Source organism: Mucilaginibacter terrae (genome assembly GCF_031951985.1).
In the GTDB taxonomy this organism is placed as follows: Bacteria; Bacteroidota; Bacteroidia; order Sphingobacteriales; family Sphingobacteriaceae; genus Mucilaginibacter; species Mucilaginibacter terrae_A.
In genome coordinates, this window is record NZ_JAVLVU010000001.1 from 1,210,486 (window position 1) to 1,268,156 (window position 57,671).

Sequence of the window (57,671 nt, forward strand, 5' to 3'; positions counted from 1 at the left end):
AATTTGAGCGTAGGTATTTTGGGTTGACAGCGCCACAGCAAGCACTACCAATATTTTTAATATTGATTTCATGTTAAAAAGTTTAAATAAGTTAAATACAGAATTTACGGGCAAGCCTGAACAGCATCCCGACAAAACACACTTATGGCTATTGAGCCAAGGTTTTAGCTTATTTTAGGCGGTAACCAGATAGAAATATAGCCCGAAGAATAATGGGCAGCTTTATAGCCGAATGTTGTTTTTTGAGTTTCGGCAAAGGCATGTTGAGCATTTGAATTTACGGAAGCCAGCATACTAAAATGTGTAGCCGGTACATTGTTGCAAACACAACTTTTGCATTTGCCATCGCACGCTTTTTTATGCTGTTTTTTGCCTTTACAGCAATCATGCTTGGCATCGTGCTTATCAGTTTGCATTTTTTTGCAAGCCGATCTCTCCTTTTGCGCTTTTGCAGAAACACAGGCATATGTTTTTCCCGGCATCAAAAAGAAGCCGAGGCTCATGATGAGCAGTAAAACCATATGTGTTCTGTAATTTTTCAACTATGCAAAGTTATAAAATGCCTGAATGTAAATATCGTTTTTATGTCTTTTTTAAAAAAAAGCAAGGCATCCTCTCCAATTAAGATGCCTTGTGAAACTATAACTAACTAAACTCAAATAAAGAACGCTTGAAGATGTAGAGCGGCTATTTTATAACTGACCTTTAACCTCGCCGCAGGTTAGCATATTTTTAGGATAGTAAGGGTTTTTGATCTCCTTACTATTGCTTACCCATGTAACCCCGGTCATGGGGCATTGCTGGTAATAAACTTTGGTTTCTTTAATAAACCTGTATTTTTCGGCAAGCTCCCAAAAGCCTTTTGATACGATGGCAAAGTGCTTGCGCTGCTCGTTAATGTTTTTTGTGGCAGCCATTGCCTTTGCTTCTTCAATAATATCGGCACGTAGTTTTTTCATAGCCATCAGGTTTTCCAACTCATGCGAGCGCAATCTTACCTTGATCATTTCATCGGCAAACTTTTGTGCGCCAGCGGCAACACCTACCGAGTCTGATTTCACAAGCCCGTCTTTTACGGCCAGGTAGGCCGGCAAGGCGGTATCATTACGGCGCGAAATAGCCGAATCGCGTTGAGCAAGCGTACTGTCTTGCTGGGCAAAGGCAGCCTTACCAGCCATCACCACCAGTACAATGGCTAAAACTTTTAAAATTTTCATAACCTGTTCAATTAAAGTTTATTTTGTTCGTGAAGTATCTTATTTATCTCGTGCACAATATCATTGTAATGAGCTGCATATTTAGGATTTTTTGCCGCCATGGCTTTTACCTCGGCACGTAACTTTTTGGTATGCTCCAAAACCGTAAGGCGGGTATCATCGCGCTGGGCGTTTGACTTTATCCAACCTTCTTTAACCTGTTTAGGGTTAATGATGAATTGCAACTTCTCAACATAAGAGCGCTGTAAACTGCGCCTCATACTGTTGGCCAGCTCGTTTTTACCAAACGGCTTCCATATCTCACGCTTTACATCATTCAGGTACTCGGCTACCGGGTAGTTTTTACGCGTGGTAAGCGCCATCATCTGCAAGTTGTACAAATAGGTTGGCGCAACAAGCGTATTGATATACCTGCTTTGCTGATCGAGAATATCATCGGCCACTTTAGTGCCCAGCTTGTTGGTTATATTATCGGGGTATAACCATAACGGTGCCTCAAATACATGGCGACCTATGAACCTGATGGCCTCTTTGGTACGTTGCTTGGGTATGGCGGTATAAACAGCACCACTTTGCTCCACACTTTTATTGGTGATATACCTGCCCACGATATTTTTAGCAACATGATCAACGTAACGTGAAAACTGGCTTACAGCGGCTTTATGCAACTCTTTCAGATTATCGTACTGGTCGCCTTCTTCGCGGGTCCATTGTGGTAGCATGGCTACTACCCTTTTCAGGTTTTTAATGCCGTATTCGTTCGCGCGGGTCACATTGTCGCTCAAATCTTCGGCCTGACTGCGAGGATCTTCGTTCTTGCCTTCGCCCCCAAACCACAGGCGTGGGTTACGGGTAAGACTGTCAACCGCCAGTTTGTTGAGCAACTTGTGCTCCTGCTCCTCATTCTGTTCGCCAGGAAAAACTTTATATCCCCACTGTATAGCCCACTTATCGTAAGCGCCTATGCGTGGGTAAATGCCTTCTTTGCTAATGTGGTCTTCGGGCTGGGCAACGTAGTTAAAGCGGGCATAATCCATAATTGATACGGTATGACCATTGGCCTCTACCCATTTTTTGTCGCGTAGTTTTTCAACCGGGGTTTGGCTGCTGGCGCCCATGTTGTGCCTTAAACCAATGGTATGCCCAATTTCGTGCGATGATACAAAACGGATCAGTTCGCCCATCAGTTCATCATCAAACTCCATTTTACGGGCACGCGGGTCAATGGCTCCGGCTTGTATCATATACCAGTTGTGTACCAGTTTCATTACGTTGTGATACCAAACTACGTGGCTTTCCATGATCTCGCCGCTGCGCGGGTCACTTATGCGCGGTCCGTAAGCATTAGGCGTTTCAGAAGCCATGTACCTGATGACCGAAAAACGGGCATCTTCCAAACTCATGGTACTATCACCTTCGGGCCACTCCTTAGCCATAATGGCATTTTTGAAACCGGCCTTTTCAAAAGCCTTTTGCCAATCGTTTACACCGGCAATAAGGTATGGTCGCCATTTTTTTGGCGTAGCCGGATCAATGTAGTACACTATCGGCTTTTTAGGTTCCACCAAAATCCCCTTGTTGTATTTGTCTACATCTTCGGGCTTAGGCTCTAAGCGGTAACGCTGAACATAATCCTGCGTTTGCGTGCGCTGGCTGTTCTCATTAAACAACGTATAACGATTGGCAAAATAACCTACACGCTCATCAAAAAAGCGCTTTTTCATAGGCTCCTTAGGCAACAATACCATTGATACGTTAAAGCTGTAGGTGATGGCACCCGCCACCTGTGCGGCATAAAGCGACGATGAGGTCGACGTATATGTTTTAGTCGTACGCGCCTCGATATTCATCGGGTAAGCCGCAATTTTTTCGATGAACGAACGATCATCGGCAATGCTTCCTACTTTAGATATACCTTTATCCTTGGAGCTGATGCTCATTACCGGGTTGTCTTTTTTAAACAAATCGGTAACGTCAATTACGGTACGTTTATCGGCCGTGTTAATTGCCTTAATGTCAAAAGCAGCTGCAATAGGGTTTACGTTCGATACCTTTAACGATTTGTAAATAGCCTGTGTGCTATCGGCACTATCGTTACGGTAAACCACGCCACGCATAAATACCTTATTGCCGGACGCTTTTTCAAAATACACCGTTTGCTCGTTGGTTTCCTCGCCTCCCATGCTCACATTGCCCGAGGGTGTACCGGTATAGCGGGTTACCACCAGAAAATAGCGGTTAAACAACGAATCAGGTATTTCAAAGTAGTACTTGTTATCGTTATAAACCACGGTAAACACACCATTTTGCTTACGGGCGCTTGCCGGTACAATTTTACTGTACGGCTGCACAGCAACGGGCTTTTTTGTTGTATCGGCTTTTGCCGGGGTTGGTGCAGCCTTTTGAGCAAAAGCACCTAAACCGCACAGCAAAAGGCCATACATCATCACATACTTCATATAATTAAAAAATAGATCGCTTATCTGAATGATATAGTTTCGTTGGTATTTAGCGTAAGCAAAGGGTTAAGCTTAAGCACATCCTGCGCAAACGGAACTATATACATGCGCGAGTTTGGCTTTAAGGTATACGTTACCTGTGGCACCGTTTTGTTTACAATAGGAAATGTATGTACCAGTGTTTTGGCATAATCGGGCTCCAGGTTAAAGCGCTTGAGGTCGAAAAAGCGGTTTACACCAAACATCAGTTCCTTACGGCGCTCCTGTATAATAATATCCATAGTGGCTTTGGTTGTGGTTGGTACCGCAAGTTGGGCCTGTGCAGCATTGGTTATACGTTTTGAACGCAGGTTGTTAATGATGTTCATAGCCTCGGTGTAGTTGCCTTCACGTGCATATATCTCGGCCAGCATCAGGTAAACCTCGGTAGTTTTCATACCTACTGTTGGATAGAAAAATTTGGTGTAAGGCACATTCCAGAAAGCTGTACCGGCACCTGCATCCAAAAACGGACTTGGACCGGTGGTAAAAAACAGGTTGTAACGCGAATCTGTAGTGTTAAACAAACCTTTAAGCTCGGGGCTCATCAGGTATGTATAAGCAAAGTTTAATTCGTTGTAACCAGTCATGTAGGCATAGTTCAGCACTTCGGGGTTATCGGCAGCGGTAACGGATAAAGATGTTGGTCCGCCCTGGGTGGTGTATTTAACCAGGTCAAATATCTGTCCGTTATAACCTAATGATTTTTGTGCAGCTGCTTTAGCCTGCGCATACTCGCGTTTAAACAAGTGTACCTTGGTTTTTAAAGCGTAAGCAAATGCCAGCGATGGGTGGTATACATCCAAAGGCTTTTCCTGCAAATAAGGCAAGGCCTCATCAAGGTCGTTTTGTATAAACCTATAAACTTCTTCTACGCTCGATTTAGCTTTTTTGGCTTCCAGATCGTATTTATCTAAAATTACTACGCCGCCGTCGGTTGCTGCCGTTGCCGGGTCGTACGATTTTGAATAAACGTTAATGAGCATGAAATAATCAAAAGCCCTTAAAACTTTAGCCTCGGCTTTAGCAAGAGTTTTCATTGAGGCATCACCATCAGTATCATCAATCATGGTGAGTACCGTGTTCCAGCGGTTTATGTAAGCATAAACCTGGTTGTAATAACTACTGGAGGTTAAATAATCGGGGCGGTTGGCCTGTTCATCAAAAGTAAAATTGATGATGTCCATATTTTTAGGCAAGCCTATTACATATGATTCTTTTATCCATAAATCATCTGTGAGATAGGTAAAATTACCGGTATAGTATCCCCTGTTTGGGAAAGAAACCAACTTATAATAATCTTCGGTAGTTGATAGTACTGTTTTGCCCTTAGGTACAACGTCAAGGTATTTATTGCATGCCGAAAGGCTGAACAAGCTAACTAAGGCAAGCGTAAAGTATATTTTGATCTTCATGATTGATTGCATTTTTAAAATCCGACACTTAATCCTACTAAAAACGATTTTGGTATAGTTAAACCACGGGTACCACCATTCAGGTTGTAAGCCTCTGGATCAATATCTTTTCCGGCCGCGCTCCAATACCAAAGATTGTTGGCCTGTGCTGTTAAACGTAAATTGGTCATATGTATACGTTTCAGGAAATCATTCTTAATGATATATGATAGCGATATGTTGCGCAGTTTAATATAATCGGCACTTGCAATTTGATTATCGCCGTAGCGCCAAAGATCACTTAATGTGCTTGCGTAATTTTTAATGGCGTTAGGGTACTCAAAGTATAAGCGCGGCATATCGGTAAAGCCGTTGGTGTATAATTGGCCTATACCTTCGTTGTAGGTGTTAGAGGTAATAGCCGATAAAGGAACTACTTCTTTACGCAAATTATTACCGCCCGAATAAATAAACAGCATGTTCAACTGTAAATTTTTGTACCCTATACGTTGCGAGAATGAACCATTGAACGAGGGCAGCAATTTACCAACCGCTACCAAAGCCGAAGGCGAGTTGATAGATACTACGTTGGTTGGCGTTCCGTTTGCATCAAAGGTTACGTTAGAGTTGCCATTTTGATCCAGAAAATACGGATAGCCATTTACCATACCACCGTACTTGTAAGCATACATGGTTTGGAACGATGTATTGGCGTAATAGTAATCGGTAGGTGATGATATGTAAGGGAAGGCACTTGTGGTGCTGTAGTTTACATCAATAATGGTGTTTTTGTTGTAAGCATACACAATGCTCGAACCGAGGGTAAAATCTTTGCTTTTAAACCAATCTGAACTTAACATTACCTCAATACCGCGGTTACGCATGTTACCATTGTTAATAACGCGGGTTTTTAAACCTACTGTCGGGTCGAGGTCGTTATTGGTTAACAGGTCTGAGCTGTAACGGTTATACAGGTCGATACTACCTTTGATACGGTTTTTAAATACCGAAAAATCAAAACCTAAGTTGGTTGTAGTTACTTTTTCCCAACGTAATTTGGGGTTAGGATAAGTTAACAGGTTAGTATAAATTAAGCTGGGGTACAAGTTATCGTTACGATAAGATGCCGTTGCATAAGGCGAAGAAGATAGATCGGAGTTACCATTAATACCGTAAGTTACCCTTGCTTTCAGATAATCGAGCCAGGTAGCATCTTTCATAAACTCTTCATTGCTTACGTTCCAGCCGCCACCTACCGACCATATTGGCTTCCAGCGGTATTCAGGATCTAAACCAAAAAAACTGGCCTGGTCAATCCTAACGCTACCCGTTACGTTATATTTATTATTTAAGGTATAAGCACCGTTGGCATAAAATGAAACATTGCGGCTAAGCGGATTAGCCAGCACGCCATTGTTGCCGCTCATAGTGCGACGGCCATATAAATAACTGGTTATACCCGTAGTACTTAACGATTTAAAATCCATAGCTTGTGAGCTAAGCAACTGTGGATCATAAGCATACCTGATATCGCTAACATAAAGCGGAGATTCACTTTGACGGGCTTCAAAACCACCAATAGCAACTATATTATGCTCATAGTTACCGGTTTTAAAGGTTTTATCAAAGTTTAATTGTTGCCTGAAGGTATAGTTATAAGAACGGCCATTATCTTGCCTTAAACGGCCACCGGTAGTAATTACATTATGCTCGAACTTATTTGTAGTTGCATTCAGGGAGGTCATGGTGTTATACAGGAAACGCATTTTGTATGATTCCTGCGCATAGAACTGCTCTTTGTTGGTGTTTGATGTTTCGTACTGAAAAGACACCTCGTAATTAAGTCCTTTTATAATTTTAGCACGCAGGCTGGTAAAGGCACGTAAATTAAATGCCTTGGTATTGGTTACACCGTTTTGCAGCTCATTCAATACATTAAACTTGTACGATTTAAAATCGGCATTGCCTGTTAATTTTGAAGCTACCTGACCGTTAATGGCACCGCCGCTTGAAAAACCATCACTCACGTTCACATAATCTGATAGTACGGGATTGCCGTTCTCATCAACAATACGTGCGTAGCGTTCCTGCAGATCATAGTTACCGTAGTCACCGTCGGTAGCGTTGGATACGGTGTACCTGCCGTTTAAACCAACGGTTGCGGTAAGCCATTTATTAAAATCGAACGTATTTTTAAAATACATGGTTAGCGCCTTGCTTTCGTTCCCTTTAACGCGCATGGCATTCTCATCATAGTTAAGTGATACGAAACTATTGCTTTTGGCCGAACCCGAACTCAACGAAAGGTTATAACGGTTACGGGTTTCGTTTTGCCAAACATTGTTGGTATAGTCTTTAATGTAATCATTATTTCGCCAGCTATTAAGGGTGCTGTTCAACTGATCGGTTGTAATTTTACCCTCGTACTGAGAGCGGTATAATTGGTACAGCGGCGAGTAATAACGTATAGTACCATTGCCTATATCACCATAGTAAGCAAACATGGCACCAGCATTGGCGTAGTTGAGTAACTCGCTTTTGTACTTGGCAGTTTCGTAATCAATGATCTGGCTGGTGTTAGCATAATGCATTTTATCCAGATCGGGCTTGGTGGTTACAAAATAATCGGCATTGGCATTAATGCTCACGCTGCCCTTAGCACCCGATTTGGTGGTTAACACAATAACACCATTGGCCGATTTTGAACCGTAAATTGATGCCGCAGCAGCATCCTTTAACACATATATCGAAGCAATATCATAGGGATTGATATCTTCGATGCGGCTATTAGTTGGCAAACCATCAATTACTACCAATGGATAGGTGGTAACAGCCGAAGAAAATGTGGCAGGCCCCCTCAACTGTAAATCATTGCTTGATGGAGTAAAACGTAAACCCGATACCCTACCCTCTAAAGCCGAGGCCAGGGAAGGATTGATCTGCTGATTTAACGTTGTCGAATCTATTTTAACAATAGCCGCCGTGCTGCGCTCTTTTGAAAGTGTTTGGTAACCGGTAAACACTACTTCCTTGAGATTCACATTACTGGCAATCATCACAATACTTATTAAGTCTGATGATTTTACATTGCTAAGCGGCGTTTCTTTTAAAGTATAACCCATGCTGCGGGTTACTATTACCGGCGATGGATTATATGATGGGATAGTAAACGTACCGTCAAGGGCTGTTTTGGCAACCGCGGTTTCACCTTTTACTTGCACATCAATACCGGGCAGCGGGGTACCCAGCGTATCAATTATTTTACCCCTAACCTGTACGGGGGTAGTTAATTGAGGGCGTGCTTTGATAATGATAATTTTTTTACTGATCTCATAAGTGAACGGCTGCCCGGCAAATAAACGCGGAACCAGTTCGCTGAAATCGGTATTGCTGGCGCTCAGGGTTACCGGCGAAGCATTTTTTAAGAATGATGCATCATACACAAACTGGTAGCCGCTCTTTTTCGAAAAATCGGCTATGGCTTTTGCAAACGGTACATTTTTGTAATCAACCGTTATTTTTTGTGCCGATGCCTGTAGCGAAAACAGCATGCCCAAACAAAGTAACAATGCAAAGAGCTTGCTTTTTACGGGACATAGGAAGGGTAAACCCCTGTGTTTTTGGGTAAAAATAATCATAGTAAATATTTAGGGTAGTTAATAGTGTAAGGAGAGTAAAAGTTGAATTTTAGTGCAGGAACGCTACATAACCGAAACCCTCCTTTCGTCGATCCTGAACTTAATGCCGCTGGTGGTGGTGATCATGCCAAGCACTTCAGATAGGTTAACCTGCCTGCTGATCTTCATGTACAAGCTTTTTTGGGGAAGCTTGCTATAATCTGTTTCGAAGTTATACCACCTCGATAATTTATGCATGATAACATCTAACGATTCATTTTCAAATACAAACTCGCCGTTTTTCCAGGCACTGTAGGTATCGGCATCCACATCGGTTACGGTTATGCCCGCCACCTTAGCCCGACTTTGTTGTCCGGGTTTTAAAATTGCCGTTTGGTTATGGCTGCTTACTTTAACACTGCCCTCGGTTAATGTGGTCACAGGTCCGCCATCTTCGGCAAAGTTGCTGATGTTGAATTTGGTACCCAGCACCTGTACATCCTGACCGGCAGTTGTTACGATGAATGGTTTTTGTTTATTCTTAGCAACCTCAAAGTAGGCCTCTCCGGTTAAAGTAACCTTACGCTCATTACCGGTAAAACCAACCGGAAACTCCAGTTTCGATTCGGAATTGAGCAGTACTTCGGTGCCATCGCTCAGGCGCACATGGTATTGACCGCCGCGTGGGGTAATTAAAGTATTTATTTGGCTAAGTGCTAATGTATCTGTACCGTAAGCCGTGTAGGTTATTGTACCGTTGCTGGTTTTAGCAATATTTACACCTGCTGTTTTTTTAATAAACCCGCCCAAATTTGAAGTTTGCAGGTTAAGGGTATCATTACCGCCAACCGAAAGCATGGCCATATTGCCGCCCGGTTGCAAATCAGTTGTATGTTGTGTAGTTTGTTTTTTATTGAGGAGTAAAAGCCCGCCAATGCTTAATACCAAAGCAACACTGGCTGCGGCATAGTACCAGGCCTTGCGTTTGCGGGGTTGCAGCGTAATAACGGTTGCCATTTCGCTTTCGGCTTCGTGCATAATTTTGGCGCGCACGTTTTGCAGTAAAGCAAAATTAGCATCGGCTTCTACATCTATCTCTGGCTGCCCCAGGGCCTCGGCAAGTAATTGCTTTAGCTCCTGCTCGCTACTCTTGTCCAAATATTGAAACAGCTTGTGCAGCTCTTCTTTGGTGGCCGAGTTTTGCAGAAACCTTTGGTAGATGACAAATATTTGTTCGTCTTTATTCATAAATCACTTGCTAATACGCACCATATTCTAAAACACACTATTCAACTGCAAGATTTTTTAAAAAAATTCAAACAAATTTTAAATCACCCATTAAAAACCCAGCTAATTATCAACAAAAGCAATGATTTTGAATTAAAAATAAATTCTTTTACAGTTTTTGTAGCCTGAACAAGATGATTACTTACGGTTGAGGAACTTATTCCGAGCTCTTCGGCAGCTTCCTGATAGCTTTTACCTTCTAAACGACACAATCTAAACACCGCAAGACGCTGAGGAGGCAATTGCGCGAGTGCTTTATCTAATATTTCGCGCCTTTTTTCAAAAATCAGCTCATCATCACTGTCCGAATTATAGATTTCGGCAAAATGATTGATCAATTCCTGTTGTAAACGGGCGTCGCGGGATAACTTCCGGTAATAATCATATACCACATTGATGGCAATGGCATATATCCACGATTTGAAGGATTGAGAAGGGTCTATTCTTTCGCGGTTGTTCCAAACTTTTAAAAAAACATCCTGTAAAAGCTCCTCTGCAGAATCGGTATCTTTTACCATACGGAGTATTTTGGCCAGCAACGGCGAACTATACTGGTCGTAAACCAACCCGAAGGCTTGGGTATCTCCCTGTTTCAGTAAAGTAATTATGTGTTCATGCCCGGCTTCCAAACCAACACAATAAGAGGTTTTTACAAAAAGTTTAATTAATTATTCGCAGCACACAGATCAACATCCCCAGCTAATTGGCTAAGATATGTATTTTTAGGGAATTTTAATATACCGGCCTACCTGCACTTGCCTGTAAGGTATATCTTCATATTAAATAACCCACTTAGCCCGTCCAAATTTCATAATGTGTTACCTTTACCCCGATGGAGAACCCCTTGGTTGAACTGGCGCAGGCCTATATTAATACTACTAATACGCTTGTGTTTTTAACCGGCAAAGCCGGAACCGGTAAAACAACCTTCTTGAGGGCCATTCGCAATAAGTCTACAAAAAAAATGGTAATCGTGGCTCCAACGGGCGTTGCGGCCATTAATGCCGGGGGAATGACTATTCACTCGTTGTTTCAGTTATCTTTTGGCCCCCTGCTCCCCGGCACCGATGGCCCCGAGCTTACTTACAATGCCGAAAAGCGAGAACTGCTCCAAAGTCTCGAACTGCTGATTATTGATGAGATTAGTATGGTGCGCCCCGATGTGCTCGATAAAATTGATTCGATACTGCGCTCCATACGTGGCAATGGTTTTGCTTTTGGAGGAGTACAACTTTTGCTTATCGGCGATTTAGCTCAGCTCAGCCCCATTATCAGGGATGATGAATGGACGCTGCTACGTCCTTATTACCAAACGCCGTACTTTTTCAGCAGCCGGGTATTGCAGCAAACGCCCTATGTGCGCATTGAGCTGGATAAGGTGTATCGCCAAAGCGACCCTGTTTTTGTGGACATACTTAACGGCATGCGCGACCAATCCCTATCGCCCGCAGCCCTGCAAACACTTAACCAGCGATATGTTGAGGATTTTGTACCAGATACCGATGAGCCTTACATAACACTTACCACCCATAACCGCATTGCCCAGCAAATTAATGCCGAACGGTTAGATATGCTGCAAAGCAAAGAGGTAGAATATAAAGCCACCATACGCGGGGATTTCCCGCAGGACGCCTACCCGACCGAGATGAGCTTGAAACTGAAGGAGAGTGCCCAGGTAATGTTTGTAAAAAACGATAGCTCGGCCGAAAAGCGTTATTACAATGGCAAGATAGGTACCATAGTGCGCCTCGAAACGGATACGGTACACGTTGTTACTGCCGATGGCCTTGAGATTGCCGTGCAGGCACTGGAATGGCTGAACGTAAAGTACCAGATGGATGGCGACGAAATTAACGAGGACAATGCCGGCAGCTTTGCACAAATTCCGTTGCGGCTGGCCTGGGCCATTACAATACATAAAAGCCAGGGCTTAACTTTCGAGAAGGCCATTATTGATGTGAGCGGAGCCTTTACCCACGGCCAGGCTTATGTGGCCTTGAGCCGCTGCCGCTCGTTAGAGGGTTTGGTGTTGCGCAGTCCGGTAAGCATGCAAAACATCATCGGCGACCCAACCGTGCGCCGCTTTAATGAAGCAGCTCAAGCCTTTCGCCCCAATGAGGAAACGCTTGTACAGCATCGCGAAGCATATCGCATATTCCTTTTAAGCGAGTTGTTTAATTTTGGCGGCCTGCGCGAAAGGCTTAAAAAGTTTGAATACCTGCTGCCGGCCATAGAGCAGGAGGTTTTTACAGTAGCCGAAAAACTCCCCCGGCAATTAGCCAGATGGGATGAGGAACGCATACAAAAAGCTGCCGTTTATTTTAATGAAAAACTGGGTAAAACGGTTGAAAGCCTGCACCAGCAATTAACCGGCGCCATTGGCACATCAAAAGAACTGGCCGGCAAAGCCGATAATTTAATCAAATGGCTCATGGCCCGTATAAAGCTGCTTGATATGTTTTCGGTTCAGCCTTTTCGTACTGAACAGTACATTGCCTTTCAGCGGGAGTCGGCCACGCCTTTGCCCCACTCCTATTTAAAGGCGCTTAACGCCAAGCCTAATGAAAAACTTTACGAAACACTTTTAAGCTGGCGCGATGAAACGGCTAAAAAAGAACAGGTGCTGGCCAGTATGCTCTTCTCCGAACAAACGCTGGCAGCCATTGCGGCTAAACTCCCCGAAACCCTTAAAGCCCTAAGCGGCATTAAAGGCATCGGCCCCGAAAAGACGAAACGCTACGGCACTGATCTGTTAACTATGGTTCGTGCCTATCAACAGGAAAGCAGCGGCTCGGCCGATCAGGTGAGTATGTTTTAAAGACCAATTAATCATTTTCTTCATAAAGATTCATCCTCTAACGTCTTAGCAGGGTCTCTCGTAGAGGACCCTGCGCCACTGACTAATTGATATTACCCCCCTATACATTCAGGGTCCTCTACGAGAGACCCTGAACGTAAAAAATATATAACCCCCTCCCTAACCCTCCCGACGGAGTGAATAATACAATGCTACGAAAGCGCTGTAAGTACAAGAGTGAAAAATCCTTATTCCTCTTTATATATATCAAACTTTTGAAAAGCAACTTTCCCAAAATCTTTAACGGTTTTCACTTTAGTTTTTACTTTTTCGGGTTCACCTGAATGAAAACTATCGCCACCATCTTTAAAAAGGTACCAGCTTTTATCGGCCGGGTTATATTTAAAGGTGATGATGCGTGTCCACCGCCAACCGCTCCCGCCGTAATGCTCTACCGAAAAATAGCCATTTTTGATGGTTATACCGGTAAATGGGTCGCCCATCATACCACCGCAGTCTACACAGTAAACCGCATTATTGCTTCGGGCTGCAAGCTTGTAGCTTTTGTCGTGCTGGCCGGTAAGTATTAGTAATGGGCGTTTTTCGGGATGATCGATCACATCAGAAGTTTTTTCTTCCCCCTTTTTATAAAGGACCATGATGGCATCGGGGTAAGCATCCTTGTTTAAATCGCCACGCGTCAAATCAAGCACTTCATACCCGGCCGGTACAAAGCCTTTTAAAATCGCCGGAACCTGAACGGGTTTCTTGGATTGCGCCAGGCAAACTGAGCTTGATAAAGTAAGGGATAAAAATAAAAAGTAACGTAAAAACATGTGTTGATTTAGATATTAATTAAGATCAAATACTCACCATTAAACACGTAGAGCAAAGAATGTTTGACAACAAATTATAATTCATCCAAAACCACAACGGCAATACAATGTTGATTAATCGGACCTCAACATTATACCACATGTCACTAAAAAGCTTGAGCAAAACCCGCTGGAAAATTGAACCCGACCGCGTTACGGTTTACCCTTATGGTGTATTCCATATATTTACTATTATACTGGCCATAATTTTCGCAGGCCTTTTATTTGTCTACTTTAGATACGAAAATTCGGGCTTTGGCAGTTCACTCCCCATAGTGCTTTTATTTGCGCTAATGTTAATATTCTTTTGGGGATCTGCTTATACCTATATTGAGTTTGACAGTCGGGTTGGCCGCATGCGTAAAATGCTGATGGGCTTTTTACCGGTTAAAAATATACCGTTTGCCAAATTGCAGGGCATTAACCCGGTAAGCAATGTGGCTGGAAGCTATAACTATCGTTTGTTTCGTAAAGATGCGCGTTATGGTAAAGGTATTGTAGTTTCCTCAGGTTATACTAAAAACGATGACCCAAATGCCATTGCTTTTGTTGAAGAAGCCGTGCCTGTAATTCATGGCTTTCTCGACCTGCATGATACGCTAAACCCGCCCGAGTTGGTTGAGTCAATTACCTCTTACAAATACTTTAACCAGCAAGGCAACATCTATACCCTTAAAAATAAAAAAGCAGGTGCTATTGTGTTCGGCTTAATTTTTATAGGTCTTGGGTTTTACATCCTGTTTGCAACAATTCAAAGTATTATTGGGGCTTTAATAATTACGGCTATCATGTTCATATTAGGTCTTGCGTTTATCAACGCAGCTTTTACTAAAATCAGCTTCGATACCGAAAACAAGACTATACAACGTACAGGCTTGTTTAAATTTTTTAACCGCACATACAGTTTCGGTAATTTTGCAGGAATACAAACACTGCGCAGGACTTACAATTTTATATACGTTGGTACCGATGTAAACATGTATTTTGATGCACCTGATAAAGCAGGGAAACAGAATATGCTCACCGTAATATCGCTCAAAAAAAGCGCTGACATTGAGCGCTTTCTTCAGGAGATTTATAAAATTATGGGAATGTAATTGGTGTTACATTCCTAATTACAAATTGCTTCGGCAAACTTTTTAGTGCTATAGGCTTTGTAAATTTTACCGGCGATTTTTAGAATATCTGTCGCTTTACTATCAGCAGGTATAACTTTATCATTTTCCATTTCCCTTATGACGCGGCCATTTTTTACATAATACCGGTATTTGGTTTTAGTAACCGGGCCTATGGCGGGCCCGCCAACAATGCTTTCTAAACAAAATACAACCCTGCCGTCATTATAGTAATATTCTTTTACCCAACTTCCATCCCCTATCGATCCCGATTCGGTTATCTTGACAATGGTTTTATCATTAAAAAAGTAATTTACCACACCCTCTTCTACACAACCGGGGCTTTCATATGTGAAACGTTGAGGTTTAAGCTTCAGCATATTAATTTGTTGATATATCTGCCTGATGGCGGCAACGTCAGTAGGCACATCAGTTTGAATTAGCGCCCGGCTTCCACGACTAATGGGTGGCACCTGGGCAAAAAGTTGGCTCGTTATCAACAACATTGAAATGAACAGGAAACTGAACTTTTTTGAGGTAATACAAATTGGAGATTTCATTTGGATAAAGGTTATGATTACGATAACCCAACAGGTAGATATACTTATTTGTTTATTTAAGTAAACTCATTTGTTTTCCGTTACCGTTCCTTTTATTTACTTTCGCACCCCTTTTTAGGTCCTTACTTAAACGTTATCTGCAATGAATAAATATTTATACGGCATTGATTTTGGCACTACCAACTCGGCCTTGGCAATTTTTGATGAAGAAGCCGGCGAGATCACGCAAACTATCATCATTCCCTCATTAATATATTTTTTTCATGAACGCGGTAATGAAAAGGACTATGTTGTTGGTGAGGATGCCATATCGGCCTACCTTAACGATGGCATGAAGGGGCGCTTTATTAAATCGGTTAAGCAAATACTATCTCGCAGCAGCTTTACCGAAACCCGCATCCAAAACAAACGCTACACCGCGCCCGATTTGGTTGCCCTCATACTAAAAGAACTTAAACAACGCGCCGACGAAATTACCGGCCAGGACGTTCAAAAAGCGGTAATTGGTCGCCCGGTATTTTTTGATGATGATAACGTGCAGAAAGATACCCTGGCCCAAACCCGCCTTAATAAAGCTGCCGAACTTGCGGGCTTTACCGATGTACGCTTTCAGTTTGAGCCTATTGGTGCGGCGTTTGCCTACGAACGCACCCTAACCCGCCGCGAAAACGTATTGGTTGCCGACTTAGGTGGCGGCACCACCGATTTTACCTACCTCGTACTCGATCCCGCCCGTGCAGGGAGCGAAGATCGTAAAAAAGACATGATGGCCACCGGCGGTATTTATGTGGGTGGCGACAGTTTAGATTCGGCCTTTATGTGGGAAAAGGGTACGCCTTATTTTGGTAAAAGTGCGCAGTACGAAGGTACTTCAGGCAAAATATTAACAGTTCCTAAATCGCTGTTTCATAACATATGCTCGTGGGAGCAAATGAACTTTTTTAACGGCCCAAGGGTGCGTAAAGAGATTGACGATTACTACTACTTCTCTAAAAAAGACCGCTTGTTTAAAAACCTGATCACTTTGGTTGAGCATAACCTCGGCTACTCGGTATTCAGGGCAATTGAGCGGGTAAAAATAGAACTTTCGGAGGCAGAACGATCGGCTTTCAGTTATCATGAAATGGATATTGACATTGAGGAAGATATTCCGCTGGGCGATTATGAGCAGGTAATTGCTAAAGACATCAGCCGCATTGCCACCTACTTCGACGAGTTTTTGAACACCAACAACATTCAGCCCGAAAATATCGACACCATTTTTATGACCGGTGGCACCTCGCAGGTTAAAAGTATTCAGCGCCTGTTCCGCCAACGTTTCCCGCATGTAAATTTAAACTCGGGCGATAATTTCAGGAGTGTTGCCAAGGGGTTGGCTTATAGCGGGTATTTATTTGAATAATTAATAGGTAAAAATACATTTATCAGTACGATATAAATTGCGCTCATTAATTTAAGTCTAAACTACTGATTACCAATAAATAATAAATACATCCAAAAGAAATAAATATACTTTTTAAGCAACTTTTTAACAATAAATTTCGCAAAAGGCAAACAATATAGTTTTTGGTTGGTATTACAATACCAACACATACAACTTCCTGTACCGCCTATGCAATTTTCTTTAAAGAGTAAAAAGTCAGTTTTTTGGTTATTTATGCTTTTGGGCACGAGTGTCACGGCACAGCAAATACCCGACACGGTTGCAAAACCCAAACCTCCCCCAAAAGATAGTATACCTATCGCACCGCCTGTAACAGTATCACCAACCGGCCAAACACAACAATCTTCCCCCACCGTATCTAAACAAGATACCACCAACAAGCAAAACATTTCGGGCATTGTTAAAGACGAAAAAGGTCAGCCACTACCCGGCGTTGCCATTCGCGTGCGCGGCAGCAATGCGGGTGCTACAACGGGTGCCGATGGCCGCTTCAACATAAAAGCCTCTGTCAACAGTGTTTTGGAGCTAACTTTTGTAGGCTATGTTACCCAAACTGTTCGTGCTAACGGCCAAGCCCAACTTAACATTACCCTGCAACCCGAAACACGTACCCTCAAGCAGGTAATTGTTAACGGCTACTCCACCCAAAACAAGCGCGACCTCACCGGGGCGGTATCGGTAGTAACCTCTTCGGATATTGAAAACCTGCCCGTAGGCGGGGTTGAACAGATATTGCAAGGTAAAGCTGCAGGTGTATCGGTAACACAGGCCACCGGTGCACCGGGCGAGGGCATTGCCGTGCGTATACGCGGTGTGGGTACCATTAACAATAATAACCCGCTTTATGTGATAGACGGCGTACCATCAACCACCGGTATAAACCAGATAGCCCCGGCCGATATTGAAAGCATTAACGTGCTTAAAGATGCCTCGGCCGCATCAATTTACGGTGCAAGGGCATCAAACGGTGTGGTAGTGGTTACCACTAAAAAAGGCCGCCAGGGCCCGCCGCGTTTCAGCATACAACAATATACCGGCGTGCAAACTCATGGCGATTTAATTAAAATGGCCAATACCCAGCAATATGTATCGGCCTACAACGCAGCAGCACAGGCCGATGGCCGGGCGCAGATACCGGCCTCATTAGCCGCTACCCTGCCCGATGTAAACTGGCAAAAAGAGATATTGAAACCAGCCATTATCAACAACACCAACCTCTCTATAAACGGCGGTAGCGAGAACAGTACTTACATTGTATCGGCTAATTACTTTAAACAAAACGGTTTAATTAAAAACAGTGCTTACGACAGGCTTAACCTGCGCACTGGTATCAACAGTAACTTATCCAAAATATTTACGGTAGGTACTAACATCAACCTGTCGTACTCAAAAACCAAGCAGGTAGGAACCTCGGGCGATGGTTTTGGGGCAGGCAACCAGGGCGCAAGTGTAATGCGTTTTGCCTTGTTCCGTACACCAGGAACGCCTGTTTACAAACCCAACGGCGATTACGTGGATTTACCCGAAAACCCCTCGTTTTTTGGTGATGGGTTAAATCCGGTTGGTTTTGCCGATAACTTTGACCGCAAGTACAACGCTTATGGCATGATAGGTAATGTATTTGCCGAAGCCAACATTATTAAAGGCTTGAAAGCGCGCACCTCAATTGGCGGTAATTTGGTTATCACCGATTTTAAACAATTCTTTAAAATCTGGGGTTCAGATAGGGCTATCAACTCGCCCGGCAGTTTGGCCCGCTCAAATGCTAATCAATTCGACTATAACTGGACCAACACGCTCACCTATAAATTCGATGTAGCTAAACATAACTTTACCATACTGGCGGGTAGCGAGGCCATTAAAAGCCGCACCAATGGACTGTCGGCTTCACGCTCCATATTCCCTAACCAAGATCCCGATTTTCAATACCTTGACAACGGTATAGGTGTACAGCAAAACGGAGAAAATGAATCGCGCTGGGCACTATTCTCCCTTTTTGGTCGTGTTGATTATGGTTATGCCGATAAATACCTCGCCAGCTTTACCATTCGCCGTGATGGTTCATCGCGCCTTAACCCTAACAACCGCTATGGCAACTTCTACTCTGGTTCGTTGGGATGGCGTTTAGATCAAGAGAGCTTTTTAAAAGACGTAAAATGGTTATCAATGCTTAAACTGCGTGCAGGCGTTGGTCAAACCGGTAACCAGGAGATCAGTAATTACGCTTATACCTCGCTCAACTCACTGGTGGGCTTCTACCCTTTCGGCGGCACGTCGGTAATTGGCAACTCGCTTACCTCGCGCGGTAACAGCAACATTACCTGGGAAACCAGTACGCAAAGCAACTTTGGTATCGATGCGGCCTTCCTAAATAATGACCTGCAAATCACCGCCGATTACTTTATTCGTAACAACAGTAATATATTATTTGCCAACCCACTGCCCCCAAGTGCAGGCTCAGGCGCAAGTCCGTACGTTAATGCGGGCAAGGTGCAAAACAAGGGTTTTGAGTTGGAAGTGTCGTACCGCAAGCAATTATCAAAAGACTGGAAGATAGACCTGTCGGGTAACTTAGCTACACTCAATAATCAAGTTAAATCATTAGCTGGTTCCCCTATTGTAGGCGGACGGATTGATAATGAATACTATGCCACTTTGACCAACGTTGGTCAGCCAATAGGAGCATTTTATTTGTTACCCATGGAAGGGATCTTCCAAAACGAACTGGATATTTTTACCCATGCTTACCAGGGGGCAGGCATTAGACCTGGCGATGTTAAATATAAAGATACCAACGGCGATAACGTAATTGACGAGCGCGACCGTGTATTCTCGGGCAGCCCTATTCCAAGCCTTACTTATGGCTTTACCGGTAACGTAAACTTTAAAAATTTCGACCTGAGCGTGTTCTTCCAAGGTGCGCATGGCAATAAACTGTACAACCAGGCCCGTACCGATATTGAAGGTTTTTACCGCGCCTTTAACGTTACCGAGCGTGTGGCAACGGGCAGTTGGACCGGTCCCGGTACCACCAATGAGTTTCCACGCTTAACCTGGGAATCGGCATCATCAACCAATAACAAGCGTCCGTCTACCCGCTTTTTAGAGGATGGCTCATACCTGCGCTTAAAGAATGTACAGCTGGGCTACAACTTTGGCAGCAAAATGATGTCGAGGTTAAAAATGTCGTCGCTACGGGTTTATGTTAGTGCGCAAAACCTGCTCACGTTTACCAAATACACAGGCCTCGACCCTGAACTTTATACCAACAGCAATTCGGCCGGTGACGGTGTACGCGCTGTCGGTATCGATTGGGGTACCTATCCATCGGCCCGAACTTATACCGTGGGTGTTAACGTCAACTTTTAAACTAATGAAAAACAGATATATATTTCCGCTGATGCTCGGCCTGCTTGTAGCCACAGGCTGCAAAAAGTTTTTAGAAGAACCGGCCCTCGGCTACTACTCTAACGAAGACCTATTTGCTAACGATGCCACCGCCCGTACGGCTATCAATGCAGCTTATATACCTTTAACATTTAGCGATGCTGCCGCCAACCCACTTTGGGTGCTGGGCGATGTAGCAACCGACGACGTAATTATAGGCGGCAACGCCGGCGAGCAGGCCGATTACACCAGCATCGACCAATACAACATTTTACCGGGCAACGGTGCCGTGCAATCATTATGGGCGCGTTACTACGATGGCATAGGCGCGCTGTAATATTGTAACCGATGGGCTGTCCAGTGAAAGCACCGGCACATCGGCCGATACCCGCAAGCTGCTTTTGGGTGAAGCTAAGTTTTTGCGTGCTTATTACTATTTCACCCTTACCAACTTTTACGGTAACATTCCACTGCGCTTAAATGTAACCACACAGCAAAATGCAGCTATGCCAGCCAGTACTCAAGCGCAGATCTACACCCAAATAGAAAAGGATCTAACCGAAGCCGCCGCGGCATTGCCCGATAAATGGTCGGCTGGTAATGATGCCGGGCGTGCTACCAAGGGAGCTGCGTTAGCACTATTAGCCAAGGCATCCTTATTCCAGAAAAAGTATACCGAAGCCGTAAACTACGCCACACAGGTTGAAGGTTTAGGCTATAATTTGACCGATAACTTTATGGATAATTTCAATGCATCGGCCAAAACTAATAACGAGGTTATATTTTCGGTGTGGCATATACGCAATGCGCAGCCATTGCAAGGCAACTCGTTAAATTACTGGTTTGCTCCGCGCGATTTGAATGGTGCAGGGGTATTTTATCCTACCCAAAACCTTGTAGATAACTTTGAGGCCAACGACCCGCGCCTCGATTTAACCATAGCCCGCACCGGCAAACCGTATTACGATTCGGAATTTAAAGCGGCCTGGTCAACAACCGGCTATCTGTCTAAAAAACATATACAGCCCTTGAGCGAAGTGCCAACCACCACCAAAAACGATGGTGCGCTTAATTATGAAGCCATTCGTTTTGCCGATATTTTATTAGTAAAGGCCGAAGCCTTAAATGAGCAAAACCAAGGTTCGGCGGCTTTGGTTCCGTTAAACAAAGTGCGCGAAAGAGCCCGTAAAAACTACAGCGGTACAGCACCGGCAGGTTTGCTACCCAACATTACGGTAACTAACCAGTTGCAGTTGCGTACCCTTATTCAGCGTGAACGCCGTAGCGAGCTGGCATTGGAGTTTCAACGCTACTTCGACGTGATGCGTTACGGACAAGTTTATGCCGAAGCGTCATTATTACCCGGAGCGCCAAACTTTAATTATACACGCAACAGGTTCTTCCCTATTCCGCAAACCGAGCGTAATACCAACCCGGCATTGTAATTAAGAAATGAATTGACCTATGAATTTTAGAAAATATAAAACGAATTACTTTACATACACCGCCCTGTTGTTGGCCGGCACCATAGCTATTTCATCGTGCAGTAAGGATAATAATGAGCGGGATGTGAACTCCAATAAAACCGAGTTAAAACGCCTTACCGATTCGGTGAACGCCGTTTATACCGCAGCTCCCGAAGGCCGCAATATTGGCCAATACCCGAAACAAGCACGTACCGAACTAAAGAAAGCTATTGATATGGCCAACACGGTAAATAATGGCGAGTATACCCAGCAGGAAGTGAACAGTGCCTTTGCCAGTTTACGTCGTGCTTCAGCGGCCTTTAGCCAGCGCGCGATTGTAGAAGTTGCTGCCGAAAACCTGGTGGCCAAATGGCTGTTTGCTGGCAACGCGCTGGATGCCACCGCTAACAAGCATGATGGCGTTTTGAAAAGCGGCATCATAGGTACCGAAAAAAGTCCGACCGATGGCGGCACGCTCCCTGTTTTAGTTAACGACCGCTTTGGGCAAGCAGGTAATGCATACGAATTTACCAATGGCGCTTATATTGAAGTCCCATACACGGCCTCGCTTAATCCTGAGGTGATCAGCATAAGTTTATGGGTTAATCCTAAAGAATCATTTGGTGATAACTACATGCTATCTCTTAACCGTTGGAACGGCTTTAAATTTCAGTTACAAACCGATAATTTCTTATTCCTAACCATGAAAGCCACCACCGCCACTTACGACCGGGATAGCAATCCCGGCAAAATGACCGTGGGGCAATGGCACCATGCCGTGGTAACATTTGGCAACGGCGCAATTACTTTTTATGTAGATGGTGTGCAGGTAAAAAACGAAAGCCTTTCGGGCACATTGGCTAAGCTTGCCTCTCCTACCAACCTGGTTATCGGTCAGCAATTGCCTAAAGACAAGTTTAACTTTACTGATAGCAGCAACCCCAATTATTTTTACGGAGGTTCGTTCTTTAAAGGCTCGCTGGATGATATACGTTACTATAACAAGGTGTTGACAACCGATGAGGTTACCCGCATTTATAACAACGAAAAGCCGGATTGATATCCGGATTTTGCTTTGGTAAAGATATTATAATTGGCTAATCATTAAATTGCGACGATTGACTAATAGCCTTGATCAAATAATCAAACAGCGGCATATCCGATGGTATCTGCATTTTTTTGCGTAGTCGGTAGCGGCTCACCTCAACGGCTTTAATGGTAATGCTCATTAACTGGGCTATCTCTTTTGAGGTGAGGTTCATTTTAAGATAGGCGCACAGCTTCAAATCATTAGGACTCAATTCGGGGAAACGTTCTTTTAAGCGGCTTAAAAAGTTGGAGTGTATATGATCGAAGTGAATGGCAAACTGTTCCCAGTCGCCGTCATTTCGTTCAGCCTCATTCAGCAGGCGTATCACCCGTTTAAAATCAGTCGATTTATCGCCTTTACCATTAGCAACCAAGGGCAAAAGTTCGTCTTTAATTTTCGCTAATAGCTTGCCGCGTTGCACGAGGTGCATGGTAGTTGAGGCCAGTTCCTTATTTTTATACACTACATCGGCCACCAGCTTTTCGTTTTGCAGCTTCATTATCTCGCGCTCGTTGTGCTCTAACTCAAGTTGGTGCAGGTATTTGAGTTTTTCCTGTTCTTTAAGGTGTTTACGCTGCTGCCGTTTTATAAACAAGTGTACCGAACCTGCCGCAACAACCAAACACAACACATAAAACCACCAACTTTGATACCAGGCAGCTTCAATAACAATTTGTTGCCCGGCTGGCACCGATTCACTTCCCATGTTGTTACGTACCTTTACTTTAAACGTGTAAGTACCCGCCGGTAAGTTGGTATACTCCTTTTCGGCTTTGGTACTCCAGGCCGACCACTGTTTATCAAACCCCACCAGTTGATAGCTAAACTCTAATGTATTTTGTTGCTCGTATAAGGTAGAGGCAAATTCAAAATGCAGGGAATTTAATTCGTGAGGCAGTTTAATTTGCTCGTTAGGTTTAGGACTTGGCTTACCGGCATAGCCACCAAATACAACACTGTCTTTATCATCTAAAACCTTTACCTGGGTAAGTAGCACGTTTATGGGTTGACGACTTTGCTCGCGATATTTTAAGAAGTTGATATGATAGATACCCTTGTTGGCTCCCACAAAAATATTTTGCTGATCATAAGGGTAAATATGCTCAAAGCCCGATACCAGTTTTGAAGTAAGTTCGGGAAAGTATATCACGGTTGGCCGGTCTTTATGGGTCGAAAAATCAACTACGCCTAATTTCTTGTCGTTTACAAACCAAACATTGCCGGCAGCATCTTCATTAAGGTAATGTATGCCTGTGTTATGCGTATAAGGTTCAAATAGGGCCGAACGTTGAAAACGCTTGGTATTATCGTTATACTCATAAATACCTTTTAAAGTAGCCACCACAATGCGGTTTTTAATGCGAAACACGTAATTACCCAAAGCTGCAGGCAAGCCATCTTTAATACCCAATATCTCTCGTTGTATAATACGCTGATGATTGGGCGATAAGGTTAATTTAAAAACTCCCCTGTAAGGGTGCGATGCCCAAACCACATTGTTATTATTATCATAGGCTAAAAACCGCAAAGATGTTTTATCAACCCCATTAATAATGCCGCCGTTTCTAAAAGAACCGTTTTGATAATTGAGCAATTGCAAACCATCATAAGTACCTGCAACCGCCGCAGGTGAAGGCTCGATAGCCGACAATGGCTCGAACAACCAATTGCCTGTATTTTGACTAACCGGCTGCAATTTTTCGGGTTGCACTTCAAAAGCACCATCCTCGTGGGCCAGTAAAAGTTTGTGGTTAATTTCGTTTAGTCCCCACACTTGGCCGCGCAATTTTCCTACTTCTTTAAAGTGGCCGCGCGAATAGCTTAAATCCGGGGCTTGCATATCTAAAGGCAGTTTAAACAGGCCATTAGATGCGCCCACATAGAGTTGGTTATTGAATATGCGGGATGTATAACTGCTGATTTGCTTCTTGTTATCCGGAAAAATTTGCTTTATGGCACTGTTAAAGGCAATAAAGTCGATGCCGTCATCCAAGGCAAGCCAAAGGTTTTTGGCCTTATCGGTAAACAGGTTACGGATGTAATTTTTCTGCAAGCCCTCATCACTCGAAAAATGCTGGATAACGTTACCACCCCTGTCAATAACATAACAGGCCGATGCCGTGGTACCTATAGCAAACCAATCTTTATTTACCGCTATGGCACAGTATGCATAGCTGGTTTTGAATATATCGTCGGCGGCGGTTGTTTTTGGGGTGAGGGTATTTCCTTTTAGCAAGAACAGGCCGTTTTTCAGGGTAGCTACTAAGAGCATGCCGGGGGCATAGTCTAATACAGCGGTAACATTACCTTCTTTAAGAACCTGATTATCACACGCGGTTTTCCAGGTTCCATTATCAAAAACCATAAGGCCTTTATGCTTTTGCTGGGCATATACGCGGTTTTGCGCAGTTCCTAAATAAGTCCACTCGGTGCCTGTTTTATATACGCTTATGGTGCCGTCTTTCAAATAAAATATCTTTTCAACCGTGCGAAAAAAGGTATCACCGTTAACGTGGCAAATATTCCAGATATCGGCAAATTGCCTGCTCGCTTTCGGGATAAGTGATTTTAAGGAATGAAACGATAGTATGCCCTCCGGGTTGGGTTGGTAATAACCAATTTCGTCCTGAGCACCAACATAAATACGGCCATTGTCGTCAATTTTTAAGGCATGCACAACGGTGTAATTGGGCAGCCTGTACAGCTTCCAGTGTTTACCGTCGAAAGACAGTAAACCTTCGTTATTGGCAAAATATACCCTGCCGCCTTTATCCTGGTCAATAGCCCAGTTTTGGATACCGCCTTTGTAATCCAGATTAGTGTAATTAACTATCTGCGGCAGCCCCACCGGGTTTTGTGCGTACAAGAAAAAGAAAAATAAAAAGCAGGTTAAAATGGTTAGTAAAGCTTTTTTCATCAAATTATTGTAAAACTAAGTAATAGAATTAACCATACCGCTTGTAGTGGAAAAATTATTTTAATTGTAGGCTTGACAATAATCCGTATAACAATTGACTATCAAATATTTACGAAAATTCAAAATCTAATATGTAGTGGTTAAGTATGGGCTGTTTGAGAGGTATAAATTAGCCTGTATGGGTTATATAGTGCGCCATTATTTAGGTGATGTTAATTAGCAGTTTATATTTGCCCTCAACCAACAGGCTCCTGCCTGAACCAAGTAAACCATTTTGTAAACCATTTTATGATCTTCTATGAAAGGAAAAATTACTTTTTTTCTATTAGTTCTGCTATTGCATGCCTTTGCGCTTAAAGCACAGGAGCTGCAAGTATCAGGTAAGGTTACCTTAAAGAGCGATGGCGCTCCTTTACCGGGTGTAACGGTAACTGTTGAAGGCGGCTCGGCCGGGGTAGCTACAGACCCCAATGGCGAGTTCAGCCTTAAAATTCCCAAATTGGGCTCAGTACTGGTTTTTAGCCAGATAGGCCTCGAACCGCAGCGTTACACGGTAAACAGTAACAATGTCATTCAAATTATGATGGCTGAAAAATCAACCAACCTCAATGATGTTGTAGTGGTTGGTTACGGCACACAAGTGCGCCGTAATGTATCATCGGCCATTGGTTCGGTTAAACCCGAGCAAATTACCCAAACACCAGTACAACGTATTGAACAGGCCTTGCAAGGCCGTGTTGCCGGTGTGCAGGTTACCAACGTATCGGGCCAACCAGGCGATGCCCCTACCGTGCGCATACGTGGTATTGGCACTAACGGTGATGCCTCGCCTATTTACATTGTAGATGGTTTCCAGGTGGGCGGTATCGATTATTTGAACCCGGCCGACATCCAATCAATGGACGTACTGAAAGATGCGGCATCGGCAGCTATTTATGGTGCGCGTGGCGGTAACGGTGTAGTACTCATCACCACTAAAAGTGGTTCAAAAGATGGCAAAACCCGCATTACCTACGATGGCTACATAGGTATACAAAACGCATGGCGTTACATGAAACTGCTTGATGCCCGCGAGTATGCCGTAATGATGAACGAGGGTGCCGCCAACGCGGGCAATTCTATCCCCTACCCCGACTTAACCAAGTACCCCGCAGGTACTGGCACCGACTGGCAGCGTGCCTTGTTCCAAAAAAATGCGCCTACTTACAACCACCAGTTTGCCATAAACGGTGGTAACGACCGTAGCAACTATGCTATCAATTTTTCGTTGTTCGACCAAAAAGGTTTGGTGGGCGGCGATAAATCTGATTTTAAACGCTACACCTTCCGCGCCAATAATGATACTAAGGTCAAGGATTATTTGAAAGTGGGTGCTAACGTGGCTTACTCGCACATTCGTCGTACAGCAATTGACCCTAACCAGGAATTTGGCGGTGTATTGAACAACGCTATCAACCTCGACCCTATTACCCCGGTGATAGAGACCGACCCTGCCCGTGCGGCAACCTATAACATAAATGCTGTGCGCGATGGTAATGGTAACCTGTATGGTATATCGCCGTATGTAGCACAAGAAATTGTGAACCCACTGGCACGCTTGGCCGTAACTAACGGACTTACCCGCGTTGATAAATTCGTGGGCAACACTTACGCTGAGATCAACATCCTGAAAGAACTGGTTTTCCGTTCAACTTTCAGTATCGATTTGGCTTATGTAAATTCTAATAACTACAGCCCTGTTTTCTACCTTAATGCGGCCCAGCAAAACATCAATTCAAGCGTATCAAAAGGTACCGACCGCTATTACACCTGGCAGGCCGAGAACGTGTTGAGCTATAACAAAATGTTCAGCAAACACTCATTAGGCGTAACTGTGGGTACTACCCATCGTCGCGAAAACGCGGAAACGCTGTACGGCTCAAACACAGGTTTGGTAGTAAACGACCCTAACATGGCCTACCTCAACCTGGCGGTAGATGCCGGTACAGCCAAAGCCACAGGCGGCGCAGGTCGCAGTGCGTTATTCTCGCTATTTGGCAGGGTAAATTATTCATACGATAATAAGTACCTTTTCTCGGCTTCGTTACGTCGTGATGGTTCTTCAAAATTCGGCTCTAACCATCCGTTCGGTTACTTCCCTGCGGTATCGGCCGGCTGGATATTCACCGAGGAAAGCTTCATCCCTAAAAACGATGTACTCACCTTTGGTAAGTTACGCGCCTCATGGGGTAAAAACGGTAACGACCGCATAGGCGATTTCCCTTGGGCTGCTGTAATTGGCGTGGGTCGGGGTTATACGTTTTATAACGGCAGCGGCAACGGCTATATCAACGGTGCATCACCGTCATACATTGCCAACCCCGATATTCGCTGGGAAGAATCGGTACAAAGCGACATTGGTTTGGATTTAACCTTCCTGCGCAACATGTTCACCTTTACTGCCGATTATTATGTAAAAACCACAAAAGGCTGGTTATTACAAGTGCCTATCCCGCTAAGCGTGGGTGTTCCGGCCGGAACCGCAAACGGTGGTTCGGTACGTAACTCGGGTATTGAGCTTTCGTTAAATTACCAGCAAAACATAGGTAAGTTTAAAATTAATGCAGGCGTTAACGGCAGCTTCAACAAAAACACTGTTACCGAAATTAACAATGCCGAACGCATATTGGGCGGTGCAGGTATATCAACCTACGGACAAGTAGAGCGCAGCACCATTGGTCAGCCGTTCTCTTATTTCTATGGTTACCAAACCGATGGCATCTTCCAAAACGTGGCACAAATTAATGCCTATACCCAAAACGGCAATAAAATTCAGCCCGATGCCGTACCCGGCGATGTTAAGTTTAAAGACCTGAACGGCAACGGCGTGATCGACCCTAACGACCGTACCATGATCGGTAATCCTACGCCTAAAATTACCGGCGGCTTTACGTTTGGTTTGGCATATCAGGGATTTGATTTAAACGGATTCTTCACCGGTGCATTTGGAAATCAGATATTCAACGGCACACGTCGCCATGATTTCCCTACCGCCAATATGCAAACCCTGTACCTTAACCGTTGGAGCGGCGAAGGCAGCACAAATACCCACCCTCGTTTTACCTGGAACGACACCAATGGCAACTACAGCAAAATATCGGACCTGTATCTTGAAAACGGTGATTACGTGCGCCTTAAAACCCTGCAACTGGGCTACACGTTCAACAAAGCGCTTATGTCGAAAATTAAGCTGCAAGGCTTACGCATTTATGTATCGGGCGATAACCTGTTGACCTTTACCAAATACTCGGGTTTCGACCCTGAAATTGGCGCACGCGGAAGCCTGGATATTGGTATCGACCGTGGCATTTATCCACAGGCCCGTATTTACCGTGTAGGTTTAAGTGCAACATTTTAATTGACGAGTAACCATGAAGAATATTAAATATACCACCACCATCATATTAGCAGGTCTGTTTACCATTACCGGCAGCGGCTGCAAAAAATTTATAGAGTTAAGCCCTGTTGACAACCGGGTTAGCGAAAACTTTTACAAAACCGAAAAAGACGCCAATGAGGCACTAAACAGTGTTTACGATGCCTTGCAGTGGCATACCAACGCTGGCGGCGGCGGCTTTAGCCCCGACCCTATGATGGCCGACATTGCATCGGACGATTCGTATGCAGGCGGCGCAAGCCGGTCCGATTCGCCCGATATGATCCAAATTGATCAACAAAAAATTGCGCCTACCAACTCGTTAACCCGCGTTTACTGGGGCAACCACTACACCGGTATTTACCGCGCAAACCTGCTGCTGCAAAAGCTGCCCGATATTAATATGCCGGCCGCTGCAAAAGCTAAAATTGCTGCAGAGTGTAAGTTTTTAAGAGCTTTCTTTTATTTTGATCTGGCTAAATGGTTTGGCAATATCCCGCTGATAACCGCGCCACAAAGCCCGGGCGAGTACTGCGTAGTGAATGCCAGTCCGGCTCAAACTTTTAACCAGATAGCGCAAGACCTGGTTGAAGCCATGCCGGTATTAGATAAATCAGATTTACGCACCAGCAAGGCACACGCCACACGCTGGTCGGCCATTGGCTTATTGGGCCGTGTTTACCTGTTTTACAAAGGCGTTTATAAAGCCGAATTACAAGCAGATGGCACTGCAGTTAATGGCCCTTACGTGCTTACGCAACTGCAAGACCTCATTACCAACAGCGGCCATGATTTGTTAGGTGCTTATGCTGATAATTTTACCAAAGCCAACGAGTTTAGCAAAGAATCGGTTTGGGAAATATCTTACTCTAATGATAATCCCTGGTTCGACTGGAACTACATTCAGGGCGGCGAAGGCAACATGCAGCCGTTGATGCAGGCACCACGTATTGAAGGCGACCCGCTTTACAGCACCGGCTGGAGCTTTGCTCCTGTTACGCAGGAATTGTACAACAGTTACGAAGCTAACGATCCACGCCGCACGGCAACCATCATTAACATGGAAACTGATTTGAAAGGTAAGGTATCAGTTGGCTATCAGCACACAGGTTTCTTTAGCAAAAAGTATACTACCACTGCCGAATACAGGCCAACAACCGGGCAGTATGAGTTAAACTGGGGCAATAACTACCGTTCTATTCGTTTTTCGGATGTATTACTGATGGCCGCCGAACTTGATTTCACCAACGGTGGCAGCCAGGCTCAAAACTACCTGAACCGGGTACGTAACCGCGTTAGCCTGGGCAGCAAAACCGTAACGTTGGCCGCCATTTACCAGGAACGCCGTGCCGAACTGGCTTTAGAGGGCATCCGCTACTGGGACCTGCTTCGCCAGGGATTACCAGCCGCCGCCCAGGCCATTACTATAAGTGGTAAGAAAGGCCCCGGCTATACCGGCGACCAGGTTGATTACAATGTAACCTTTAACCAGGCCACCCGCGGACTGTTCCCTATTCCGCAAAGCGAGCTTGATCAATGCTCGAGTGTGTTGAAACCTAATTTTTAACTCAATTTCAATTAAAAAGAAAGATGAAGACCTTTTTATATAAACCGCTTGCAGCGCTGCTGCTTGTACTCACTTGGATGGGCTGTAAGGTTGACGACCCGGAGCTTGGTCCGGCACCGCAAAGCACACAGGTAAAATTTAACGCAACACCAAGTGCGGCCAATGCCAATATCATTACATTCAAAAACCAATCGGGACCAGTAACTAAAACCGTTTGGGATTTGGGTAACGGACAAACCGGCTCGGGCGAGGAAATTACCGGCTCGTATCCTCTTGCAGGTACTTACACAGTAAAGCTCACCATTTATACCAGCGGTGGCTTTGCATCAAGCACTCAAACCGTAACCATTGCTACCACCAAGCCCGAAATGCTTAACCGCCCTGATTATAACTTTTTAACAGGCGGCGGCAGTAACGTAGCAGGCAAAACCTGGGTTATTGAAAAAGCCGTATCGGGCCACTTAGGTGTTGGTCCGGCCACATCGCAAACCGCCGAGTGGTACAACGCAGCCCCTAACGAAAAGGCATCAGAGGGCTTTTATGATGATGAAATGGTGTTTACTTTGAGCAACAACTTAAAATACACTTACATCAACCACGGCAACACCTTTGCCAACGGTGCAAACGCAGCCGGTATTGGTGGTGCAACAGGTGGCGACGTTACCGTTAATTACACCCCGCCCACCAATCTTAGCTGGAGCATAACCGAAGAGGGTGATAAAAAATATCTCACCATATCAAACAACGGCTTCATAGCTTATTACACCGGCGTATCAAAATACCAGATACTTACCTTGAGCGAAAACGAAATGTACCTGCGTGTGGCTGATAAAGCCAATGCGGCTAATGCCTGGTATTTGCGTTTAGCACCTAAAGGTTATACCCGCCCCGTGGTTGAAAAACCTTTGCGAGCCAATGATATTACCGATAAGTTTGACGGCACTGGCAATATTGCCTGGAAAGCCGATGGTATTACGTTTAAAAACGCGTTCGACAATCCATTCCCTCAAGGCATTAATACTGCCGCTAAAGTTGGCTTTTACCAACGTTTAACCGGCGATGCCAACCAGTACGGCAACCTGCAAACCACGTTGGATTATCGGCTTAACTTGAGTACCCGCAATAAATTCAGGGTAAAAGTATTTTTCCCGGGTGCTAATGATTACACCGGAACATTAAAACCGCAGGTATCGGTAAAACTGCAAAATTCGCTTGCAGGTGGCAATGCCTGGCAAACCCAAACCGAAATAGTTAAACAGGTACCGTTAAACCAATGGGTGGAGCTGGAGTTTGATTTTTCGGCCATATCAAACGTTACCATTTACGACCAGATCGTGCTGCAACTGGGCGGCGAAGGTCACCAGGTTCCGGGTATTTTTTATGTGGGCAGTTTTGAATTAAAATAAATGCCATAAGCCGCGGTGTAAAGAGCTGCGGCTTACTCATAATACCTTTTTAAAGAGACGAGAGCAAAGCAAATTATATGAACAAAAGCAAGCAAATAAGAATGTATACATCATTTATTGGAAAAGTACTGGTGGCAGGTTTCCTGCTATCATGTGCCGGGGGCGATGAACTAAAACCCCTTCCTACCGAACCCACCACAGGTGGTGGCGACGGAAAACCAACCGACAAAGGCTGGGCGTTTGAAACTACGCCCGTTTGGGCCGATGAATTTACCACCAACGGCGCGCCTGATGCCGCCAAATGGGGTTATGATTTAGGCGGTACCGGCTGGGGCAACAACGAGCTGCAAAATTACACCAACAGTCAAACTAACGCCGGCATAGCCAACGGTGTGCTAACCATTACCGCCCGCAGAGAAAACTCGGGCACCAATGCATATTCATCGGCCAGGTTAGTTACCAAGGGTAAAGGCGACTTTTTGTACGGCCGTGTGGAAATTAAAGCCAAGCTGCCATCTGGCCGTGGTACATGGCCTGCTATATGGATGCTGCCTACCGATATGGCTTACGGGCAATGGCCAAAATCGGGCGAGATCGATATTATGGAGCACGTAGGCTACGACCCTAATAAAGTGCATTTCACCATACATACCGAAGCCTACAACGGCGCTCAAGGCACCCAAAAAGGCGACTTTAAAATGGTTAACACCGCATTCACCGAATTTCACTTATATCGCGTAGATTGGACACCCTATGCCCTGCGTGGCTTTATCGACGATCAAAAGGTGTTTGAGTACGTAAATGATGGCAAAGGCTCATCAACCTGGCCGTTTGATAAGCGCTTTCACCTGCTGCTCAATATTGCTGTTGGCGGCAACTGGGGCGGTGCGCAGGGTGTTGATGATACCATTTTCCCTAAAGCTATGGAGGTTGATTACGTGCGGGTTTATAAAATGATCGATAAGTAAATAGTATAATCTATCTGCATGAAAAATACGCTTCTAATTTATACCGCTAAGGCGGCGGCCTGTGTCTTGCTTTTGCAAACTGCCACCTTTGCCCAAACCGATGAACAACTATATCAAAAAGCCGATGCCCTGCTTAAGCAAATGACCTTGCAGGAAAAGGTGAACATGATACACGGCAGCTCATCATTTACCTCGGGCGGGGTACCCAGGCTGGGCATACCCGAGTGGGTAATGAGCGACGGTCCGCACGGCGTTCGCGTGGAACATGGCCGTACTTACAAAGACAGCACCGGTGTTGAAGATGCCGGTACTTATCTGCCCACGGGCGTTTGCTTAGCCGCCACCTGGAACCCCAAACTGGGCTATGCTTTTGGCTCGGTGCTGGGCAGCGAATCGGCCTACAGGGGTAAAGATGTTATTTTGGGGCCGGGCATTAACATCATCCGTTCGCCGCTTAACGGGCGTAATTTTGAGTATCAAAGCGAAGACCCTTACCTCGTATCGCGCATGGCCGTAGGCTACATCAAAGGTGTTCAAGACCAAGGCGTGGCGGCTTGTGTAAAGCACTATGCAGCCAACAACATCGAAACCAACCGCAATAACATTAATGTTGAACTAAGTGAACGCGCCCTGCGCGAAATTTACCTGCCCGGCTTTAAAGCAGCTGTACAGGAGGGCAATGTTTACACGCTCATGGGCTCGTACAACAAAGTACGCGGCGAGTGGGCTACGCACAACAATTATCTCATTAACCAAATACTGAAAAAAGAATGGGGTTTTAAAGGAACTGTAATAAGCGATTGGGGCGCCGTGCACAGCACCCAGCAAGCCCTGTGGAACGGAACCGATGTTGAAATGGGTACCGACCTCTCCTTAGGCGCAAAGCCTGATTATCGCAAATACTTTTTGGGTGATACCGTGTTAGCGCTGGTTAAAAACGGCAAGGTGCCCGAGTATCTTATTAATGATAAGGTGCGCCGTATTTTATACATCATGCTTAAAACCCATGTAATTGATAAACAGCGTAAAAAAGGCTCGTATAACACCAAAGAACACCAGCAAACAGCCCGGCAAGTTGCCGAGGAAGGCATCGTACTGCTTAAAAACCAAAACAACCTACTGCCATTAACGCCATCGATAAAGTCGATAGCCGTAATTGGGTTTAATGCTAACCGACCGCAGGCTTTTGGTGGGGGAAGTTCGCAGATTAAGGCATTGTATGAGGTAACCGCTTTAGAGGGCCTGAAAAAGCAAGCGGCCAAAGGCGTAAAAATAACATATGCCCAAGGTTATAAAATTGAGCGCGGCGCAAAGGCCGACGAAAGCCTGATTAAGCAAGCTGCCGATGCTGCCGCTAAAGCCGATGTAGCTATTATTGTGGGTGGCAGTACTCATGGTTATGACTACAACAAATGGAGCGACAATGCCTATGATGCTGAAGATACCGACAAGCCCGACATGAACATGCCCTTTGGGCAGGATGAGCTGATTAAGGCAGTACTTAAAGCCAACCCTAAAACGGTGGTGGTTTTATTGGGCGGCGGAGCTATTGATATGAACCAATGGCTAAGCTCCACTCCTGCTGTTTTACAAGCCTGGTACCCGGGCATGGAGGGCGGCAATGCAATAGCCAATATCGTATTTGGCAAGATAAATCCATCGGGTAAATTACCCATGACCTTCCCTAAAACCATTACCGATGCTCCCGACCATAAGTTGGGTCAATTCCCGGCTGATAAGGATAGTAACATGGTTTACTATTTTGATGATATTTATGTTGGGTATCGTTATTTTGACACCTATAAAGTTGAACCGCAGTTTGTTTTCGGTCATGGCCTGTCATATACCCAATTTGCTTACAGCAATTTACAGGTGCAAAGCAATGGCGGTAAAGCCACGTTAACTTTTACGGTTGCCAATACCGGCAAAACTGCCGGGGCCGAAACTGCACAACTATACGTTCATCAGCAAAAATCATTACTACCCCGCCCCGAAAAGGAGCTTAAAGCATTTGAAAAAGTGTTTTTAAAACCGGGCGAAAGGAAGCAGATTACATTAAATCTTTCTGCAGATGCATTTCAGTATTTTAATGATGTTAGTAATAACTGGATCACCGAAAAAGGAAAATTCGATATTCTTGTCGGCAGTTCATCTAAAGACATCAAATTGAATGGTATAGTTAACCTTTAAAGTTTGTAAAAAGATAATATAAACAAAACGCCGCCCATAAATATGAGCGGCGTTTTGTTTTAGCGATATTTATGAGGCTATGCCCATTACAGGCAAATATCTGTTTTACTTAACAGCCTTAGCCATTCCTGATGGTTGCATAGCAGGTTTAATACCCCATTGCTTATCAGGCTTTGCCTGTAAATAAATAGCAAGTTTTCCACCCTGTTTCAGCATGTTGTAAGTAATGTAGTTTTTACCCATCGGCTTTCCATCAATAGTTACTTTGCTGATGTATTGCGCTTTTGACGATGTTTTGTGACACACCACATTAAATACTTTACCACCGGGCATGCTGATGCTCACATTATCAAACAGGGGGCTACACAGCATATACTCTCCTGATACAGGATTTACCGGATAAAAGCCCATAGCAGCAAACATATACCAGGCCGACATTTGCCCCGCATCATCATTACCACCTAAACCACCGGGACCATCGCTATACTCGGCAGCCAGTACTTTGCGCACTGCGGCCTGCGTTTTCCATGGCGATGGGGTGTAATTGTACATGAACGGTACCTGGTGCCCGGGTTCGTTACCGTGCCAGTATTCGTTTTTGGCAAACAGGGTGTCAAGAGATGCCTCTAACTTGGCTGCTCCGCCCATGAGCTTAGCTAAACCGGGTACATCATGCGGTACGTAAAATGTATACTGCCTTGGTGAACCTTCTGTAATGTAAGTTTCCTTACTATCCGGCCTGAATGGGGCAACCCAGCTTCCATCAGCATGTCGGCCACGAACTAAACCCACGTTTTTATCAAACACGTTGGCGTAGTAACCGGCGCGTTTCATCAACGTTTTGTAATCAGATGCTTTGTTGAGTTTTTTGGCAAATATGGCCAATGCATAATCGTCATAAGCATACTCGAGTGTACGGCTTGTTTGTTCCATTTTGTGGAAGGCATCCAATACGCTGTCTTCTACAGGAATGTAACCGTATTTTAAGTAAGAATCCAAAGCACGGCGGCCTTTGCCTTCTACATATTCGGCCTTGTTGTTATTTACATCAAACGCATTATGGCGGAGCAATTGGTATGCCTCGTTAAAATCATAATTTTTGATGCCTTTTAAATAAGCCGATGCTATAACCGAAGTAGTATGATCGCCTATCATTTCGGAGGTGTAGCTGTTCCAGCATGGGAAGATAGGCATCCAGCCGCCTTGCCTGCCTTTATCAATAAGCGATGTCACCATATCATTTATAAGCGGCGGATTTAGTATCTCCAGCAATGGCAATTGGGCGCGGTAAATATCCCACATCGAAAAATCATCATAGTAGTTGCCGCTTTTAAGTACTCCATTTTTGTATGATGTAGCAAATAGCGGGTACTTACCATCTACATCGTTAAATAAACGGGGTTGTTGAAGGGCATGATAGTATGATGTGTAAAATATGCGCTTATCTTTCTCATTTACGGTGGTTACCTTAATTTGCTCCAGCTGTTTTTGCCAAACCGCATGTGCCGAGTTTGCAACCTGTTCAAAATTGAACTTTGGCACCTCGGCATCAAGGTTTTTACGGGCACCATCAATACTGGTGAATGATGTGCCCACCCGAATAGTGAACTTTTGCCCTTTATTGGCTTTAAAACCTACAAAAGCGCCTACATTTTCAATATTCTTTATGCTATCGGCCAGCGATAGTTTACCTACTCCAAACGTACCGGCAGCACCTAAAGCCTGCTCAAACCTGATCACAAAATACCCACTAAAACCCGCCGGCTTACCCCATCCCTGGTAAATGCGGTGTGCAGGGTTGTAACCGTAAATTTCGCCGCGTTGCTTGTCAATTTTAATGTAGCCCTTTTTGTAATCGCTATTAACCGTGATGAGTAGGTACAGGCTATCGGCTTTTTGGGCGGTAAACTGCATAATGCCGCAACGCTGGGTAGCTGTTACAGCTGCTGTAATGCCATATTGTTTCAGGTCTATCTGGTATTTGTCAGGCCCCGAAATTTCATCGGCATGGTTAAAAGTGGCATCATATCCTGTTATTTTTAGTTTGCCGGTTATGGGCATTACGGTTACGCTGCCGTAATCCTGCATGCAGGAACCGCTTATCCAGTGTGAGCCGCGAAAGCCGCTGAAGTGATCGTCTTTATAATAGTACGGCGGTATACACTTGGTTTCTGAATGCTGTGTTTGCGGTGTCCATTGTGTCATACCAAACGGAAGCCCTACCGCCGGAATGGTGTTGGCAAAGTTTGCAAATTCCGAGCCATGCTTTAGCGCCGAAGCTGTAGTTGCCGTGGCGGTACCGGCCATGGGCTGTACATATTTAACAAGATCCTGCGCTGTTGCATCAGCACTTACTGCAATAAGGGCTAATGCGGTATAAAGGTAATTTTTAACGTTCTTCATTTTTAATTTCGAGGCTTTCGGCAAGGTTACTGATCGGTTTCAATGTAAAGCTGAATCTATATTCTTTCTCTCTCAATAGGTATTCTGCGTGTACGCGTGGGCTCCAGCTGTCATCTCCGCCTAAACCCATTTGTTTAAGGTCGATGTTTACATATGTTTTATCGCCCCTTACTAAAAAGTGTGAGGTTTTTGACTCATTTAGTGCTTTCATCGAGTAGTCCTGCACGTTGACGTTCATAAACGGCTCACCGGTAGCTAATAAGCCTTGCCCGTTGTGGTTGGCTATAAGCATCCAGCGTACGTTGGTTTTGTTACCGGTTTCCTGGGGCATAACGAACGGGAAGTGCTGATCGGCCACGGCAGCGGTATAAACGCCTGCAAAGGCGCTTTCCTGCCTGTCGGCATAGCTTTCAAACGGACCATTGCCAAACCATTTAACCCGCGTAAACGATGATGGCATAGCAAACTGCAATCCCACACGGGCCAGCGGAGGCACAGTACCGGTCACTTCATAATGGTTATCAACTTTAACCTCACCATTGCCCAATATGGAATAGGTTGCAGTGTGATCAATTTGACCTTGTTTAAGTTTAATGGTGCTTTTAGCCTCTATCTCAACCACATATTCATCATTTCGGCCCAATTTAATTTTAACCGGGGTGACGGTAAAGTTATCAAGTCCTGCATTGCGCCAGCGCCAGGCATAACTGCGGTGCATGCCGCCTTCATCATTATCGGTAGGTACACGCCAAAATGAGGGTTGTATGGGCGCGGTAAGCAGTTCAACACCTTCTTTTTTAAACGAGGTTAATGCTGCCGTTTCCTTGCTGAAGTTTATGCTGAAATCTCCACCAAAAACCACGATATTTTTATCATTTTCTGCGCTATTCAGCTTTGGCAACTTGACTGGTATCCTTTTGGTATTGTCAGGATGCAAGGGTATGGTCAACTGTTCGGAAGCGATTTCAAAACCCTTAGCAGCCCAAAGCATTTCTTCTTTCAATTTGAAACTAAAACGCAGGTGATACTCGTTACCTGGTTTTATCAGAGAAGCGTTGTAAGGCACTGTAATTTCGGTGCTAGTTTGCGCTGCAATATTTAACTGGTTTATGATGCCGCTTTGTACCGGCTCGCCATTTTGCAGCAAAGTCCAGTGCAGGGTAATGTTGCTTAAATCGTCAAAATAAAAGCCGTTGTTTACAGAGACTTTGCCCTTTAAAATATCAATAGCCTGTACATTAATATTTTGCTGAACTTTTTTTGCTTCATGTATTTCGGGTTGAGGTATGCGGTCGGGGCCAATGAGGCCGTCGTTAACGTTGGCACTGTCAATATGATTGATGATATCCCAGTACTCGCGGCCGTTTTTGTCTTTAGCACGAATGCCCTGGTCAACCCAGTCCCAAATAAAGCCGCCTTGCAGGCGGGTGTTGTTATAAAACAGGTCCCAGTAATGGCGATAGTCGCCCAGGCCATTGCCCATGGCATGCGCAAATTCGCATATAATAACCGGACGGGTGGTATCCTGCTTCACAAATTTATTAATGGTAGCGGTATCAGGGTACATCATCGAAATAATATCGTACCGGTTGAGCATACGCACGTTAGGTGTACGGCTTTCATAATGGATTGGCCGTGTGCCGTCGATTTTTTTAATGGCGGCGTACATGGCATCAAAATTTGGCCCCCAGCCCGATTCGTTACCCATTGACCAGAAGATGATACTCGGGTGATTTTTATCGCGCTGAACCATAGCGGTGCCACGTTCTACAAAGGCTTGCTTCCATTCAGGTTTTTCGGCCAGGTATATTTTTTCGCGTGTCCACAGGCCGTGGCTTTCTACGTTGGCTTCGTCCATTACATAGAGGCCGTACTCATCGCACAGTTCGTACCATTCGGTGGCGTTGGGGTAATGGCAGGTGCGCACGGCGTTGAAGTTATTCTGCTTCATAAGCTCGATATCACGTATCATCGATTCGCGCGATATATACCGGCCGGTGTACATATCAAACTCATGGCGGTTAACACCCTTTATTTTAACAGGTTTGCCATTCACCAGCATATGGCCTTTTACAATTTCCACTTTGCGGAAACCGGTTTTTGAGGTAAGCACCTCGGTAACCTTGCCATCGGTACCTAATAGTTCAATAACTGCCGTGTATAGGTTAGGTGTTTCGGCAGTCCACTTGGCCGGGTTAGTTAGTGTAACTTTAAAACTTACTTCAGTTTCTTTGGCCGACGAAAAGCCCGGAACAACTTGTGTTTGTTTAAAAACAGCTTTGCCCTGCACATCCTGCAAGGTAAACCGTACCGAATGCTTGCCGCCGTTTTTGCCTGTATAATTTTGCACATTTACTTTTAAGTTCAGGTTGGCATCTTTATACTGCTTATCTAAGTCGGCTTGCAGGTGATAGTCGCGCATGTGTACTACAGGCGTGGCAAACAGGAACACATCACGGAATATGCCGCTCAAACGCCAAAAATCCTGATCTTCCAGGTAGCTGCCATCGCTCCAGTTAATCACTTCGGCCGATAGCGTATTTTCTCCTTTTTGCAGGTAAGGGGTTATATTGAATTCGGCCGGGGTCATGCCATCTTCATGGTAGCCCACTTTTTTGCCGTTTATCCAAACATACAAAGCCGATTGTGCTGCCGCAAAGTGCAGAAACACCTGCTTGCCTTTCCAGCCTTCGGCAACCCGGAAAGTAGTTTTATATAAACCTGTTGAGTTAGTATCGGCCTTAGGTACAAACGGCGGTGTAGGTGGAAAGGGGTAAACAATGTTGGTAAAAATAGGACGATCATACCGGCCATCCATTTGCCAGTTGCCGGGTACAAACAAGTCATCCCACCCGGATGTGTCCATAACCTTTTTGCCGAAATTAGCAGGGACATCTAATGGCGTTTTGCACCACTTAAATTTCCATATACCATTTAATGATTGATAGAATGGCGAACGCTCTTTTTTAAAGGTAAGTGCCGACGATACATCAGCATATGGTATTAGCGTAGTGTGGGCCGGTTGAGTGTTTATTTGGGTTACAGCCGGGTTCTCCCAATCATGCTGCTGAGCCAGCGTGGGAAGCGCAGTAATTAAGGCTGCTGTTATACACAAGCAGATATTCTTTATGTTCATTTTTAAAGTTGGTTGTTAAACAGGCTTGTGAAAGGCAGTGCAATATATAAAAAAAACACCCTGTTACCGGAACAGAGGGTAGCAGGGTGATAAAATATAAGTTATACCATGTAATTTGTGTAAATCTTAAAGCTCAATTAATGCCTGGCTCGTCGCTTCAAAATACCACCCGCGGCCTCTTTAATAATGCCGGTAAAAATAAATGCTTTTGGGTCGAGCTCATGTACAATATTGCGTAAGCGACGAACCTCCAGGCGGGTAACTACAGTATATATAATATCAACCGGGTGGCTAACATCAAAGCTGTCTTTCATAAAACCTCGCTCACCTTTGTAAACGGTAATACCACGCCCCATGTTCATCACCAGTTCGCGTTTAACGGCCTCGCTTTCGGCCGATATAATGGTTACTCCGGTATATTCCTCCAAACCTTCAATAACAAAGGTAATGGTACGTGATGCTGTATAATAAGTTAAAATAGAGTACAGCGCGGTTGGCAAACCCAGCTTAATTCCGGCAATAAGGAAAATAACGATATTAATACCTAAAATAATTTCGCTGATAGTAAAACTGATGCGTTTGCCTGTATATAAGGCTAATACCTCAATACCGTCCAGCGCACAGCCGCCGCGCATGGCCAGCCCCACGCCTATTCCCATAAATACACCGCCAAAGATGGATACCAATAGTTTATCGCTCGTTACGGGTTGAAACGGGATAAGCAACAATGCCAGTCCGAGTAAAATGACAGCTATAAACGTTTTGATGGCAAACATTTTATTAACATGGTAAGCCCCCATAAAAATAAAAGGAATGTTTACAAGCACAATTACATAAGCAATGTTGTAGTGGTAAGTTTCATGAATAAGCAGGGATATACCGGTTACACCACCGTCAAAAAAATTATTGGGTACCAAAAAACTTTTTAAGGCAAAACTACAAAACAGGATACCGATAAGGGTATAAACGGTATCGGACAACCAGTGTGGCAGAAGGCTATTTTTCATGAAAGTTTAAGCGTGCAATTATTTCTGCTAAATTAAGTTCTTTTTGCAGTTGTCGGGTATTAATTGCAGTTTTTGTAAAATATTGATGCTCTTGCAGGAATTTCACCTGCATTTTGTCCCAGGTAATGCTATCCGTAACCGTACCTGCTAAGCGCAGTTCTTCAAAAAGCTTATCGCTAATGCTGAAAAAATCGCTGCGACCAAGGTAATCCAGATCAGCATCGGCTAGTATCTCCCCTAATTTATCAAGCGGTGTTTGCGGTAATCGGGTTGCAGTTATGGCATTACAAATCTGATCAATTTCTTGTTCGGTATAATCAAAACCGGGCAAATACTGCTTAGCCAGGCGTATAGATTCATCTTCGTGCTTATCAACACAGGTTAAATAACCGGCATCATGGTACCAGGCGGCGGTAAGCAGCAGTTCAATATCGGCTGCACTAATCCCTTCACCTTCGGCCAAACGTTGCGCCGCTTGGTGCACATCACGTGTGTGTGCGGCATTATGGTATGTATACTTTTGCGGCAGCTCTTGTTCTAATTTTTGAATAATGAATTGCCCGGCTTTTTCAGCTCGCATAGGTTTAATTTGTGTGCTAATATATGAATTGTTTGCAGTGGTGAGCAAAGCATGCCTTGTTGGAGTATTTCAATAAATAATTATCTTTAGCCATTACTCAACTAAATCCGCTACATGGCTTTTTTTTACTTCCTCGTTATTTTCCTGTTGTTTAATTGGTTGAACAGGGCAATTAAATTGACGCCGCTGCGCCAGAAATGGAAAGCAACGTTAGGTATAGGACAAGCCGCAGCTGCTATTGGCTATTTTTTCCTCGAAAAATCATTAAGCGACGAAGTTCATACATTGCTGGGAGCTATAGCCCTGTTAGGTACTATCATATATTTTAAAAAGCAGGAAGATTTCAAAAATTTCCGCAACTATTTTGAATCGCATTACCCTTTAATAGGGGTAGGTTTTTTAATATTTCTCGTTAGCAAAATAGCTCCGTCTTTTTACGAAGAATATGATAATTACTTTGCATTTCCGGTTGTAGCAGCCTTTGTTTGGGTATTGAGCCGCTGGGCTGCCTCCAAAAAGCAACGCGAAGAGTTATTGGTTTACAAGGCCAAAAATGAAGAACTGGACCGCCTGGTGGCCGAACGTACAGCAGAAATTCAGAACCAGAAAGAAGAGCTTGAAGCCACTATAGAGCTATTACAAAGCACCCAGCAGCAACTTATTCAATCAGAAAAACTGGCCTCCCTGGGCGAACTTACCGCCGGTATTGCGCACGAAATTCAGAACCCGCTAAACTTTGTAAACAACTTTGCCGAAGTAAGCAGCGAGTTGCTCGAAGAAATGAACCAGGAGCTTGCCAAAGGCGATCTTGAAGAAGTTAGATACATTGCAGAAGACATCAAGCAAAACCTCGAAAAAATATCGCAGCACGGCAAACGTGCCGACAGTATTGTGAAAGGTATGCTGCAGCACAGCCGTACCAGCAACGGCCAAAAAGAATCGGTAAACATCAATAACCTGGCCGATGAGTACATGCGCCTGGCCTACCACGGTTTGCGTGCTAAGGATAAGACTTTTAACTCCGAACTCGTTACAAATTTTGATGCATCTTTGCCCGAAGTAAACCTTATCCATCAGGATGTAGGCCGGGTATTGCTCAACCTATTTACCAATGCTTTTTATGCAGTGCATCAAAAGCAAAAACAATTGGGTGCACAGTTTAAGCCAAAAATTGAGCTATCAACCCAATTGCAACAAAAAAACGTGGTACTAACCGTAAAAGATAACGGCACCGGCATACCCGAGTCCATTCGCGATAAAATTATGCAGCCCTTTTTTACTACCAAGCCAACCGGCGAGGGCACGGGTTTAGGTCTATCGCTCAGTTATGACATTATTGTTAAAGGCCATAACGGGCAAATAGCCATCGACTCTGAAGAAGGTAACGGAGCAACGTTTACCATAATCCTGCCTATTATTTAATTATTACTATATTTAAGCCATATTATGAAAATACTGGTTGTGGATGATGAGGCCGATGTTCAGCCCTTGTTTTTGCAATGTTTCCGCAAAGAAATAAGAAATCATGTGCTCGATTTCGATTTTGCATTCTCGGGCGAGCAGGCGTTGGATTACCTGAAAGACAAACATTCGGAAGTGGTGCTTATCCTATCTGATATTAATATGCCCGGCATGAGCGGGATTGAGTTGCTGGGCAAAATACGGCACGATTATGACAACCCGCCTCCGCTGGTAATGATGATTACCGCTTATGGTGATGAAGAAACACACAAAAACGCACTGGAATTAGGCGCAAACGATTTTTTGACCAAGCCGCTTGATTTTAATTTACTTAAAGAAAAACTAAATACAGTACTACAGAATGGCTAAAATACTGGTTGTAGATGATGAAGCAGACCTGGAAATACTGGTTAAGCAAAAGTTCCGAAAAAAGATCAGGGAAAATATATATGAGTTTGTATTTGCTCAAAACGGTGAAGAGGCCTTAGAAAGAGTAAAGGAACATGCTGATATTGATATTGTATTAAGCGACATTAATATGCCCGTAATGGACGGCCTTACCCTGCTTAGCCGTTTGCCCGATGCCAATCCAATGCTTAAAGCTGTTGTGGTTTCGGCCTATGGCGATATGCAAAGCATCCGTTCGGCCATGAACCGTGGTGCTTTTGATTTTGTGTGCAAACCGGTTGATTTTGACGACCTGGATTTAACCATGCAAAAAACTATTGAGCATGTTAAACAATTGCAGGAAACCATTAAAGCCATTAAGGAAAACAACATCCTGAAGATGTACGTGGATGAAAACGTGCTCAACTTTATGACGCATAAAGAATTTGAGAACAGTTTACTCAAAAATGAACAGATAAACGGCACCGTTATGTTTTTGGATGTTTGTGGCTTTACGGCCATAACCGAACAGGTACCACCCAATACCGTTGTTGAGCTATTAAACAGCCTTTTTGACCGTATAGTTAAGGAAATTATAGCACAGGGCGGTCACGTTGATAAATTTATGGGCGATGCCGTTATGGCCGTATTTCGTGGAGACTACCATTTGGATAGGGCTATTGATACCGCCCTGGCAGTAAGGGCACAGATGAACTCCATTCAACCTATACAAGTTGGCGATAAAACTTTTGAGGCCCATATATCGGTAGGTATCAATTCGGGCGAAATGGTATCGGGAAATATCGGCTCGGCATCACTAAAAAGACTCGATTACACTGTAATTGGCGATTCGGTTAACCTTGCACAACGGCTGCAATCGGTAGCCAAAGCGGGGCAAATTGTAATTACCGAAAACGTTTACGAGCAGGTAAAAGAGTCATTTAATTGCGAACTATTGGGCGAAGTTAATTTGAAAAATAAATCCAACCAATACACAGTTTATCAAGTAGTTGAATAATAACCAACTATAACCTCTGATAACGCTATAATTGTGGCTGGTTAACTTTGCGACTTGATTCAAATTTCCCAAACTTAATCCGCGCTGGGTTTGATCTTATGGGCATATCCAGTACTTTGATTGCTTATTAATATTCCCCTTATTTGTAAAATGAATGTTAAGGAGCTATTCGAGAAAGGAAGCGAACTTGCCTACCAGTCGTGTATACCGCATGTATCGGTAGACTGCGTGGTATTTGGCTTCCATGAATCCTCCTTAAAGGTGTTGTTGCTGAAAATGAAGGGTGTGGATAAATGGGGGCTTCCGGGCGGTTACGTTAAAAAGCAGGAAGACCTTGACCAGGCAGCATATCGTATTTTGAAAGCCCGTACCGGTGCTTCAAATATATTTCTTGAAGAGTTTAAGGTGTTTGGCAAAGTGGGCCGCTCTGAAGCCGATATGGCTCACCTGCCCGAAAGCTTTTGGCAACGCCAACGCTTTGTATCGGTGGGCTACTATGCGTTGGTAAATTATGCCGAAATTACACCTGTTACCGACCGCATTTCGGAAAGCTGTGAGTGGAAAGATATTGACAGTTTACCCGAACTTATGATGGACCATAGAGAAATTCTCGAAAATGCGCTCCACACCCTCAGGCGAAACATTAATTATTCGCCCGTTGGGCTCAACCTATTGCCCCGCGAGTTTACCATGCCGCAGTTGCAACGCTTGTATGAAATTATATTAGGCAAACCCCTTCATCGCGGAAACTTTCAGCGCAAAATACACAGCTTCAATATCCTTAATAAGCACGATGCCAACCCGAGTAAAAAAGCGCATCGCCCTCCTATTTTATACAGCTTTGATACCGTGAGATACAATGAGGCCCTCCAAAACGGCCTTAAGCAAGAATGGTAACCGGAGCTTGGCGTTAAACAAATCATTGTACTTTTACTTGGCTTTTATCAATAACTGCAAAATAAATTTGTAAAAGTTAAACAGGCCACTATCTTTGTCTCTCAATGAGACATACTCTTTCATTATAAAGTTTTTGAAGTTGTATGTATTGCAATTTATGATCATATTTATGTGCTTATAAATTGCAAATGGCAAGTTACCAATGCTTGCCGCGTAATTACCAATTACACTATAAACCTGCTTCATGGCAACCAATACTTACGATGCAATAGTTGTGGGCTCCGGTATTTCCGGCGGCTGGGCAGCTAAAGAGTTAACCGAAAAAGGGTTAAAAACCTTGCTGCTTGAGCGCGGCCGAAACATTGAACACATTAAAGATTATGTGAACGCTAACAAAGCGCCCTGGGAGTTTCCCCACAGAGGAAATCCTACCCAGCAAATGAAAAACGATTACCCGGTAGCTAAGCGCGAGTATGTGCTCAACGAAACCAATTTAGATTACTGGGTTGATGAACGCGAAAGCCCTTACATCGAAAAACAGCGTTTCGACTGGTATAGAGGCTATCATGTGGGTGGCCGCTCACTTATGTGGGGCCGCCAATCATACCGCTGGCACAATATGGATTTTGAGGCCAATGCAAAAGACGGCATTGCCGTAGATTGGCCCATTCGCTACGCCGACCTTGCGCCTTGGTACAGCTATGTAGAACGCTTTGCAGGCATATCGGGCAATAAAGATGGCATTGCAATTTTACCCGATGGCGAATATATGCCGCCTATGGAACTAAATATTGTTGAAAAGGATGTTGCAGCACGTTTAAAAGGCATCTACAAAGGATCAAGGCACATGATCATAGGTCGTACGGCAAATATTACCCAGCCGCATGATAACCGCACCAATTGCCAGTATCGTAACAAATGCTGGTTAGGCTGCCCTTTCGGGGCTTACTTCAGCACGCAGTCTTCTACCCTGCCGGCCGCTATGCGCACGGGCAATTTAACCTTGCGCCCCTGGAGCATAGTTACCAAAGTTATATACGATAAAGACACCAAACTGGCCAAGGGCGTTGAGGTGCTTGATGCCGAAACCAATCAAACCTATGAGTATTATGCCAAGGTGATCTTCCTCAACGCATCAACCATTAATACAGCAGCTATTTTAATGCGTTCGGCAACTGATATTTGGCCCGGAGGCTTGGGCAGCAGCAGTGATCAATTGGGACATAACATTATGGACCATCATTTGAACGTAGGCGCATCGGGAATGGTTGATGGTTATGAAGATAAATATACTTACGGCCGCCGCGCTAACGGCATTTACATACCGCGCTACCGCAACCTAAATGGCGAAAAACGCGATTATATAAGAGGTTTCGGTTATCAGGGTTCGGCCTCGCGCGAGCGCTGGAGCCGCAACATACCAGAGATGGCCCTTGGCGCAAAATTCAAAGATGAATTGAGCGAGCCGGGCAGTTGGAAAATGGGCATAGGCGGATTTGGAGAAGTACTGCCTTATCATGAAAACCGCATGTGGCTCGATGATACCAAGAAAGATAAGTGGGGCCTATCGGTACCTGCTATTGATGCAGTAGTGCGCGATAACGAGAACAAAATGCGGATCGATATGATGAACGATGCTGCTGAGATGCTGGAAGCTACCGGCCTAAAGAACGTAAACCCATATAACGATCAGGCCGTATTAGGTCGGGGTATACATGAAATGGGCACAGCCCGCATGGGCCGCGATCCAAAATCATCGGTACTTAATGAGTGGAACCAGGTTTGGGATGCTAAAAATGTTTACGTAACGGATGGTGCAGCCATGACATCGGCTGCCTGCCAAAACCCATCGTTAACCTATATGGCACTTACAGCTCGTGCGGCCGATCATGCCGTTTCTGAATTAAAGAAAATGAACATTTAATTTTTAACTGATGATGAACAGACGAGACGCTTTAAACCGTGTAGCCTTATTGGTTGGCGGTTCAGTTATAGGAGCCGATTTCTTTTTATCGGGTTGCAAAACCGGGAGTTCGGTTAATACCGATGATCTTTTTGACAAGGGAACCCAGGCATTTATGAATGAAGTTGCCGATACCATTTTACCCCGAACCGAAACGCCGGGAGCCAAAGATGCCAACGTAGGCGGATTCATGGCCATTATGGTACGCGATTGCTATGAGGATAGAGACCAAAAAGTATTTAAAGAGGGTTTAAAAAAATTAAATGAAGCCTGTGAGAAAAAATTCAAGTTGGGCTTTGTAGAAGCCTCGCCCGAGCAACGCACAGCGTTGCTGGTTGATTTGGATAAGGAACAGGCCGCTTACAGTAAAACCAAAGAAAAAGAGGCACCTAACCACTATTTTACCATGATAAAACAACTTACGCTGCTGGGTTATTTTACCTCGGAAATAGGCTGCACCAAGGCACAGCGTTATTTGCCTGTACCGGGTAAATACGTTGGCGATTATCCTTACAAAAAGGGCGATAAAGCATGGGCGCTTGCATAAATATATCTACATCTGCTTATGAAATTAAGATTAGGAATGATAGGCGGAGGTCAAGGTGCTTTTATAGGTGCCGTACACCGCATAGCCTCCCGTATAGACGACCAGTATGAGTTGGTTTGCGGCGCATTCAGCAGTAATGCCGAACGTTCCAAAGCCAGTGGCATTGCGCTCGGTATTACCGATGATCGCGTATATGCTACTTATCAGGAACTTATTGAAAAAGAGAGCCAACTTCCCGAAGATATACGTGCACAGGTAATTAGTATTGTTACCCCAAACCATGTGCATTTCGAACCCGCAAAACTGGCGCTCGAGAACGGTTTTCACGTTATTCTTGATAAGCCCATGACGCTTACGTTACAGGAGGCAAAAACATTGAAAGATGCTTCAGATAAAACAGGGCAACTACTCTGCCTTACACATACTTATACGGGCTACCCTATGGTAAAACAGGCACGCGAATTGGTTGCCGCAAACCAAATAGGTAAGGTTCGTAAAGTTTACGCCCAGTACCCGCAGGGCTGGCTAAGTACGCTGGCCGAGGGTGGCGATAATAAACAGGCTACCTGGCGCACCGACCCATCACAAAGCGGCATTGCCGGGGCCATGGGCGATATTGGCACCCATGCTTTTAATTTAATTGAATATGTAACCGGCTTAACCGTAAGTCATTTATGTGCCGATATAAACATTGTGGTTCCGGGTCGCAGGCTGGATGATGACGGCGCTGTACTGCTTCGTTTTGAAGGTGGTGCCAGCGGCGTTTTAACAGCAACCCAGGTAGCGGCCGGTGCCGAAAACAATGTTAAGATAAGCGTATATGGCGAGAGCGGCGGCGTGGAATGGCAACAGGATGATGCCAACTCCCTTATTGTACGCTACCCTGATAAACCTGCCGAAATTTGGCGCACGGGCGGCGGTTACACGTCGACTGCCGCTATGTTTAATTCACGCACCCCTGCCGGGCACCCTGAAGGTTACCTTGAGGCATTTGCAAACCTGTACCGAAACTTTGCTTTAACTATTAAGGCGTTGAGCAATAATGAAGAGCCATCAGCCGAGATGCTTGATTTTCCGGGCGTGAACGAAGGTGTGCGTGGCATGGCATTTATAGAGAATGTGATTGCTTCGGGAAAATCAGAACAAAAGTGGACACCATTTACCATCTAACTTATGCTAACAATTAAAGGACCCGCCATATTTATTGCTCAATTTATAGGGAATGATGCGCCGTTTAATGATCTTAGATCCATTGCGCAATGGGCTGCCTCATTGGGTTATAAAGGCTTGCAGCTACCTACCAGCGATGCACGGTTCATTAACCTGCAAAAAGCTGCCGAAAGCAAAACTTATGCTGATGAAGTTAAAGGCATTGTAAATGAGGCGGGTTTGGAAATCACCGAACTTTCTACCCATACACAAGGTCAGTTAGTAGCGGTAAATCCTGCATATAATGAGTTGTTTAATGCCTTTGCTCCTGCTCATTTACATACTGATTTTACAGCAAGGCAGCAATGGGCTGTACAGCAGGTAAAATATGCTGCCAAAGCATCACAAAACTTGGGCTTAAAAGCCAGTGTTACTTTTAGTGGGGCACTTGCCTGGCCATTTGTATACCCCTGGCCTCAGCGCCCAGCAAACCTGGTTAATGATGCCTTTGATGAATTAGGCCGCCGCTGGAAACCTATTCTGGATTTTTACGACGAGTGCGGCATCGACCTTTGTTACGAACTGCATCCGGGTGAAGACCTGCATGATGGCATCACTTACGAGATGTTCCTCGACCGGGTTGGGCAGCACAAGCGTGCTAATTTGCTATACGATCCATCGCATTTTGTATTACAATGCCTGGATTATTTAGCCCATATTGATATTTACCACGAGCGCATTAAAATGATGCACGTTAAAGATGCCGAATTCAACCCAACCGGTAAACAAGGCGTTTACGGAGGCTACCAAAACTGGGTTGACCGTGCAGGTCGTTTCCGTTCGTTGGGTGATGGCCAGGTTGACTTTAAAGCCGTGTTCAGCAAAATGGCACAGTATGATTTTCCGGGCTGGGCGGTGCTTGAATGGGAATGCGCACTTAAGCACCCCGAAGATGGTGCCCGCGAAGGTGCCCGTTTTATTGCCGATCATATCATCCACGTAACCGATCATGCTTTTGATGATTTTGCATCATCGGGCAATAATCCCACACTCAACAATCACATATTAGGAATACAATAATCTATCATGAAAAAAACGTTTTTTTCTATCGCTATCGCATCTATTTGTTTAGCTGCCGCATCATGCGGAGGTTCATCATCGGGCGATAAGATCAGCACCGATACCACTCACGGAACGGATCAGAATGCTGTTGCGCAAAACTCTAATGCCGCCCAGGATACTGCCGGCAGCATTGGTACCGAAAATACAGCAACCAGTGTGTCCACCAAATCAAAAGGAGCCGCACTCATCGCATCATCAGATTGTTTAAGCTGCCACAAGGAACACGATAAGCTGGTTGGCCCGTCATACACCGAGGTAGCCGCCAAATACACTGATAAAGATATTGATATGCTTGCCGATAAAATTATCAAAGGCGGTTCGGGCAGTTTTGGCGAGGTGCCTATGTCGCCGCACCCGGCTGTTTCGGTTGATGATGCTAAAGAAATGGTTAAATACATACTCACTGTCAAATAATTATTGATATGGACAATAAGATCAGAATCCAGCTTTCGGTCATGATGTTTCTCCAGTTTTTCATTTGGGGAGCATGGTTTGTAACCCTTGGTACCTATTTACTTACCGGCCTCAAAACCAATGCTACCGAAGTTGGTGTAGCTTATCTTACCCAATCAATAGGAGCTATTGTTGCGCCGTTTATAATAGGCTTAATTGCCGACAAATATTTTCCGGCCCAAAAAATACTGGGTGTATTGCATGTTATTGGTGCAATAATGCTTTGGTTTTGCTCTACCGCACCCAATTTTAATGCATTCTATCCATATGTTTTGATTTACATGATCATTTACATGCCAACGCTTGCACTGGTTAATTCCATATCGTTTCGGCAAATGACCGATCCGAGCAAGCAGTTCCCTCCCATCAGGTTTTTGGGAACCCTGGGCTGGATCATTGCCGGTTTTACCATTGGCTGGTTAGGCTGGGAAAAAAACGGGTCGCTCGATCTTACTTTTAAAACAGCTGCGGCCGCCTCACTCCTGCTGGGATTGTTCAGCTTTACTTTGCCAGCCACTCCACCGCTAAAAAAAGGCACTCAAACATCGGTAAGAGACATATTAGGACTGGATGCCATTGGGTTATTAAAAAACTCATCGTACCGTGTATTCTTTTTAGCATCGGTAGCTATTTGTGTACCCCTGGCGTTTTATTACAATTTCACTAATCCGTTTTTAAACGAGGTTGGCATGAACGGTGCCGCGGGCAAGCAAGCGTTTGGCCAGGTATCAGAGTTAGTATTTATGGCATTAATGCCATTATTTTTCAAACGCTTGGGCGTTAAAAAAATGCTGGCCGTTGGTATGCTGGCCTGGGTGTTACGATACGTGCTTTTTGCCTACGGTGATACTGGTGCCAACTACTGGATGCTGATAGGCGGTATTGTGCTACACGGCATTTGTTACGACTTCTTTTTTGTAACCGGCCAGATTTATACCGATGAATTAGCCGGCGAAAAATTCAAAAGTGCCGCTCAGGGTTTTATTACCCTGGCTACTTATGGCGTAGGTATGCTCATTGGCTTCACTATATCGGGGCCAATTGTTGATGCCCATAAAACCGCCGGAAGTTTACACGATTGGCAACAAATATGGTTAATACCGGCTGCTATTGCCGCGGTAGTGCTTGTTATGTTCCTGCTGTTGTTTAAAGATCGCAACAGAAACGTAGATCTGCAGTCGCCAGCGCCTGATAAGTTCATGCCTGCAACCGATGCTATTTAAACTTATAATCAATTATAAAGTCAATTAAACATGAGTACAGATCGCCGATCGGCCATTAAAAATATTGTTGCCGGTACCGCAGCGCTATCAACAGCCGGGGTATTAGGTAATATGGATGCCGTTGCTCAACCTTTACAAAAAAACATGCCGCTTAAAGGAAACATTAATCACTCAGCCTGCCGCTGGTGCTACCAGGATATACCGCTTGATAAACTTTGCGCCGAGGGCAAAAAAATGGGCCTGAGCGCCATCGATCTGGTTGGTCCCAAAGAGTGGGATACATTGAAAGCCCACGGTTTGCATTCATCAATGTGTAACGGTGCCGAAATTAGCCTGGTAGATGGCTTTAATGATAAGCAGTTTCATGCCCACCTTATAAAACAATACAGCGAAATGATTCCGCTGGTGGCCAAGGCTGGCTATACCAATTTGATTTGTTTTAGCGGCAATAAACGCAATAAAAGCGACGAGGAAGGCTGGGCCAATTGTGCCGAAGGTTTAAAGCAACTCATGCCCTTAGCCGAAAAGCACAAGGTTGTTTTAGTGATGGAGTTATTGAACAGCAAACTTAACCATAAAGATTATCAGTGCGACCGTACCTGGTGGGGTGCCGAACTGTGTAAAAAATTAGGCTCTGAAAATTTCAAATTACTATACGATATATATCACATGCAAATTGATGAGGGCGATGTAATTACCAACATCAAGCAGTATCACCCATATATTGCCCATTACCATACCGGCGGCGTACCCGGCCGTCATGAAATTGATGAAACGCAGGAACTTTTTTACCCGGCTATCATGAAAGCAATTTTAGCCACAGGCTTTAAAGGGCATGTGGCGCAGGAGTTTGTGCCAACCGCTAAAGACAAACTTACCTCACTACAAAAGTGTATACAAATATGTGATGTGTAACACATTAACCAATTGAACATGATTACCAGAAGAACATTTATAGCTCAAGCCGGCTTAATAAGTGCAGGGCTTGCATTAGCACCTCAATTATTAATGGCTAAAACAAATAAGGTTGCCGGGTTACAGCTATATACCCTGCGTGCGCAATTACCAACTGATGTAAAAGGCGTAATTGCAAAAGTAGCACAGGCAGGTTACAAAGAGGTAGAAGTATATGGTTATAGCAAAGAAAAAGGCTTTTGGGGATTATCGCCCGTTGAATTTAAAGCCTTGTTAACCCAGCACGGTTTAACATCACCAAGCGGCCATTATGGTATGGATCAGCTTTTAGAGACGGGCAGCATGCAGGAGGTTGACGATGCCATAGCTGCAGCCAAAGTTTTAGGGCATACTTATGTCACCATGCCTTATATCAATATCAAATTCCGGAAAACAGCTGTGGATATTAAAAAAATAGTGGAAAAGGTAAATCTTGCTGCCGCTCACATCAAAAAGGCAGGGCTAAAAATGGCTTACCATAATCACGATTTTGAATTGATGCCTGTTGAGGGGGTTACCTTGTACGAAGAATTGTTGAAAGGCACTAAACCTAACCTGGTAGATTTTGAAATGGACCTTTATTGGGTGGTACGTGCGGGCAATGATCCGGTTAAATGGTTTGAGAAATATCCGGGCCGGTTTACCATGGTACACGTAAAAGACATGGATAAGCAGGATAACAAGCTTAATACCGAAGTTGGTTCGGGTTCGATAAATTTTAAACAAATATTTGCTAAAGCCAAACTGGCAGGTGTTAAGCACTATATAGTAGAGCAGGAAAACTTTAAGATAGACCCTTACTTGAGCATTGCTCAAAGCAATAAATTTTTGTTAGATAAACTTTTAAGCTAATGACTAACGCCAAGATTTTTGTATTGATACTTACCGCCTCTGCCCTGTCTTTAAATGTTAGTGCCCAGCAAAAAGGTAAGCCCGAAGATACCGAGGCATGGACTCCGGTTCCTGTTAAAGTTGAGGTAGGCAAAGCCACACCTATGTTGCCGCCCCCTTCTGATGCCATTGTATTGTTTAACGGTAAGGGGTTGGAAGAATGGGTATCGAATGCCGACCGAAACCAACCCGCTCAATGGAAGGTGACGAGCGGTGAAATGGTGGTCGATAAATCGAAAGGGAACATCGAAACTAAACGATTATTTGGCAGCTACCAGTTACACTTGGAATGGAAAGTACCTGCCAATATTACCGGCGAAGGACAGGCACGCGGCAACAGCGGCCTCTTCCTGGCTTCGTTAGGTAAAGGTGATCCTGGATATGAGTTGCAGATACTCGATTCGTACCAAAACAAAACCTATGTAAATGGGATGGCGGGTAGCATATATAAACAGTTTTCACCACTGGCCAACGCATCACGCCCCCCGGGTGAATGGCAAACTTACGATGTAATTTGGAACGCCCCCGTATTTGATGATAGCGGCACGATTAAACAACCAGCAAGAATTACCGTGGTATGGAACGGCGTGGTTGTTCAAAACAATACCTCACTTTTAGGACCTACGCAATACATCGGCCAGCCATCATACTCAATTAAACATGGCAAAAGTGCTATTAAATTACAAGCCCACGGCGATAAAAGCGAACCAATAAGTTTTAGAAATATTTGGGTAAGAGAATTGTGATCTTAAAATATATTTTATGCTTTGAGCATTTACCCATCAGATATTGGTTGTAGTATTAATACCTTCTAATAATTGTGGGTACAGTTCATCTACCTTTTTATCTGGAGCTGCAGCTCTTACCTTTTCAAGGATCGATACAAAAGCTTCCATTTTTGTAAAGCCGCGTTCTATCATTACGCTAATTACGCTTTTCCGGGTCTCTGTGTATACAGTTTGATCATAGTTGTCTTTACAAAATAACAAAAATGTAGCAAAAGTCATATACTCATCAAACACTTTGAGAGGTGTAGGATAAGCATAAGTACCATCAGCCTTTTCATTAACCCATGTTGCCCTGTTTTTAAATACCCTGTCAATAGTGGCTTTATGTGCAATAGAAGGCATGTTTACATAGTTATGGTCTATCTCTGTAAACATAACCCTTTTGTTTAAAAGCTCATTTTGAAGGGCGGTTAGCTCTGGAAGATGGTCAAGCAACGGAAGTACCATAACAATTTGCCTGAAACCTTTGTCTTTAAACTCAGTAGTATAGTTAAGCCCGTTAATAAGCGGCGAACAAAGAATTAGATAGCTATTTATTTTGGTTTTAAAATTTTTCTCCAGCCATTTCCACTGTTGGTCGAGATTTGCCTCATGCTCATAATCTGAAATAACATTGGCATAATAACCTTTATGCAGTTTGTAAAACTTTTGAAACTGTGATCTTTTGGCAAAAGCTTCAATTTGCTTTTTATACGTATCGATCGGATTGATCTTGACCTTAGCATTGGCCACGGCCGTTGCCGTAAATATATAATTGCGATTACGTTTTAAACTCGTTCCGGAGAGATCATACGTCATGGCATTACCTGTGATGAAAATGTAGTTGTAAAGCGAAGCGTTGAGCAGCGAATCAAATGTTTTTATAATAGGCTCATTTGAATATGGCTTAAAGTACTTGAGTACATCCTGATAATAAACGCCATTTTGATTGACCATATCATCGTTGGCAAGCCCCGTTTTGGTGATGGCCAGCATAATGTGCAGCAATTCTTTAAGCGGAGATATTTCTACGCGCGATTTGTTGTTATTGGCTTTTTGGAAAGCGTTGTCAAAACTAACTTTATCTTGCGCGTTAACGTGTAATTGATTAGTTGCAAAAAATAGTAGAAGTAAGATTTTTTTCAAAAAATTTAAATTTAGCTTAATGAGCGATAAATTATGATAATGGCATCAAAATTATGAAAAGCCAATAAAAAAAAACAACTAAAAGGTGTAAAATATTAAATTTGATAGTATCTCATTATTAAAGATAACTTAATTTATGGGCTGCATGGGCGCTTTTATCTCTTCAAACCCAACTGTATAATTACGGTCTTCTTAAAAGGGATATCCCTACAATTTATATAAGGGTTAATTTTCTGACTGTTTATATGAAAAAATCTTAAACTATTTTTTATTAAAAATTTCAATCTATGGGTTTAAACAGTTTAGTCAATTTCAACTTGTAAATTCACATGGCTTAATCTTTATTTCAATACTTCCTACATTATTTCTTCCTATTACATCTGTTTTTAAGTTAATCCTGTTAGTTTTGAGGAAATCAATTAAACTTAATTATCTCACACTAATGTATAAGCCGTTATTAAAAGTTACTGTGCTTGCTTTGGCTATCCTTCCGGGTTTGTGCCATGCTCAAAGTTTTAGTCAAACCGCTCAAGGTGTAAAAGCTGATGTAGGTTCGCAATCGATAGAAATTCAGTTCTACAGCCCTTCTATTGTGCGGGTTATTAAAACTACTAAAGGTGAAACCTTGGTAAAGGAGAGCTTATCTGTAATTAAAAAAGCTGAGCAGGTAGCGTTTAGTTCAAAAAAAACATCCGAAAATCTTAATCTTTCGAGCAAAGCGCTTACGGTTAGCCTTAACTTAAAAACGGGTGAAATTAGTTACGCTACTCCCAACGGCAAAAAGCTATTGAGCGAGTTTGAACGTGGCGAACATTTTACTACGGTAAATGATGCCGGTAGCAAAGCACTGAGCATTTATCAGGCATTTAAATTAGATAATGATGAACCCATTTACGGTCTTGGCCAGCACCAGGGAGGTGCGTTGAATCAACGTGGACACCGATATAATAATATGATGCAGGGTAACACGGATGATGTTGTTACGTTTATACAATCGATTAAAGGATATGGTATATTTTGGGATAACTACTCTCCCACCACCTTTATTGATGATAAAAACGAAACTTCCTTTAAATCGGAAGTTGGCGATGGCATTGATTATTACTTTATGGGAGGCGGTAATGCCGACGGTGTAATAGCCAATATGCGGTCGTTAACCGGGCAAGCCCCCATGTTTCCGCTGTGGACGTTTGGTTTTTGGCAAAGCCGTGAGCGCTATAAAACCCAGTATGAATTAACTGATGTGGTAAAAAAATATCGGGAGATTGGTGTGCCGTTAGATGGCATGATACAGGATTGGCAATATTGGGGCAGCAATTATTTATGGAACGCCATGGAGTTTTTGAACGTTGATTTT

42 protein-coding genes (2 of these 42 only partly in view) are annotated in these 57,671 nt (G+C 44.1%); 26 read left to right on the top strand and 16 right to left on the bottom strand.

Translation table 11 applies throughout. From position 1 onward, the window contains the following. The 8 genes from QE417_RS05045 to QE417_RS05080 form a co-directional block, all read right to left on the bottom strand. Nucleotides 1–72, bottom strand: partial view of a DUF3347 domain-containing protein gene (locus tag QE417_RS05045; RefSeq protein WP_311947954.1) — the start only. The gene continues 786 nt to the left of window position 1, outside the view; 72 of the gene's 858 nt are visible here — the first part of the coding sequence; its start codon is at nt 70–72; the stop codon falls past the left edge of the window. Nucleotides 73–164: 92 nt separating this feature from the next. After that, nucleotides 165–521: a hypothetical protein gene (locus tag QE417_RS05050; protein ID WP_311947955.1), complete on the bottom strand. Its 357-nt coding sequence runs from the start codon at nt 519–521 to the stop codon at nt 165–167. A gap of 171 nt (nt 522–692) precedes the next feature. Next, on the bottom strand, nt 693–1,217 hold the full coding sequence (locus tag QE417_RS05055; RefSeq protein WP_311947957.1) for a DUF3347 domain-containing protein: 525 nt from the start codon (nt 1,215–1,217) through the stop codon (nt 693–695). 11 nt (nt 1,218–1,228) lie between these two features. Beyond that, nucleotides 1,229–3,676, bottom strand: coding sequence for a zinc-dependent metalloprotease (locus QE417_RS05060; protein ID WP_311947959.1), 2,448 nt, complete (start codon nt 3,674–3,676; stop codon nt 1,229–1,231). A gap of 20 nt (nt 3,677–3,696) precedes the next feature. Then, nucleotides 3,697–5,130 (bottom strand): RagB/SusD family nutrient uptake outer membrane protein, encoded by a 1,434-nt coding sequence (locus QE417_RS05065; RefSeq protein WP_311947961.1) that lies wholly within the window; start codon nt 5,128–5,130, stop codon nt 3,697–3,699. Between the two features lie 14 nt (nt 5,131–5,144). Further along, nucleotides 5,145–8,660, bottom strand: a complete 3,516-nt coding sequence (locus QE417_RS05070) for a SusC/RagA family TonB-linked outer membrane protein (protein ID WP_311947962.1) — start codon at nt 8,658–8,660, stop codon at nt 5,145–5,147. 150 nt (nt 8,661–8,810) lie between these two features. After that, a complete protein-coding gene (locus tag QE417_RS05075; RefSeq protein ID WP_311947963.1) occupies nt 8,811–9,974 on the bottom strand; it encodes a FecR family protein in 1,164 nt (387 codons plus the stop codon). An 83-nt stretch (nt 9,975–10,057) separates the two neighbouring features. Next, a complete protein-coding gene (locus tag QE417_RS05080; protein WP_311947966.1) occupies nt 10,058–10,642 on the bottom strand; it encodes an RNA polymerase sigma factor in 585 nt (194 codons plus the stop codon). 203 nt (nt 10,643–10,845) lie between these two features. On the opposite strand from QE417_RS05080, the gene QE417_RS05085 reads away from it, so the two are divergent. Beyond that, nucleotides 10,846–12,831, top strand: a complete 1,986-nt coding sequence (locus tag QE417_RS05085; protein ID WP_311947967.1) for an HRDC domain-containing protein — start codon at nt 10,846–10,848, stop codon at nt 12,829–12,831. Between the two features lie 227 nt (nt 12,832–13,058). Here the strand turns inward: QE417_RS05085 and QE417_RS05090 are convergent, their stop codons facing one another. Further along, nucleotides 13,059–13,646 (bottom strand): hypothetical protein, encoded by a 588-nt coding sequence (locus tag QE417_RS05090; protein ID WP_311947968.1) that lies wholly within the window; start codon nt 13,644–13,646, stop codon nt 13,059–13,061. A 140-nt stretch (nt 13,647–13,786) separates the two neighbouring features. Here QE417_RS05090 and QE417_RS05095 point away from each other — a divergent pair, with 140 nt between their 5' ends. Further along, a complete protein-coding gene (locus QE417_RS05095; protein WP_311947969.1) occupies nt 13,787–14,782 on the top strand; it encodes a hypothetical protein in 996 nt (331 codons plus the stop codon). 14 nt (nt 14,783–14,796) lie between these two features. Here QE417_RS05095 and QE417_RS05100 read toward each other — a convergent pair whose 3' ends face one another. Next, nucleotides 14,797–15,360 carry a hypothetical protein gene (locus tag QE417_RS05100; protein WP_311947972.1) on the bottom strand — a complete coding sequence of 188 codons (564 nt, stop codon included), beginning with the start codon at nt 15,358–15,360 and terminating at the stop codon, nt 14,797–14,799. A 142-nt stretch (nt 15,361–15,502) separates the two neighbouring features. Between QE417_RS05100 and QE417_RS05105 the strand changes: the two genes are divergently transcribed. The 5 genes from QE417_RS05105 to QE417_RS05125 all read left to right on the top strand — a co-directional run bounded on the left by QE417_RS05105 (nt 15,503) and on the right by QE417_RS05125 (nt 22,717). Next, the gene (locus QE417_RS05105; RefSeq protein WP_311947973.1) at nt 15,503–16,762 is read left to right on the top strand and encodes an Hsp70 family protein; all 1,260 of its coding nucleotides are present in this window, start codon (nt 15,503–15,505) and stop codon (nt 16,760–16,762) included. Between the two features lie 210 nt (nt 16,763–16,972). Next, nucleotides 16,973–20,173, top strand: coding sequence for a SusC/RagA family TonB-linked outer membrane protein (locus tag QE417_RS05110; protein ID WP_311947974.1), 3,201 nt, complete (start codon nt 16,973–16,975; stop codon nt 20,171–20,173). Between the two features lie 4 nt (nt 20,174–20,177). Next, nucleotides 20,178–20,528: a hypothetical protein gene (locus QE417_RS05115; RefSeq protein ID WP_311947976.1), complete on the top strand. Its 351-nt coding sequence runs from the start codon at nt 20,178–20,180 to the stop codon at nt 20,526–20,528. Between the two features lie 16 nt (nt 20,529–20,544). After that, the gene (locus tag QE417_RS05120; RefSeq protein ID WP_311954595.1) at nt 20,545–21,636 is read left to right on the top strand and encodes a RagB/SusD family nutrient uptake outer membrane protein; all 1,092 of its coding nucleotides are present in this window, start codon (nt 20,545–20,547) and stop codon (nt 21,634–21,636) included. Nucleotides 21,637–21,655: 19 nt separating this feature from the next. Further along, nucleotides 21,656–22,717 carry a LamG domain-containing protein gene (locus tag QE417_RS05125; RefSeq protein WP_311947978.1) on the top strand — a complete coding sequence of 354 codons (1,062 nt, stop codon included), beginning with the start codon at nt 21,656–21,658 and terminating at the stop codon, nt 22,715–22,717. A gap of 37 nt (nt 22,718–22,754) precedes the next feature. Here the strand turns inward: QE417_RS05125 and QE417_RS05130 are convergent, their stop codons facing one another. Then, nucleotides 22,755–25,664, bottom strand: a complete 2,910-nt coding sequence (locus QE417_RS05130; RefSeq protein WP_311947979.1) for a ligand-binding sensor domain-containing protein — start codon at nt 25,662–25,664, stop codon at nt 22,755–22,757. A 298-nt stretch (nt 25,665–25,962) separates the two neighbouring features. On the opposite strand from QE417_RS05130, the gene QE417_RS05135 reads away from it, so the two are divergent. The 5 genes from QE417_RS05135 to QE417_RS05155 all read left to right on the top strand — a co-directional run bounded on the left by QE417_RS05135 (nt 25,963) and on the right by QE417_RS05155 (nt 35,210). Further along, the gene (locus QE417_RS05135) at nt 25,963–29,061 is read left to right on the top strand and encodes a SusC/RagA family TonB-linked outer membrane protein (protein ID WP_311947981.1); all 3,099 of its coding nucleotides are present in this window, start codon (nt 25,963–25,965) and stop codon (nt 29,059–29,061) included. A gap of 13 nt (nt 29,062–29,074) precedes the next feature. Then, nucleotides 29,075–30,646, top strand: a complete 1,572-nt coding sequence (locus tag QE417_RS05140) for a RagB/SusD family nutrient uptake outer membrane protein (RefSeq protein WP_311947984.1) — start codon at nt 29,075–29,077, stop codon at nt 30,644–30,646. Nucleotides 30,647–30,669: 23 nt separating this feature from the next. Then, nucleotides 30,670–32,052 (top strand): PKD domain-containing protein, encoded by a 1,383-nt coding sequence (locus tag QE417_RS05145; protein WP_311947986.1) that lies wholly within the window; start codon nt 30,670–30,672, stop codon nt 32,050–32,052. Nucleotides 32,053–32,153: 101 nt separating this feature from the next. Beyond that, complete coding sequence (locus QE417_RS05150) at nt 32,154–33,020, top strand: glycoside hydrolase family 16 protein (RefSeq protein ID WP_311947988.1); 867 nt, start codon at nt 32,154–32,156, stop codon at nt 33,018–33,020. A gap of 18 nt (nt 33,021–33,038) precedes the next feature. After that, nucleotides 33,039–35,210 (top strand): glycoside hydrolase family 3 C-terminal domain-containing protein, encoded by a 2,172-nt coding sequence (locus tag QE417_RS05155; RefSeq protein WP_311947990.1) that lies wholly within the window; start codon nt 33,039–33,041, stop codon nt 35,208–35,210. Between the two features lie 105 nt (nt 35,211–35,315). Here QE417_RS05155 and QE417_RS05160 read toward each other — a convergent pair whose 3' ends face one another. The 4 genes from QE417_RS05160 to QE417_RS05175 all read right to left on the bottom strand — a co-directional run bounded on the left by QE417_RS05160 (nt 35,316) and on the right by QE417_RS05175 (nt 42,336). Continuing rightward, nucleotides 35,316–37,613, bottom strand: coding sequence for a GH92 family glycosyl hydrolase (locus QE417_RS05160; protein WP_311947991.1), 2,298 nt, complete (start codon nt 37,611–37,613; stop codon nt 35,316–35,318). Continuing rightward, nucleotides 37,600–40,749, bottom strand: coding sequence for a glycoside hydrolase family 2 TIM barrel-domain containing protein (locus QE417_RS05165; RefSeq protein ID WP_311947993.1), 3,150 nt, complete (start codon nt 40,747–40,749; stop codon nt 37,600–37,602). Before QE417_RS05165 ends, QE417_RS05160 begins: the two co-directional genes overlap by 14 nt. A 137-nt stretch (nt 40,750–40,886) precedes the next feature. After that, the gene (locus QE417_RS05170) at nt 40,887–41,756 is read right to left on the bottom strand and encodes a YitT family protein (RefSeq protein ID WP_311947995.1); all 870 of its coding nucleotides are present in this window, start codon (nt 41,754–41,756) and stop codon (nt 40,887–40,889) included. After that, complete coding sequence (locus tag QE417_RS05175; RefSeq protein WP_311947998.1) at nt 41,746–42,336, bottom strand: HD domain-containing protein; 591 nt, start codon at nt 42,334–42,336, stop codon at nt 41,746–41,748. Before QE417_RS05175 ends, QE417_RS05170 begins: the two co-directional genes overlap by 11 nt. A gap of 114 nt (nt 42,337–42,450) precedes the next feature. Between QE417_RS05175 and QE417_RS05180 the strand changes: the two genes are divergently transcribed. From QE417_RS05180 to QE417_RS05240, 13 genes are all read left to right on the top strand, one after another. Beyond that, on the top strand, nt 42,451–43,758 hold the full coding sequence (locus QE417_RS05180) for a sensor histidine kinase (protein WP_311948000.1): 1,308 nt from the start codon (nt 42,451–42,453) through the stop codon (nt 43,756–43,758). Nucleotides 43,759–43,782: 24 nt separating this feature from the next. Then, entirely contained in the window at nt 43,783–44,166 is a 384-nt protein-coding gene (locus QE417_RS05185; protein WP_311948002.1) for a response regulator, read from the top strand. Then, on the top strand, nt 44,159–45,202 hold the full coding sequence (locus QE417_RS05190) for an adenylate/guanylate cyclase domain-containing protein (protein WP_311948003.1): 1,044 nt from the start codon (nt 44,159–44,161) through the stop codon (nt 45,200–45,202). Before QE417_RS05185 ends, QE417_RS05190 begins: the two co-directional genes overlap by 8 nt. A gap of 150 nt (nt 45,203–45,352) precedes the next feature. Continuing rightward, entirely contained in the window at nt 45,353–46,099 is a 747-nt protein-coding gene (locus tag QE417_RS05195) for an NUDIX hydrolase (RefSeq protein WP_311948005.1), read from the top strand. Nucleotides 46,100–46,343: 244 nt separating this feature from the next. Then, nucleotides 46,344–48,023, top strand: a complete 1,680-nt coding sequence (locus QE417_RS05200; RefSeq protein ID WP_311948007.1) for a GMC family oxidoreductase — start codon at nt 46,344–46,346, stop codon at nt 48,021–48,023. Nucleotides 48,024–48,033: 10 nt separating this feature from the next. Then, nucleotides 48,034–48,609, top strand: coding sequence for a gluconate 2-dehydrogenase subunit 3 family protein (locus tag QE417_RS05205; RefSeq protein ID WP_311948009.1), 576 nt, complete (start codon nt 48,034–48,036; stop codon nt 48,607–48,609). A gap of 18 nt (nt 48,610–48,627) precedes the next feature. After that, nucleotides 48,628–49,779: a Gfo/Idh/MocA family protein gene (locus QE417_RS05210; RefSeq protein ID WP_311948010.1), complete on the top strand. Its 1,152-nt coding sequence runs from the start codon at nt 48,628–48,630 to the stop codon at nt 49,777–49,779. A gap of 3 nt (nt 49,780–49,782) precedes the next feature. Continuing rightward, on the top strand, nt 49,783–50,838 hold the full coding sequence (locus tag QE417_RS05215) for a sugar phosphate isomerase/epimerase family protein (protein ID WP_311948012.1): 1,056 nt from the start codon (nt 49,783–49,785) through the stop codon (nt 50,836–50,838). Between the two features lie 6 nt (nt 50,839–50,844). Then, on the top strand, nt 50,845–51,294 hold the full coding sequence (locus QE417_RS05220; RefSeq protein ID WP_311948014.1) for a c-type cytochrome: 450 nt from the start codon (nt 50,845–50,847) through the stop codon (nt 51,292–51,294). Between the two features lie 8 nt (nt 51,295–51,302). Continuing rightward, on the top strand, nt 51,303–52,556 hold the full coding sequence (locus QE417_RS05225; protein WP_311948017.1) for a nucleoside permease: 1,254 nt from the start codon (nt 51,303–51,305) through the stop codon (nt 52,554–52,556). A 30-nt stretch (nt 52,557–52,586) separates the two neighbouring features. Next, entirely contained in the window at nt 52,587–53,471 is an 885-nt protein-coding gene (locus QE417_RS05230; RefSeq protein ID WP_311948020.1) for a hydroxypyruvate isomerase family protein, read from the top strand. Between the two features lie 18 nt (nt 53,472–53,489). Beyond that, nucleotides 53,490–54,362 carry a sugar phosphate isomerase/epimerase family protein gene (locus QE417_RS05235; RefSeq protein ID WP_311948022.1) on the top strand — a complete coding sequence of 291 codons (873 nt, stop codon included), beginning with the start codon at nt 53,490–53,492 and terminating at the stop codon, nt 54,360–54,362. Further along, entirely contained in the window at nt 54,362–55,147 is a 786-nt protein-coding gene (locus QE417_RS05240) for a 3-keto-disaccharide hydrolase (protein ID WP_311948025.1), read from the top strand. The genes QE417_RS05235 and QE417_RS05240 overlap by 1 nt, the downstream gene beginning before the upstream one ends. 36 nt (nt 55,148–55,183) lie before the next feature. Here QE417_RS05240 and QE417_RS05245 read toward each other — a convergent pair whose 3' ends face one another. After that, entirely contained in the window at nt 55,184–56,314 is a 1,131-nt protein-coding gene (locus tag QE417_RS05245) for a DUF4932 domain-containing protein (protein WP_311948027.1), read from the bottom strand. A 442-nt stretch (nt 56,315–56,756) separates the two neighbouring features. On the opposite strand from QE417_RS05245, the gene QE417_RS05250 reads away from it, so the two are divergent. Next, nucleotides 56,757–57,671, top strand: the 5' portion of a protein-coding gene (locus QE417_RS05250; RefSeq protein WP_311948030.1) for a glycoside hydrolase family 31 protein. 1,497 nt of this gene lie beyond the right edge of the window; the window shows 915 of its 2,412 coding nt (coding positions 1–915); the start codon lies at nt 56,757–56,759; the stop codon falls past the right edge of the window.

Excerpts from the sequence above, each read along its gene's own strand:
- QE417_RS05050 (WP_311947955.1), bottom strand. The coding sequence starts at position 521 with ATGGTTTTACTGCTCATCATGAGCCTCGGCTTCTTTTTGATGCCGGGA.
- QE417_RS05055 (WP_311947957.1), bottom strand. The coding sequence starts at position 1,217 with ATGAAAATTTTAAAAGTTTTAGCCATTGTACTGGTGGTGATGGCTGGT.
- QE417_RS05060 (WP_311947959.1), bottom strand. The coding sequence starts at position 3,676 with ATGAAGTATGTGATGATGTATGGCCTTTTGCTGTGCGGTTTAGGTGCT.
- QE417_RS05065 (WP_311947961.1), bottom strand. The coding sequence starts at position 5,130 with ATGAAGATCAAAATATACTTTACGCTTGCCTTAGTTAGCTTGTTCAGC.
- QE417_RS05070 (WP_311947962.1), bottom strand. The coding sequence starts at position 8,660 with ATGCTGTTTTCGCTACAGGCATCGGCACAAAAAATAACGGTTGATTAC.
- QE417_RS05075 (WP_311947963.1), bottom strand. The coding sequence starts at position 9,974 with ATGAATAAAGACGAACAAATATTTGTCATCTACCAAAGGTTTCTGCAA.
- QE417_RS05085 (WP_311947967.1), top strand. The coding sequence starts at position 10,846 with ATGGAGAACCCCTTGGTTGAACTGGCGCAGGCCTATATTAATACTACT.
- QE417_RS05090 (WP_311947968.1), bottom strand. The coding sequence starts at position 13,646 with ATGTTTTTACGTTACTTTTTATTTTTATCCCTTACTTTATCAAGCTCA.
- QE417_RS05095 (WP_311947969.1), top strand. The coding sequence starts at position 13,787 with ATGTCACTAAAAAGCTTGAGCAAAACCCGCTGGAAAATTGAACCCGAC.
- QE417_RS05100 (WP_311947972.1), bottom strand. The coding sequence starts at position 15,360 with ATGAAATCTCCAATTTGTATTACCTCAAAAAAGTTCAGTTTCCTGTTC.
- QE417_RS05105 (WP_311947973.1), top strand. The coding sequence starts at position 15,503 with ATGAATAAATATTTATACGGCATTGATTTTGGCACTACCAACTCGGCC.
- QE417_RS05110 (WP_311947974.1), top strand. The coding sequence starts at position 16,973 with ATGCAATTTTCTTTAAAGAGTAAAAAGTCAGTTTTTTGGTTATTTATG.
- QE417_RS05115 (WP_311947976.1), top strand. The coding sequence starts at position 20,178 with ATGAAAAACAGATATATATTTCCGCTGATGCTCGGCCTGCTTGTAGCC.
- QE417_RS05125 (WP_311947978.1), top strand. The coding sequence starts at position 21,656 with ATGAATTTTAGAAAATATAAAACGAATTACTTTACATACACCGCCCTG.
- QE417_RS05130 (WP_311947979.1), bottom strand. The coding sequence starts at position 25,664 with ATGAAAAAAGCTTTACTAACCATTTTAACCTGCTTTTTATTTTTCTTT.
- QE417_RS05135 (WP_311947981.1), top strand. The coding sequence starts at position 25,963 with ATGAAAGGAAAAATTACTTTTTTTCTATTAGTTCTGCTATTGCATGCC.
- QE417_RS05140 (WP_311947984.1), top strand. The coding sequence starts at position 29,075 with ATGAAGAATATTAAATATACCACCACCATCATATTAGCAGGTCTGTTT.
- QE417_RS05145 (WP_311947986.1), top strand. The coding sequence starts at position 30,670 with ATGAAGACCTTTTTATATAAACCGCTTGCAGCGCTGCTGCTTGTACTC.
- QE417_RS05150 (WP_311947988.1), top strand. The coding sequence starts at position 32,154 with ATGTATACATCATTTATTGGAAAAGTACTGGTGGCAGGTTTCCTGCTA.
- QE417_RS05155 (WP_311947990.1), top strand. The coding sequence starts at position 33,039 with ATGAAAAATACGCTTCTAATTTATACCGCTAAGGCGGCGGCCTGTGTC.
- QE417_RS05160 (WP_311947991.1), bottom strand. The coding sequence starts at position 37,613 with ATGAAGAACGTTAAAAATTACCTTTATACCGCATTAGCCCTTATTGCA.
- QE417_RS05165 (WP_311947993.1), bottom strand. The coding sequence starts at position 40,749 with ATGAACATAAAGAATATCTGCTTGTGTATAACAGCAGCCTTAATTACT.
- QE417_RS05170 (WP_311947995.1), bottom strand. The coding sequence starts at position 41,756 with ATGAAAAATAGCCTTCTGCCACACTGGTTGTCCGATACCGTTTATACC.
- QE417_RS05175 (WP_311947998.1), bottom strand. The coding sequence starts at position 42,336 with ATGCGAGCTGAAAAAGCCGGGCAATTCATTATTCAAAAATTAGAACAA.
- QE417_RS05180 (WP_311948000.1), top strand. The coding sequence starts at position 42,451 with ATGGCTTTTTTTTACTTCCTCGTTATTTTCCTGTTGTTTAATTGGTTG.
- QE417_RS05185 (WP_311948002.1), top strand. The coding sequence starts at position 43,783 with ATGAAAATACTGGTTGTGGATGATGAGGCCGATGTTCAGCCCTTGTTT.
- QE417_RS05190 (WP_311948003.1), top strand. The coding sequence starts at position 44,159 with ATGGCTAAAATACTGGTTGTAGATGATGAAGCAGACCTGGAAATACTG.
- QE417_RS05195 (WP_311948005.1), top strand. The coding sequence starts at position 45,353 with ATGAATGTTAAGGAGCTATTCGAGAAAGGAAGCGAACTTGCCTACCAG.
- QE417_RS05200 (WP_311948007.1), top strand. The coding sequence starts at position 46,344 with ATGGCAACCAATACTTACGATGCAATAGTTGTGGGCTCCGGTATTTCC.
- QE417_RS05205 (WP_311948009.1), top strand. The coding sequence starts at position 48,034 with ATGATGAACAGACGAGACGCTTTAAACCGTGTAGCCTTATTGGTTGGC.
- QE417_RS05210 (WP_311948010.1), top strand. The coding sequence starts at position 48,628 with ATGAAATTAAGATTAGGAATGATAGGCGGAGGTCAAGGTGCTTTTATA.
- QE417_RS05215 (WP_311948012.1), top strand. The coding sequence starts at position 49,783 with ATGCTAACAATTAAAGGACCCGCCATATTTATTGCTCAATTTATAGGG.
- QE417_RS05220 (WP_311948014.1), top strand. The coding sequence starts at position 50,845 with ATGAAAAAAACGTTTTTTTCTATCGCTATCGCATCTATTTGTTTAGCT.
- QE417_RS05225 (WP_311948017.1), top strand. The coding sequence starts at position 51,303 with ATGGACAATAAGATCAGAATCCAGCTTTCGGTCATGATGTTTCTCCAG.
- QE417_RS05230 (WP_311948020.1), top strand. The coding sequence starts at position 52,587 with ATGAGTACAGATCGCCGATCGGCCATTAAAAATATTGTTGCCGGTACC.
- QE417_RS05235 (WP_311948022.1), top strand. The coding sequence starts at position 53,490 with ATGATTACCAGAAGAACATTTATAGCTCAAGCCGGCTTAATAAGTGCA.
- QE417_RS05240 (WP_311948025.1), top strand. The coding sequence starts at position 54,362 with ATGACTAACGCCAAGATTTTTGTATTGATACTTACCGCCTCTGCCCTG.